The 57671-nt window shown below is 61.0% G+C and carries 54 protein-coding genes (1 of these 54 running past the window's edge); 14 read left to right on the top strand and 40 right to left on the bottom strand.

Going from position 1 to position 57671, the window contains the following annotated elements; translation table 11 throughout:
* Positions 1 to 319 precede the first annotated feature (319 nt).
* The 24 genes from ABG996_RS04230 to ABG996_RS04345 all read right to left on the bottom strand — a co-directional run bounded on the left by ABG996_RS04230 (position 320) and on the right by ABG996_RS04345 (position 23808).
* Positions 320 to 1555: an LCP family protein gene (locus tag ABG996_RS04230; RefSeq protein WP_006235722.1), complete on the bottom strand. Its 1236-nt coding sequence runs from the start codon at positions 1553 to 1555 to the stop codon at positions 320 to 322.
* Positions 1556 to 1567: 12 nt separating this feature from the next.
* Entirely contained in the window at positions 1568 to 2851 is a 1284-nt protein-coding gene (murA, locus tag ABG996_RS04235) for a UDP-N-acetylglucosamine 1-carboxyvinyltransferase (protein WP_347479836.1), read from the bottom strand.
* Positions 2852 to 2939: 88 nt separating this feature from the next.
* On the bottom strand, positions 2940 to 3332 hold the full coding sequence (gene atpC, locus ABG996_RS04240) for an ATP synthase F1 subunit epsilon (protein ID WP_006235718.1): 393 nt from the start codon (positions 3330 to 3332) through the stop codon (positions 2940 to 2942).
* A 3-nt stretch (positions 3333 to 3335) separates the two neighbouring features.
* Entirely contained in the window at positions 3336 to 4790 is a 1455-nt protein-coding gene (gene atpD / locus ABG996_RS04245; RefSeq protein ID WP_006235717.1) for a F0F1 ATP synthase subunit beta, read from the bottom strand.
* Positions 4790 to 5698 (bottom strand): ATP synthase F1 subunit gamma, encoded by a 909-nt coding sequence (atpG, locus tag ABG996_RS04250; protein ID WP_347487175.1) that lies wholly within the window; start codon positions 5696 to 5698, stop codon positions 4790 to 4792. Before atpG ends, atpD begins: the two co-directional genes overlap by 1 nt.
* 5 nt (positions 5699 to 5703) lie before the next feature.
* Entirely contained in the window at positions 5704 to 7302 is a 1599-nt protein-coding gene (gene atpA, locus ABG996_RS04255) for a F0F1 ATP synthase subunit alpha (RefSeq protein WP_006235714.1), read from the bottom strand.
* Entirely contained in the window at positions 7302 to 7778 is a 477-nt protein-coding gene (locus ABG996_RS04260; protein ID WP_006235713.1) for a F0F1 ATP synthase subunit delta, read from the bottom strand. Before ABG996_RS04260 ends, atpA begins: the two co-directional genes overlap by 1 nt.
* Positions 7768 to 8370: a F0F1 ATP synthase subunit B gene (gene atpF, locus ABG996_RS04265; RefSeq protein ID WP_006235712.1), complete on the bottom strand. Its 603-nt coding sequence runs from the start codon at positions 8368 to 8370 to the stop codon at positions 7768 to 7770. Before atpF ends, ABG996_RS04260 begins: the two co-directional genes overlap by 11 nt.
* 15 nt (positions 8371 to 8385) lie before the next feature.
* Positions 8386 to 8580 (bottom strand): ATP synthase subunit c family protein, encoded by a 195-nt coding sequence (locus ABG996_RS04270; protein WP_022094262.1) that lies wholly within the window; start codon positions 8578 to 8580, stop codon positions 8386 to 8388.
* Between the two features lie 124 nt (positions 8581 to 8704).
* Positions 8705 to 9508: a F0F1 ATP synthase subunit A gene (atpB, locus tag ABG996_RS04275; RefSeq protein WP_022094263.1), complete on the bottom strand. Its 804-nt coding sequence runs from the start codon at positions 9506 to 9508 to the stop codon at positions 8705 to 8707.
* Between the two features lie 3 nt (positions 9509 to 9511).
* Positions 9512 to 9823, bottom strand: coding sequence for a hypothetical protein (locus ABG996_RS04280; protein ID WP_035138788.1), 312 nt, complete (start codon positions 9821 to 9823; stop codon positions 9512 to 9514).
* A gap of 282 nt (positions 9824 to 10105) precedes the next feature.
* Positions 10106 to 10753: a uracil phosphoribosyltransferase gene (gene upp / locus ABG996_RS04285; RefSeq protein ID WP_035138786.1), complete on the bottom strand. Its 648-nt coding sequence runs from the start codon at positions 10751 to 10753 to the stop codon at positions 10106 to 10108.
* A gap of 123 nt (positions 10754 to 10876) precedes the next feature.
* Positions 10877 to 12418, bottom strand: a complete 1542-nt coding sequence (gene glpK, locus ABG996_RS04290) for a glycerol kinase GlpK (RefSeq protein ID WP_052044221.1) — start codon at positions 12416 to 12418, stop codon at positions 10877 to 10879.
* Between the two features lie 13 nt (positions 12419 to 12431).
* Positions 12432 to 13175 carry an L-threonylcarbamoyladenylate synthase gene (locus ABG996_RS04295; RefSeq protein ID WP_196033592.1) on the bottom strand — a complete coding sequence of 248 codons (744 nt, stop codon included), beginning with the start codon at positions 13173 to 13175 and terminating at the stop codon, positions 12432 to 12434.
* Positions 13176 to 13323: 148 nt separating this feature from the next.
* Positions 13324 to 13626: a helix-turn-helix domain-containing protein gene (locus tag ABG996_RS04300; RefSeq protein ID WP_006235701.1), complete on the bottom strand. Its 303-nt coding sequence runs from the start codon at positions 13624 to 13626 to the stop codon at positions 13324 to 13326.
* Positions 13613 to 14008, bottom strand: a complete 396-nt coding sequence (locus tag ABG996_RS04305; protein ID WP_022094268.1) for a type II toxin-antitoxin system RelE/ParE family toxin — start codon at positions 14006 to 14008, stop codon at positions 13613 to 13615. Before ABG996_RS04305 ends, ABG996_RS04300 begins: the two co-directional genes overlap by 14 nt.
* A 75-nt stretch (positions 14009 to 14083) precedes the next feature.
* Positions 14084 to 15334, bottom strand: coding sequence for a N5-glutamine methyltransferase family protein (locus ABG996_RS04310; protein WP_055310131.1), 1251 nt, complete (start codon positions 15332 to 15334; stop codon positions 14084 to 14086).
* Between the two features lie 607 nt (positions 15335 to 15941).
* Positions 15942 to 17009 carry a peptide chain release factor 1 gene (prfA, locus tag ABG996_RS04315; RefSeq protein ID WP_055252487.1) on the bottom strand — a complete coding sequence of 356 codons (1068 nt, stop codon included), beginning with the start codon at positions 17007 to 17009 and terminating at the stop codon, positions 15942 to 15944.
* Between the two features lie 248 nt (positions 17010 to 17257).
* Entirely contained in the window at positions 17258 to 18673 is a 1416-nt protein-coding gene (locus ABG996_RS04320; RefSeq protein ID WP_347478708.1) for a M20/M25/M40 family metallo-hydrolase, read from the bottom strand.
* A gap of 72 nt (positions 18674 to 18745) precedes the next feature.
* On the bottom strand, positions 18746 to 19531 hold the full coding sequence (locus tag ABG996_RS04325; protein ID WP_347478707.1) for an amino acid ABC transporter ATP-binding protein: 786 nt from the start codon (positions 19529 to 19531) through the stop codon (positions 18746 to 18748).
* A gap of 22 nt (positions 19532 to 19553) precedes the next feature.
* Positions 19554 to 20702, bottom strand: coding sequence for an amino acid ABC transporter permease (locus tag ABG996_RS04330; RefSeq protein ID WP_347478705.1), 1149 nt, complete (start codon positions 20700 to 20702; stop codon positions 19554 to 19556).
* Between the two features lie 9 nt (positions 20703 to 20711).
* Positions 20712 to 21638 (bottom strand): transporter substrate-binding domain-containing protein, encoded by a 927-nt coding sequence (locus tag ABG996_RS04335; RefSeq protein ID WP_347478704.1) that lies wholly within the window; start codon positions 21636 to 21638, stop codon positions 20712 to 20714.
* Between the two features lie 293 nt (positions 21639 to 21931).
* The gene (locus tag ABG996_RS04340; protein WP_347478703.1) at positions 21932 to 22825 is read right to left on the bottom strand and encodes an aldose 1-epimerase family protein; all 894 of its coding nucleotides are present in this window, start codon (positions 22823 to 22825) and stop codon (positions 21932 to 21934) included.
* Positions 22826 to 22938: 113 nt separating this feature from the next.
* Positions 22939 to 23808: a hypothetical protein gene (locus tag ABG996_RS04345; protein WP_347478702.1), complete on the bottom strand. Its 870-nt coding sequence runs from the start codon at positions 23806 to 23808 to the stop codon at positions 22939 to 22941.
* 261 nt (positions 23809 to 24069) lie between these two features.
* Here ABG996_RS04345 and ABG996_RS04350 point away from each other — a divergent pair, with 261 nt between their 5' ends.
* Positions 24070 to 25311: an MFS transporter gene (locus ABG996_RS04350; protein WP_347478701.1), complete on the top strand. Its 1242-nt coding sequence runs from the start codon at positions 24070 to 24072 to the stop codon at positions 25309 to 25311.
* Between the two features lie 45 nt (positions 25312 to 25356).
* Positions 25357 to 25803 carry a low molecular weight protein-tyrosine-phosphatase gene (locus ABG996_RS04355; RefSeq protein ID WP_347478699.1) on the top strand — a complete coding sequence of 149 codons (447 nt, stop codon included), beginning with the start codon at positions 25357 to 25359 and terminating at the stop codon, positions 25801 to 25803.
* A 157-nt stretch (positions 25804 to 25960) separates the two neighbouring features.
* Here ABG996_RS04355 and ABG996_RS04360 read toward each other — a convergent pair whose 3' ends face one another.
* The 3 genes from ABG996_RS04360 to ABG996_RS04370 form a co-directional block, all read right to left on the bottom strand.
* The gene (locus tag ABG996_RS04360; RefSeq protein ID WP_347478698.1) at positions 25961 to 27322 is read right to left on the bottom strand and encodes an ATP-binding protein; all 1362 of its coding nucleotides are present in this window, start codon (positions 27320 to 27322) and stop codon (positions 25961 to 25963) included.
* A gap of 182 nt (positions 27323 to 27504) precedes the next feature.
* Positions 27505 to 27834, bottom strand: a complete 330-nt coding sequence (locus ABG996_RS04365; RefSeq protein ID WP_347478697.1) for a TIGR04076 family protein — start codon at positions 27832 to 27834, stop codon at positions 27505 to 27507.
* On the bottom strand, positions 27827 to 28651 hold the full coding sequence (locus ABG996_RS04370) for a PfkB family carbohydrate kinase (protein WP_347478695.1): 825 nt from the start codon (positions 28649 to 28651) through the stop codon (positions 27827 to 27829). The genes ABG996_RS04365 and ABG996_RS04370 overlap by 8 nt, the downstream gene beginning before the upstream one ends.
* Positions 28652 to 28982: 331 nt before the next feature.
* Here ABG996_RS04370 and ABG996_RS04375 point away from each other — a divergent pair, with 331 nt between their 5' ends.
* The 4 genes from ABG996_RS04375 (at position 28983) to ABG996_RS04390 (ending at position 34824) form a co-directional block, all read left to right on the top strand.
* Positions 28983 to 29489, top strand: coding sequence for a MarR family winged helix-turn-helix transcriptional regulator (locus tag ABG996_RS04375; RefSeq protein ID WP_316365990.1), 507 nt, complete (start codon positions 28983 to 28985; stop codon positions 29487 to 29489).
* Positions 29482 to 31287, top strand: coding sequence for an ABC transporter ATP-binding protein (locus ABG996_RS04380; RefSeq protein WP_347478694.1), 1806 nt, complete (start codon positions 29482 to 29484; stop codon positions 31285 to 31287). Before ABG996_RS04375 ends, ABG996_RS04380 begins: the two co-directional genes overlap by 8 nt.
* A complete protein-coding gene (locus ABG996_RS04385) occupies positions 31280 to 33199 on the top strand; it encodes an ABC transporter ATP-binding protein (protein WP_195568713.1) in 1920 nt (639 codons plus the stop codon). The genes ABG996_RS04380 and ABG996_RS04385 overlap by 8 nt, the downstream gene beginning before the upstream one ends.
* A 533-nt stretch (positions 33200 to 33732) precedes the next feature.
* On the top strand, positions 33733 to 34824 hold the full coding sequence (locus tag ABG996_RS04390) for a GGDEF domain-containing protein (protein WP_347478692.1): 1092 nt from the start codon (positions 33733 to 33735) through the stop codon (positions 34822 to 34824).
* A 43-nt stretch (positions 34825 to 34867) separates the two neighbouring features.
* Here ABG996_RS04390 and ABG996_RS04395 read toward each other — a convergent pair whose 3' ends face one another.
* A complete protein-coding gene (locus ABG996_RS04395; protein ID WP_347478690.1) occupies positions 34868 to 35746 on the bottom strand; it encodes a LysR family transcriptional regulator in 879 nt (292 codons plus the stop codon).
* 233 nt (positions 35747 to 35979) lie between these two features.
* On the opposite strand from ABG996_RS04395, the gene ABG996_RS04400 reads away from it, so the two are divergent.
* The 5 genes from ABG996_RS04400 (at position 35980) to ABG996_RS04420 (ending at position 43168) form a co-directional block, all read left to right on the top strand.
* Entirely contained in the window at positions 35980 to 36861 is an 882-nt protein-coding gene (locus ABG996_RS04400; RefSeq protein WP_347478688.1) for an SDR family NAD(P)-dependent oxidoreductase, read from the top strand.
* A gap of 66 nt (positions 36862 to 36927) precedes the next feature.
* Complete coding sequence (locus ABG996_RS04405) at positions 36928 to 38184, top strand: MFS transporter (protein WP_347478686.1); 1257 nt, start codon at positions 36928 to 36930, stop codon at positions 38182 to 38184.
* A 69-nt stretch (positions 38185 to 38253) separates the two neighbouring features.
* Positions 38254 to 39294: a Gfo/Idh/MocA family protein gene (locus tag ABG996_RS04410; protein WP_347478685.1), complete on the top strand. Its 1041-nt coding sequence runs from the start codon at positions 38254 to 38256 to the stop codon at positions 39292 to 39294.
* A gap of 411 nt (positions 39295 to 39705) precedes the next feature.
* Entirely contained in the window at positions 39706 to 41853 is a 2148-nt protein-coding gene (locus ABG996_RS04415) for a Tex family protein (RefSeq protein ID WP_347493943.1), read from the top strand.
* Between the two features lie 181 nt (positions 41854 to 42034).
* Complete coding sequence (locus ABG996_RS04420) at positions 42035 to 43168, top strand: Abi family protein (protein ID WP_347478682.1); 1134 nt, start codon at positions 42035 to 42037, stop codon at positions 43166 to 43168.
* A 405-nt stretch (positions 43169 to 43573) separates the two neighbouring features.
* On the opposite strand, the gene ABG996_RS04425 is transcribed toward ABG996_RS04420, so the two are convergent.
* From ABG996_RS04425 to ABG996_RS04470, 10 genes are all read right to left on the bottom strand, one after another.
* The gene (locus ABG996_RS04425) at positions 43574 to 44278 is read right to left on the bottom strand and encodes a transaldolase (RefSeq protein ID WP_347478681.1); all 705 of its coding nucleotides are present in this window, start codon (positions 44276 to 44278) and stop codon (positions 43574 to 43576) included.
* A gap of 193 nt (positions 44279 to 44471) precedes the next feature.
* A complete protein-coding gene (locus ABG996_RS04430; RefSeq protein WP_347483998.1) occupies positions 44472 to 44867 on the bottom strand; it encodes an HAD family hydrolase in 396 nt (131 codons plus the stop codon).
* A gap of 28 nt (positions 44868 to 44895) precedes the next feature.
* Positions 44896 to 45975, bottom strand: coding sequence for an alpha/beta hydrolase (locus tag ABG996_RS04435; protein ID WP_347478678.1), 1080 nt, complete (start codon positions 45973 to 45975; stop codon positions 44896 to 44898).
* A 2-nt stretch (positions 45976 to 45977) separates the two neighbouring features.
* Positions 45978 to 46922, bottom strand: coding sequence for an aldo/keto reductase (locus ABG996_RS04440; protein ID WP_347478676.1), 945 nt, complete (start codon positions 46920 to 46922; stop codon positions 45978 to 45980).
* Positions 46923 to 47019: 97 nt separating this feature from the next.
* On the bottom strand, positions 47020 to 47856 hold the full coding sequence (locus ABG996_RS04445; protein WP_273376551.1) for a PTS system mannose/fructose/sorbose family transporter subunit IID: 837 nt from the start codon (positions 47854 to 47856) through the stop codon (positions 47020 to 47022).
* A complete protein-coding gene (locus ABG996_RS04450) occupies positions 47853 to 48665 on the bottom strand; it encodes a PTS mannose/fructose/sorbose/N-acetylgalactosamine transporter subunit IIC (protein ID WP_347478675.1) in 813 nt (270 codons plus the stop codon). The genes ABG996_RS04445 and ABG996_RS04450 overlap by 4 nt, the downstream gene beginning before the upstream one ends.
* Positions 48666 to 48711: 46 nt before the next feature.
* On the bottom strand, positions 48712 to 49215 hold the full coding sequence (locus tag ABG996_RS04455) for a PTS sugar transporter subunit IIB (protein ID WP_273376547.1): 504 nt from the start codon (positions 49213 to 49215) through the stop codon (positions 48712 to 48714).
* 29 nt (positions 49216 to 49244) lie between these two features.
* Complete coding sequence (locus ABG996_RS04460; protein WP_055251942.1) at positions 49245 to 49673, bottom strand: PTS sugar transporter subunit IIA; 429 nt, start codon at positions 49671 to 49673, stop codon at positions 49245 to 49247.
* A gap of 10 nt (positions 49674 to 49683) precedes the next feature.
* Positions 49684 to 50538 (bottom strand): class II fructose-bisphosphate aldolase, encoded by an 855-nt coding sequence (locus ABG996_RS04465; protein WP_347478674.1) that lies wholly within the window; start codon positions 50536 to 50538, stop codon positions 49684 to 49686.
* A 114-nt stretch (positions 50539 to 50652) separates the two neighbouring features.
* Entirely contained in the window at positions 50653 to 51855 is a 1203-nt protein-coding gene (locus ABG996_RS04470) for an MFS transporter (RefSeq protein WP_347478673.1), read from the bottom strand.
* Positions 51856 to 52155: 300 nt separating this feature from the next.
* On the opposite strand from ABG996_RS04470, the gene ABG996_RS04475 reads away from it, so the two are divergent.
* A complete protein-coding gene (locus tag ABG996_RS04475) occupies positions 52156 to 53019 on the top strand; it encodes a MurR/RpiR family transcriptional regulator (RefSeq protein WP_055251936.1) in 864 nt (287 codons plus the stop codon).
* A 49-nt stretch (positions 53020 to 53068) separates the two neighbouring features.
* Positions 53069 to 53896 (top strand): HAD hydrolase family protein, encoded by an 828-nt coding sequence (locus ABG996_RS04480; RefSeq protein WP_055251935.1) that lies wholly within the window; start codon positions 53069 to 53071, stop codon positions 53894 to 53896.
* Between the two features lie 52 nt (positions 53897 to 53948).
* Here the strand turns inward: ABG996_RS04480 and ABG996_RS04485 are convergent, their stop codons facing one another.
* Positions 53949 to 54098 (bottom strand): hypothetical protein, encoded by a 150-nt coding sequence (locus ABG996_RS04485; RefSeq protein WP_158567382.1) that lies wholly within the window; start codon positions 54096 to 54098, stop codon positions 53949 to 53951.
* 251 nt (positions 54099 to 54349) lie between these two features.
* On the opposite strand from ABG996_RS04485, the gene rlmKL reads away from it, so the two are divergent.
* Complete coding sequence (gene rlmKL / locus ABG996_RS04490) at positions 54350 to 56917, top strand: bifunctional 23S rRNA (guanine(2069)-N(7))-methyltransferase RlmK/23S rRNA (guanine(2445)-N(2))-methyltransferase RlmL (protein ID WP_347478672.1); 2568 nt, start codon at positions 54350 to 54352, stop codon at positions 56915 to 56917.
* Positions 56918 to 57012: 95 nt separating this feature from the next.
* On the opposite strand, the gene ABG996_RS04495 is transcribed toward rlmKL, so the two are convergent.
* Positions 57013 to 57671 carry the 3' portion of a response regulator gene (locus tag ABG996_RS04495; protein WP_347478671.1) on the bottom strand. Its footprint extends 55 nt past the window's final position, so 659 of the gene's 714 nt are visible here — the last part of the coding sequence; the start codon falls outside the window, past its right edge — the gene reads right to left on this strand; its stop codon occupies positions 57013 to 57015.

The following is a 57671-nucleotide window of genomic DNA, read 5'->3' on the forward strand; positions in this document are numbered from 1 at the left end:
AGCGTCGGGAAGACACGCCGAGGTCGCCGCGGACGGGTTGATATAGGGAGAGGGCCTGACCCCATATCGTTGGGGCCGGGCCCGATTTTGCCTCTTGACAATGTCCTGCTCATATTAAAAGGAACGTCCCCAAGTGCCAAGTGTTCCGGCAACGCCGATGTTTTGGCAACGACAGCGAGCGGGTCGCATTTGAGACAAGGTGACGTGAAGCGAAAGGGCGCTGACCTTCTGGTCGCGCCCTTGAAGTTGAACGTCAGATTGTCCAAATGCGGCCCGCGCAGCGTCGAGTCGTTACGGCGTTTGGTAAAACGCCGTAACTCTAGTAGTTGGCTTCGTAGCCGTTGCCGTCGCCGGTGGGCTCTTCGTAGTAGTCCGAATCGCTCGAATCGCTTGAGTCATCGGAATCGTCAGAGCTGACCGATGAGGTTGCGGTACCGTTTGCGTAGTCGTCAGACGTGTTGTTGTTCAGGTCGCCGATCGTAGAGCTGGAACCGTCGGAAAGGCCCATGGTGTTGGGACCCTTGGGGTCCTTGCCGGCGTCGACGCGCTCCATCATTTCCTTGAGCTCGTCCTCGTAGACAAAGACGTAGCTCACACCGTCGATCATGGTGCTGTCGTCGGCGTACGAGGGCAGGTTGGCCGAGTAGATACCGTCGACATCCATACCGCGCATGGCGTTGACCGTAGCCACGATATCCTGAACGCTCATATCGGTTACGAGCATATCGGACAGCGAATTAACCAGGCCAAAGATCTTCGTGGCATCGAAGTTATTGAGAATCTGGTTGGCAAGGGCGCCAAGTACCTGACGCTGGTGGCGCATGCGCGTGTAATCGCCGTCGGCATAGGTGTAGCGGCAGCGGGCATAGGTAAGGGCGGTGGCGCCGTCCATATGCTGCTGACCAGCGGTAATCTTAATATCCAGGTGCTCGGGGTCGTCAACATCATCGGTTGCGTTAATGTCGATACCGCCAACCGAATCAATCAGCGCCTGCATACCGTCGAAGCTGACCTCGGCATAGTGGGAAATCTGAACACCGCACAGCTCGTTGACCGCCTCGACCATGGCCTCGGCGCCGCCAACGGTATGGCAGGCGTTGATCTTCATGGTCTCGCCCTTGTACTCGACCTTGGTGTCGCGCGGAACGGAAATGAGCGTCGCCTGCTTTTGCGTGGGGTCGATGCGTGCCAGGATAATCGAGTCGGCACGATACGTATCCTCGCCCGGACGGCCGTCGGTGCCAAGAAGCAGCACGTAGAACGGATCCTTTGCCTCATCGGTGTCAACCAGAACCCGACGCAGATTGTCGGTAATGACATTAGAATCGCCGAGCTTGCCCATAATGGTGGCAAACCACAGGCCGGCAGCGGTAGTGGCACTCAGCAGCACGCCAAGCACGACAATGAGCGCGACGTGACGAATCGTGTGGCTACGACGACGTTGACGAGCGCGCTCGGAATAGCGAGCCACGTTATCGCGACTGTAGATCTTGGCCTGCGCACCAGTTGAGGGTCTTCGGGCGGTGGTATCCGCGAGGGGCTTTTTATTAAACATAGGCAACCTGTATTAGTAGATGGCGGGATCGGGGACGGTAGCATGCTCGACATGCGCGCCGAGCGCCTGCAGCTTTTCGACAAACTGCTCGTAGCCGCGCTTGATGTGATGGATGGCCGAAACCTCGGTCGTCCCGTCGGCGATCAAGCCCGCTACGACGAGGGCCGCTCCGCCACGCAGATCGGGCGAGGTAACCTGTGCACCCGAGAAGCCCTTGACGCCATGAATCATGGCATGATGGCTCTCGATACGAATGTCGGCACCCATGCGCATCAGCTCAGAGGCAAACATAAAGCGATTCTCGAAGATGTTTTCGGTAATAACGGAACTGCCGTCGGCAAGGGCGGAGAGCACCATAATCTGCGCCTGCATGTCGGTCGGGAAACCGGGGAACGGAAGCGTCTGGATGTCGACCGGCTTGATACGCTCGGCACGGTTCACATGGACGCCATCTTCGACGCGCTCGCAGTCGATACCCATGAGCTCCATCTTCTTGAGCACCATGCCCAAGTGAATGGGGCAAAAACCCGTGACGTCGACACCGCGATCGTCGGCCATCAACGCACCGGCAACGATAAAGGTACCGGCCTCGATGCGGTCGCCCACCACGCGATGGGTAACGGGATGGAGCTCTTCCACGCCTTCGATAGTCACGACGGGCGTACCGGCGCCGACAATCTTGGCGCCCATCTCGTTGAGCATGTTAGCGAGATCGACGATCTCGGGCTCGCGGGCGGCATTATCGATAACCGTGGTGCCCTGTGCGCGCACAGAGGCCATGATGAGGTTCTCGGTCGCACCGACGCTGGCGAACTCGAGCGTGACGGTGGTACCGCGCAGACCTTGGGGCGCATTAGCGTTGATGTAACCGTGGGCGGTATCGAACTCAACGCCCAGGGCCTCAAGACCAAGAATGTGCATATCGATCTTGCGAGCACCCAGGTTGCAGCCGCCCGGCATGGCAATTTTGGCGCGATGGAAGCGGCCCAGCAGGGGTCCCATGACGGCGGTGGAAGCGCGCATCTTGGCAACGAGCTCGTAGGGGGCCTCCCATGAATCGACCTGAGAGGTATCAATCTCGAGCGTGTGCTCGTCGAGAACATCGATCGTAGCGCCCATGCCTTTGAGCACCTTGCCCATCACGTGGACATCGGAAATATCGGGCACGTTCTGCAGCGTCGTCTTGCCCGGCGCCAGAAGCGTTGCCGCCATGAGTTTGAGCGCGGAGTTCTTGGCGCCCGAAACGGGCACGGAGCCTCCGATGGCGTGGCCACCCTCAACGCGGATAATATCCAAGGTCTACCCTTTCAAAAAGCATGCCCGGGGTGGCTGGGCCATCCCGGGCATGATGTGTTCGCAAATGGTCGAACGCTAAATCGTTTGACTATTGGGCAAGCTTGAGCTTACACCATGCGATTTCATTATAGAGGTAGGCGCGGCGTGCATCATCCTCCGACAAATTACCCAGCTTCTCTTCAAAACCTTGAATATCAGCTTTAAGCTTGTCGGCATCGACGGTCGCCAAATCGCAAGCGCGCTCGGCGAGAACGGTCACGACATCGTCCGCAACCTGGGCATAGCCGCCGGCCACGGCAAACGTGTGGTCGACAGTGCCCATGGCCTTATCGGAAACGCGAACGTAACCGCGGTCGATCGTGCAAATCTCGCTGGAGTGAGCAGGCAGAACGCCAAACTCGCCATCCGTGGACGGAATCGACACAAACGCAGCGTCGCCCTCATAGGCGCAGCTCACGGGGCACACGATGCGGATACGCATAACCTACTTCTCCCCCATCTTGCGGGCGCGCTCGCGCACGTCCTCAATCGTGGAAGCATAGCGGAAAGCCTGCTCGGGCAGGTCATCGGCCTTGCCGTCGACAATCTCGGCGAAGGAGCGGACGGTATCCTCGACGCGGACGTAGACACCGGGGTTGCCGGTGAACTTCTCGGCGACGTGGAAGGACTGCGAGAGGAACTGCTGAATCTTACGGGCACGGTTGACCGTAAGGCGCTGCTCCTCGGACAGCTCGTCCATACCCAGAATGGCGATGATGTCCTGAAGGTCGGAGTACTCCTGCAGGAGCTCCTGGACCTTGACGGCGACACGGTAGTGCTCCTCGCCGACGATCGAGGGATCGAGAGCGTCGGAGGAAGATGCGAGCGGGTCGATAGCCGGGAACAGGCCGAGCGACGAAATGCTACGCGAAAGAACCGTGGTGGCGTCGAGGTGCGTAAACGTTGTGGCAGGCGCCGGGTCGGTCAGGTCGTCTGCGGGGACGTAGACAGCCTGGACGGAGGTAATGGAGCCCGTCTTGGTCGAGGTAATGCGCTCCTGGAGGTCGCCCATCTCGGTTGCCAGCGTGGGCTGGTAACCAACGGCGGACGGCATACGGCCCAGCAGTGCGGAAACCTCGGAACCTGCCTGGGAGAAGCGGAAGATGTTGTCGATGAACAGCAGAACGTCCTGGCCACGATCACGGAAATACTCAGCGGTAGTAAGGCCGGCCAGACCGATGCGCAGACGCGCTCCGGGCGGCTCGTTCATCTGACCATAGACCAAGCAGGTCTTGTCGATAACGCCAGACTCGCTCATCTCGAGGAACAGGTCGGTGCCCTCGCGGGTACGCTCGCCGACGCCGGTGAACACCGAGGTGCCGCCGTGCTCCTGGGCGAGGTTGTTGATGAGCTCCTGAATCAGAACGGTCTTGCCGACGCCGGCGCCGCCGAACAGGCCCGTCTTGCCGCCACGGATGTAGGGCTCGAGCAGGTCGACAGCCTTGATGCCGGTCTCGAAGATCTCGGTCTTGGTGGTGAGCTCGTCGAAACGGGGCGCTGCATGGTGGATGGGGTAGAACTCCTCCACCTCGGGCATGGGCTTGCCGTCGACGGGCTTGCCCATGACGTTCCAAATGCGGCCGAGCGTCTTGGGACCAACGGGCATCTTCATGGGCTCACCGGTATCGGTGGCGATGAGGCCGCGCTGCAGGCCGTCGGTCGAGGACATGGCGACCGTGCGGACGACGCCGCCCGGAAGCTGGCTCTCGACCTCGAGGATCGTGCTCAGATGACCGATCGGGGTCTCGGCCTCGACCGTGAGCGCGTTGTAGATCGGGGGCACCGCGCCGTCAAACTTGACGTCGACGACAGGGCCGATGATTCGCACGATGCGACCATCACCGGCAGTCGTCTTCTTGGTGGCTTCCTCGACCGCAAGCTTTACGGTGTTATTAGCCATTACTGTTCCTCCAATGCTGAGGCTCCGCCGACGATCTCGTTAATCTCGGTCGTGATCGAAGCCTGGCGCACGCGACTATACGTGCGGGTAAGGGTCGAGATGATCGCGGTGGCGTTTTCCGTCGCGGAGTGCATGGCCGTGCGGCGTGCACCCTGCTCGGCAGCCGCCGAATCGATCAGGGCCTGGTAGATGACCGTCAGGATATAAGACGGCACAAGCTTGCCGAGAACATGCTCGGGAGAGGGCACGAACTCGAACGTGGACGAGATGCGCTTAGGGGCGTCGGTCTCGTTCTTACGCGGACCGTGGGCCATAGCGATCATCTCGGGGTCGAGCGGCAACAGATGCTCGACGCGAAGCTCCTGATCCACGCGGTTCTTGGCGTGGTGGTAGACAAGCTCGACACGGTCAAGCTCACCGGCACGATACGCATCGCAGATATGAGAGGAGATCATGCGGGCCTGATTGAAATCGGGCTCAGAGGAGTTGCCCTCAAAGTGCATGACGACGTTTTCGCGGTCACGGAAATACGTGGCCGGTTTGCGCCCACACGCGATGATCTCGCACTCGATGCCGTCGTTCGCCCAAGAAGCGGCGAGCTTTTCGGCCGTGCGCTCCACCGTCGTATTGAAACCGCCGGCAAGGCCGCGGTCCGAGGCAATAACGACAATCAGGCCATGCTTGACGCTCTCATGCTTCTGCAGCATGGGATCGGTGCCCGAACAGGAGGCGTCGCCGGCGACCGTCAACATGACGTCGGTCAGCGCCTCCTTATAGGGCTCGGCCTGCTTGGAGCGATCGAGAGCACGACGGATCTTGGCCGTAGAGACCATCTCCATCGTGCGCGTGATCTGCTTGGTCGTGGTAACCGAGGAGATTCGCTTCTTAATGTCGCGAAGGTTGGCCATGGGGCTTAGTTCTCCTCTGATCCAGAAACATCCGAATGGTGCTTGGCCATGAACTGCTGCTTGAAGTCGCCGATGACGCGCAAGAGCTCAGCCTTGGTGTCATCATCGATCTTCTTGGCGCGAACCTTGTCGAGCAGCGAGCCAAAGCCATTGTCCATGTACTCGATGAGCTCGGCACGGAAAGGCAGCACGTCGGCAATCTCCAGGTCATCCAGGAAGCCCTCGTTGCCAGCGAACAGCGTAACGATCTGCTCGCCAACCTCAAACGGCTTGTAGCGCGGCTGCTTCAGGAGCTCGGTCATGCGGGCACCATGGGTCAGCTGCTTCTGAGTAGCCTCGTCAAGGTCGGAGCCAAACTGCGTAAAGCCAGCGAGCTCCTGATAGGAAGCGAGGTCCAGACGGAGGTTGCCGGCGACCTGCTTCATGGCCTTGGTCTGCGCATCGCCACCGACGCGGGACACGGAGATACCCACGTCGACTGCCGGGCGCTGACCCTGGAAGAAGAGCTCGGACTGCAGGTAGATCTGACCATCGGTAATGGAAATGACGTTGGTCGGAATGTAGGCCGAGACGTCGCCGTCCTGGGTCTCGATGATCGGCAGTGCCGTCATGGAGCCGTAACCGTTCTTCTTGGACATCTTGACGGCACGCTCGAGCAGACGAGAGTGCAGGTAGAAGATGTCGCCAGGATAGGCCTCGCGTCCGGGCGGACGATGCAGCGTCAGCGACATCTGACGGTAGGCCACAGCCTGCTTGGACAGGTCATCGTAGATGACGAGCACGTGGCCGCCGGGGTTGGTCTCGCTGGCGGGCTTGCCGTCCTCGCCGTTGTACATAAAGAACTCGCCAATAGCGGCACCGGCCATAGGCGCGATGTACTGCATAGGGGCGGAATCGGCAGCGGTGGCCGAAACGATGATGGTGTAGTCGAGCGCACCGTGCTGAGCGAGGGTCTCGCGGATGTTGGCAACCGTGGAGGCCTTCTGGCCGATGGCGACATAGATGCAGACCATGCCCTTGCCGCGCTGGTTGAGGATAGCGTCGATGGCGATGGCGGTCTTACCGGTCTTACGGTCACCGATGATGAGCTCACGCTGACCGCGGCCAATAGGCACCATGGAGTCGATAGCGAGCAGACCGGTCTGAACCGGCTCGCACACCGGGGTACGATCGATGACGCCGGGAGCCTTGAACTCGATGGGGCGACGGTGCGTAGCGACGATGTCGCCCAGGCCGTCGATGGGCTGGCCGAGCGGATTGACGACGCGGCCGAGCATGGCACGGCTCACGGGGATATCCATAACGCGGCCAGTGGTGCGGCACTCGTCGCCTTCCTTGATGGAGTCGACGGCACCGAACAGAACGGCGCCGACCTCGTCACGGTCAAGGTTCTGGGCAAGGCCGAAGACGGTCTCACCGGTATCGGAGCTCTTGAACTCCAGAAGCTCGCCTGCCATGGCGCTCTTGAGGCCGGAGACGCGCGCGATGCCGTCGCCTACCTCGTCGACCGTTGAAACCTCATGCGTATCGACCGTCGCGGAGAGGCTCGTGAGCTGCTCCTGCAGTTTCTTGGCGATATCCTGGGCATTGAGGGTTTCGGACATTAGGCTTCACCTCCGTACGAATTAGCAGAGTTTGCGAGGGTCTCCTGCGCGATGCGCAGCTGCGTCTTGACGGAAATGTCACGACGCTCGCCGCGGGCCTCGAGCACCAGGCCGCCCACGATAGACGGGTCGACCTGCTCGATAAGGAATACCTTGCGGCCGAAGTCCTGCTCGCATTTCTTAGTGATGGTTTGACGCAGCTCGTCGTCGAGCGGGATCGCCGTGGTGACGGTCACGCCCACTACATCCTCGTCTTCCTCGGCAACATACTTAAAGGCAGCTGCCACCTTGGGAAGAAGGTCGAGCTGGTCGCGCTTGGACATGGTGTCGAGCACGGCGATGATCTCGGGGCTGGCAGAAGCCAAGCGCTCGATCATCTCGAGGTCCTCGAACACATGGTTCTCGGCCTTGGCGGCTTCCAAAAGGGAACGCGCGTAGGTCTCGAGCACCTTGTCCTGATAGCGGCTAGTCGGCATTCAGGCTACCTGCTTCCTGGATGTAGCGCTCGATGAGCTTCTTCTGCTCAGCATCGTCCTCGAGTGCCTCGCCCACGATCTTGGTGGCGACGGCAACGGACAGGTCGGCGATGGAGCTCGCGGCACCGGCGTAGATGGACTTGCGCTCGTCCTCGACGGTCGTATGGGCCTTGGCGATGATCTCCTCGGCCTCCTTGTGAGCAGCCTCGATGATACGGGCACGCTCGGACTCGGCGTCCTTACGGGCCTCGAGAACGATGTCGGCAGCCTGACGACGGGCGTCGGTGACGATCGAGTCGGACTCAGCGCGCTTGGCGATAGCCTCCTGCTTGGTCTTCTCGGCCTCGTCGAGGCTCTCCTCGATCTTCTTGCCGCGCTCCTCCATGGTTTTCATGATGCCCGGCAGGGCGACCTTGGCCAGCACGATCCAGATAATCAGGAAGGCGATAAGCGCCGGGATGAACTCCGCCATCTTAGGGATGAGGATGTCCGCACCGGCGGCGCCGTCCTCGGCGAACGCGGAAACCGGCATGAGCAGCGCGGCCGCGGACGCGGAGAGTGCGATCGCGCTCTTCTGGGATGAAAGATTCATACTTGACGCTCCGTGCTATTTAACGATCAGCGCGACAACGAAGCCGATCAGAGCCAGAGCCTCGCCGAAAGCGGAGCCCATGATGAAGACGGTGAACACGCGGCCCTGGACCTCAGGCTGACGGGCCATAGCACCCGTAGCACCCAGAGCAGACAGGCCGATAGCAAGACCAGCGCCGATAACACCGAGACCGTAACCGATAACTCCCACGATTCCTCCTTTGTCGTGCGTGTCTTATTTCACGCAGGATAACCTTTTTATAACTGCCGGGCTCCATGGGTACGGGCACCGGCGGTTTAACGAATTGCCTTACCTTTAAGGCGCGAACGGAAGACTACTCCTCCTCCGCGACCTCCTCTGCCTCGGAGACATACACGGCGGTAAGGACCGTGAAGACGTAAGCCTGGATGGCGCCGACCACAAGCTCGATCGCATAGATCAGGATGAGAATGGCAAGCCAGGCCAGCGAAGGCAGGGCGCCGACGGCGTGGGCCGCGGAAACCTGCTGAAGCAGCGGCTGCATGAACATGCTCGCCATGATGGCGAACGAGCCCATGACCACGTGTCCTGCGAACATGTTGCAGAACAGACGGACGGCGAGCGTGATGAGGCGCAGGAAGGTCGAGAAAAGCTCGACGACCCACACGAGCACGTTCATCGGGAAGCTCACGCCCTGCGGAGCGAGGCTCTTGATGTAGCCGATCACGCCGTGAGCCTTGCATCCGTAGTAGATGAAGTACACGAAGGCGAAGATGGCGAGCGCGGCGGTGGAGCCGATTGCGCCGGTGCCGGGCTTCATTCCCGGAATCAGGCCGATCATGTTGTTGATCAGGATGAACAGGAAAAGCGAGCACAGGAACGGGAAGTGCTTCTTCCAGTTCTCACCCACGACACCCTTGCCGATATCGTTCTCGACGTACTCGATGATGTACTCGAAACCGTTGACGAAGAAGCCCTTGGGAACCAAAGTCTGCTTCTTCTTGAACACGGCCAGGACGATCAGGAGCACGATCGTGGAGACGATCAGCCAAAACGAGTACTGCGTGATGCCGCAGCTCAGATCGCCCACGACAGGGGTGGAGCTGAACTCGCTGACCAGATGATTAATCTCATCAGGCAGCTTTTCAAAAATTTCCACGACTTACCTTTCGACCTCATGAGGATCTCGCAGCGCCTTGGCGACGCGAACCGCGCAGGCGGCCATAAAGGCCACGAAGCCGATCGCCTCGCCCAGGAGGAACATGCGAAATGCCTCTCCGAACAACACAAACACAACCAAGGTAAAGACAAGCAACGCGATTGCCGAGACCGCGAGACTCACCATACCCTTGAGCATGTCCGCATTCTGCTTATCGTCAAGAACCGGCTTGAGCGTAAAGACAAAGGGAAGGAAGGCAATCGCGCCCGCGATGGCACCTGCAACGATAGCGAGCAGATCGGCTATCTGAAACACTGGCGTCCTCACTTTCCTTTTTTATCGCCTCACAGGACAGTTCCCGCCAAACATTGGTGACTATTGTACGAGCCAATCGCTAAAGTACAACCGAAAAAGCATCGGTTAATACGCACCTGTTCGTTTTCTTAAGACCTTCTTTATGCCGCAGGTACGGTAATACGTTTTTCTCGAACCCTGCAGGGCAAAACGTCCGTTAACAGGAGTGCGCGCGGTCGCCTTTTGTTCGACCGCGCGCACCGTTTCTTCGTATTTGCAGCCGCGGCCGTCTTAGCCCAGCGACTAGAGCGTGCCGTAGATGCGGTCGCCGGCGTCGCCGAGACCGGGAACGATGTAGGCAGCCTCGTTGAGATGGTCGTCGATGGCGCAGGTATAGATATGCACATCGGGATCCTTCTCAGTCAGCGACTTGAGGCCCTCGGGGGCCGCGACGATGCACAGCATGCGGATGTCCTTGACACCGCGCCCGCGCAGGTAGCTGATGGCCATCTCGGCCGAACCGCCCGTGGCGAGCATGGGGTCGACGACCAGGCAGATGCGCTGGTCGATATCCTTGGGCATCTTGCAGTAATACTCGTGCGGCTCGTGGGTGACCTCGTCGCGCTCCATGCCGATGTGGCCCACGCGAGCGGAGGGCACCAGGTCGAGGATACCGTCGACCATGCCAAGGCCCGCACGCAGGATGGGCACGATGGCGAGTTTCTTGCCGGCAAGCTGTTTGAACGTGGCGGTAGTGATGGGGGTCTCGACCTCGACGTCTTCCATAGGCAGGTCGCGCATGGCCTCGTAGCCGTCAAAAAGCGCGAGTTCGCGCACGAGCTGACGGAACTGGTTGGTGCCGGTGTTTTTGTCGCGCAGGATCGACAGCTTGTGCTGGACGAGCGGATGATCGACAAGCGTCACACGGGACGCATCGTAGGTGACGGTCATGGGTTGATTGCCCCTTTCGTTGCAGCCGCAAAACGGCCTTGCTGACAAGGCGCGCAGCAATGTTGCCGCCGCACGCCATGCATAAGTTTAGCGGTTTGTTGTATCGAGCAGCCCATCGCAGCCCTACTGTGCGGTACTGAGCGAGCGCTTGACTGCATCACGCCAGCCCGCAAGGTTTTGCTCGCGACGCTCGGCGGACATATGGGGAAGGAAGGTCCTAACGATCTGGGCATTTTGCTCCAGCTCTTCAAGGTCTTCCCAATAGCCGACGGCAAGACCCGCCAAGTACGCGGCACCGATTGCCGTGGTCTCCACCGTCTCGCATTGCAGCACGGGGATATCCAGCAGGTCGGCCTGGAATTGCATGATGAACTCGTTGCGCGAGGCACCGCCATCGACAGACAGGCGCTCAATCGAAAGCCCCACGTCCTGCTCCATGGCGCGCAGCACGTCGTAGCTCTGATATGCCATGGATTCGCAGGCGGCACGTACGATGGTCGCACGGCTCGAGGCGCCGGTCAGACCGCACACGATACCGCGGGCATGCGGGTCCCACCAGGGAGCACCCAAACCTGCAAAGGCGGGAACGAAGTAGCAGCCCTCGTTGTCGCTAATCGAAGCGGCGAGTTGTGCCGACTCGCTCACGCTCGAGATGATGCCCATGTTGTTGCGAAGCCAGTTCATCGTTGAACCGGCGGCAAAAATAGAGCCCTCGAGCGCATAGCTGACTTTGCCGTCCGCAGCGATACCGATGGTGGAGACCAGGCCATTCTTGGATTCGACGATCTCGTCACCGGTGTTCATGAGCATAAAGCAGCCCGTGCCATAGGTGTTTTTGGTCTGGCCGGGATAGAAGCAGCAGTGGCCGAACAGCGATGCCTGCTGGTCGCCCGCCACGCCCATGATGGGCGGCATGTTGGTCATGATGTCGCTCGCGACGCGGCCGTAGTCGCCCGAGCTCCAGCGAACCTCGGGCATCATGGAACGTGGAACGTCAAAGAGCGCCAGCAGGTCGTCGTCCCAATCGAGCGTATGGATATTAAAGAGTGCCGTGCGGCTGGCATTGGTGTAGTCGGTGGCAAAGACCTGGCCGCCGGTGAGGTTGTAGATGAGCCAGGTGTCGATGGTGCCAAACATGAGGTCGCCCGCCGCCGCGCTCTCGCGTGCGCCGTCGACGTTGTCGAGAATCCACTGCACCTTGGAGGCCGAGAAATACGGGTCAAGCGTAAGTCCCGTGCGGGAGCGCACCAGCTCCTCGCAACCCTGTTCAACCAACGCGTCGATCGCCGGCGCGGTACGACGGCACTGCCATACGATGGCGTTATAGATGGGCTGGCCGCTCACGCGGTCCCAGACCACCGTGGTCTCGCGCTGGTTGGAGATGCCGATGGCGGCGATGCGATCGGAATGGATGCCGCTCTTAAACTGAACCTCCATCATCACGCCGATCTGGCTGGCAAGCACCTCCGTGGGATCCTGCTCCACCCAGCCGGGGCGCGGGAAGCTGGTTTTGACGCTACGACGCGCCTGGGCAACGATGCAGCCGTATTCGTCGACAATGGCCGCGAGTACCGAGGTAGTGCCGCAGTCGAGCGCCATGATGTAGGAACCGCCAAAGTTAAACGAGGCATCTTCCATGCCCAGGCTGCCCAGATTCAACGACATCGCTTACACCCTTCTATTGCATCGGGTCGGACAGGACCCGCTCGATCTCTGATGCGGGAAGTGCGCCTTGGCGCAGGATCTGGAGCCCGCCGTGCTGGAACGACACGATGGTCGAGGCGTCGCGGCACGGGGTCTCACCGGCGTCGACGGCAACATCGACCCCCTCCAGGATGCGACCCTCGACGGCGGCAAAGCTTGCCGGCGAAGGCGCGCCGTGCGTGTTGGCGCTCGTGCAGGCAAGGGGACTGCCGCAGGCGCGGATGAGCGCTTGGACCACGGGAGAGGCCGAAGCGCGCAGGGCCACGGTGTCGTCGGCAGCGCGCATAAAGGTCGGCACGCAGGGGGCTGCCTTGACCACGATAGTCAGGGCTCCCGGCCAGCATCGTCGCGCGAGTACGCGGGCATCTTCCGGGATATCCACGCCATAGCGGTCGAGTGCTTCGACGCCATCGACCAGCCAAGCGACGGTTTGCGTGAGCTCACGTTGCTTGAGAGTGAAGATACGGCGATAGCCGGTGCCGAGCGCAGGAACTGCGGCGCCATTGACGGCAGCCTGCGGATCGCGCGGCCACGATGGGAATTCGCTTGTATCTTGGGGCACGGCGCCCGAGAAGGCGTTGACTGCCACGGCGACACCGTAGACGGTCTCGGTCGGAATCAAGGCCAGGCCGCCGCGGCCGAGCACCTCGGCCGTGCGCTCGACGGCAAGCCGATGCGGCTCGCGCGTTCCCTCGTATACCCGATAGACCGTCTGCATGTGTATGCCAGCCCCTTACGCTCCGGTGCAAGTTTGTTTACTGTGGGGCATTCTCGCACGAAACATTCAACCTATTTGCCCAGAGCGCATGTTGGTTTGGTGAGCGGCTCTAGTAGTCGGTGAAAGTGAGGGGGTTAATTGAAGATTTTTAGCGCGCAAGCGTAACGGTACGATCGGGAAACTCGATGCTTGCAACCAGTTTTCCGCCGAGGCTCTCTGCGTACCTGCTCAGCGTGTCGAGCCTCATCGAACCCAACTCCCCACGCTCGAGCTCGGATACACGTTTTTGAGAAACGCCCATCGACTGGGCGACCGACGCCTGTGTTAGATCTTTTAACCTGCGAATCTGAGCAAGCTTATAGGCTTCGATACGATCGCGAGTCCTCTCCTGCTCGGCGGTAATGGAGTCGCGTGTTATCCCGCGAGATTCCATATACTCATGCAGTTCCATCTCGATCGAGCCTCCTTACGTGGCGACGGTATATTTGCTCGGCCCTTGGAATGTTGATCGCATACCAACCGTTCCATTTTGCCCTTGACGATCCCGCTCGCGACTTATCACCCGCCAATAGCAATACCGCCTGGCGCTTGGGGTCAAAGGCGAAGAGGATGCGAATCACCTGCCCACCACACGACGTCACTCTCAGCTCCTTTAAATGATGAAGCTTCGAGCCCTTTACGCGGTCAACCAGCGGACGACCAAGGCTGGGACCTTCCTTCTCGAGCACCAAAAGGTCTGCATAAATCTGCTTCAGCGTAGCTTCATCCTGCTCATCAAGCCAAGGTTCAATGTAATCAAGCACGATACGGTACCGATGCAGCTGATTTGACATACCTTTCTCCTTCTATACTAGAAGTTTTACGGTATATTGCAAGGACAAACTTGCGCAAATGTCTATTTATTCAGCTTAAATACGCTGTTTGGGCTCGGTGACGATGGCTCGAACGATGCGGGGACGATCGGTGAGGTCGTGGACGATACGCACGTCCGAAAGGCCTGCCTGGCGACAGAGCTCGGCCGCGGCATCGAGGGCGCCCTCGTAGAGCTCGCAGGCAAACAGGCCGCCGGCGCGCAGCATGTAAGGCGCCGCATTGAGCAGGCGGCGGAAGATGTCCAGGCCGTCGGCACCGCCCTCGAGCGCCAAGTCGGGCTCAAAGTCCTTGACCTCGTGCGGCAGCGAGCGCATGACGCCGGTCGGGATGTAGGGCGGGTTGGAAACGAGCACGTCGAAGGTGCCCCACTCTTCACGGGGAATGGAGCTCACCAGGTTGGTGAGACTAAAGGCAACCTCATCTGCCGTGAGGCCGAGCGCGTCGCGGTTTTTGGTGGCCAGATCGATGGCGCGCGGCTCGATATCGGTGGCGGTGCAGGTAACGTGGCCGCGGCGCTCCCAGGCAAGGGAGAGCGAGATGCAACCCGTGCCGCAGCCGACCTCGAGAACGCGGGCGATACGGGGCTCGGCTGGGGCAGGCGCAGCGGCATCCTGAGCCGAAGCCGTCTCCTGGCCGGCACCCTCGATGGCGATGCCGTATTCGTCGAGCTCGGGCTCGGCGGCTTCCGCGGCTTCGGCTTCTGCTGCCTGCGCGGCGGCTTCCTCGGCCTCGCGGTCGGCCAGCTCCTCGGCATAGGCGCGGCTGCCCAATACGTCGCCGCCTAGCGCCGCCTCATCGGCAGCCGTCAGGTTAGCGGCACGGCGCTCGGCGGCCGCGCGTTCGTCTGCCAGCGCGGCCTCGGCCTTGCGTGCCTCCTCGACCTCATCGTTCCAAGGCAGCTCCACGCGCTGACGGGCAGCAGCCTCGGGGCTCAGCACCTCGGCATCCAGATAATTGAGGACTTCCTCGACGAGCATCTCGGTCTCGGGGCGCGGAATGAGCACGCCGGGGGCGCACGCGACGTCGATCATGCGAAACTGCGTGCTGCCGGTGATGTACTGCAGCGGTTCACCTTTAGCGCGACGAACAACGGCCGCGTGCATGGTCTCGAGCTGAGCCGCGTTAAGCGTCTCGTCCATGCGCATATATAAGTCGATGCGTGCCAAACCCGTGGCAGCGCAGAGCAGCCACTCGGCAGAAAGACGGGGGTGCTCCTCGCCGCGCTCGGCCAGGTACTCCTTGGTCCACTCGAGACAACGCTTGATGGTCCAAATCTCGTTTGCCATGGGGCCCTCCCCTCTTAAGCGCCGGACGGCGCGCGAATGTCGGAGCAGATTGTACGCGAGGCCAGCGCTTGGCAAGGGACGATTGAAGGCGATTATCGAGAATCAGCCCAGATTTTTGCTTGGAACCTGCCTGAAGTGCTCATTCGTCGACGTCAAAATCTGCATTCGTCAAGCTTTTGGCAAGGTTGACCCAAAACTGACCAATATCTAACCAAGAACTTGCCAAATCACTTGACGCGCGACGCGGTAAAAATCACCCCGCGACTTCTTGAACGATTTTTCGAGCAATATTTTCAATTGCAGATGAAGGCTGCTGATTGCTTTAAGCAGTTAGACAGCTTAATTTCTAACAAAGCAGATTAAATAAACTTGAAAAGTAATTTACCCAACCTAGTCATTTAAGAACGTCCCCAATGACTACCCCGCATCCGGAGCAAGGCAACGCCGCAGGTAGAGGGCGGACAGCGAAAACGCCCCTAAGCGAGCAAGGTGACGTGAAAGAGGAGGGAAGCGTACTTTGGTACGCGACCGACGATTGAACGTCAGATTGCCGCTTAGGGGCGTTTGCAGCGTCGAGCAGTTACGGCGTTTGGTAAAACGCCGTAACTTAAACGGCCTGTGCCAGCTTCTCGGCTCGCTCGGCGGCGGCGAGCGCCTCGATGACGGTGCCGAGTTGATCGCCCAGAAGGACGCCGTTATAGGTGGAGTTGAAACCGATGCGGTGATCGGTCACGCGGTCCTGGGGCTGGTTGTAGGTACGGATCTTCTCGGAACGGTTGCCGTGGCCGATCTGGCTTTGGCGCTCGGCACCGAGCTCTGCCTGCTGCTTCTCGAGTTCCATCTCGTACAGACGGGCGCGCAGCATCTGCATGCAGACCTCGCGGTTCTGGATCTGGGAACGCTGCTCCTGCGACTGCACCACGGTGTTGGTGGGCAGGTGGGTGATGCGCACGGCGGAGTAGGTGGTGTTAACGCACTGACCGCCAGGGCCGGAGGCGCAGTAGGTGTCGATGCGCAGGTCGGACTGGTTGATCTGGACGTCGATCTCCTCGGCCTCGGGAAGTACGGCGACGGTAGCCGTGGAGGTCTGAATGCGGCCCTGGGACTCAGTCTTGGGAACGCGCTGGACGCGGTGCACGCCGGACTCGAACTTCATAACGGAGTAGACGCGGTCGCCCTCGACCTTGAACTCAATGGACTTAAAGCCACCGGCCTCGCTGGGGCTGGAGTCGAGCACGGTGGTCTTCCAGCCGCGCGACTCGCAAAAGCGCTGATACATCTTGTACAGGTCGCCGGCGAAGATGGCCGCCTCGTCGCCACCGGCGGCGGAGCGGATCTCGACGATGGTGTTCTTGTCGTCGTTGGGGTCGCTCGGGATGAGCATGTACTTGATGTCTTCCTCGAGCTGGGGGAGCTTGGCCTCGTTTTCGGAGATGTCCATCTGGAGCATCTCCTTCTCATCGGCATCGGTGGTATCGTGCAGCATTTCCTTGGCAGCCTCGATGTCATCGAGCGCGCCGATGTACTCGCGCGAGGCGGCGATGAGGTCGGACTGGTGCGCGTACTCCTTGTTGAGACGCGTGAACTCCTTGATATCGGAGGCGACGGCCGGGTCGGAAAGCTTCTTCTCGAGTTCCTCGTAGGCCTTGATGATCTTTTCGAGCTTGTCGCGCATGGCGGGACTCCTTTATATGCGTGAAGGTGAAAATCGGCAGAGTTGATGGGGCGCGGGGCGCCGCTGCGGGGGTAAGCCCGGCTAGAACATGTCGATCTTCAGATACATGCGCATCCCTTCGCGTATGGGGTACATAATTGCGGTCTAACCCATACATGATAGCGTGCGCAGGCAAACCTGCATATAACCCGCACGGAATGAGTGGACGTCCCCAACGGCTAACAAAGGGACTATCGCCTTGTCGCATTCTAGAGCGTATGGAGCAGGGCGATGTGGAAGCGGACACCCTGGAGGTAGGCACGGCGGGTGATGCGCTCGTTGGTGCCGTGGACACCGCGATCGCACTCGTCGTCATCAACCACAAAGGCCGAGAAGCGAATGCACTCAGGGCAAATGTGCTGGTAGTTGGCAGCGTCGGTCGCACCGATCACGGTCGAGGGCACAATTGCCACTGGCTCGAATGATCCGTTTTCCTCCGTCCCCTTTGGATCACGGAAGTAGCGGGCGGCAATGGCGCGAACGGCCTCGAGTCCCGGTCCACCGATGCGCGGGGACGGCGAGGGCTCAGAGCTGCCGAGGCCGAGTTCGACCTCCACACGTCCGACAAGGCCCGCCGCGGCAACCGACTCGCAGCAGCGCGCCACAACGTCGGCCACGCTCGTGCCCTCGAGCATGCGGAAGTTGATATTGGCCCACATATCCTGCGGCATTACGTTGGCGCCGGTGCTGCCGCCCTCGATCTGCGTGGGCGCGCAGGTGGTCGTCACGAGCGGGTAGAGCTTCTTGCTGGCGAGGCACTCGCGCACGATGGTGTCCTTGTTGGAGGCAATCTCGTCGGCCGTGTAGAGCCCCAACTCGACGAGCTGGGCGGCAAGCAAGTCGGTCACGCGCGTCGGCCACTCGATATCACAGATTGCGGTGATGGCACGGCTGAGCACCTCGAGCGATGTGCCACCGTAGGGGTTGGACGAATGCCCGCCCTCACTCTTCGTCTTGAGCACGATATCGGCATAGCCCTTCTCGGCAAGGTCGGCGTGCATGAGCCAGTCCTCGCCCGCGCTGTACTCGGCAGCCGAAACGATGCGGTAGTCGCCCTCGTCGATCAGGTACTCAAGCTCAATGCCGCGCTCCTCGAGCGCGCGGCCGATGGCGCCTGCGCCGTACTGCGTAGTCTCCTCGTCCTGGCCAAAGGCGAGCAGCAGGGTACGCTTGTGCTCCCAGCCGTGTGCGAGCGCATACTCAACCGCCTCGAGAATGCCTGCGACCTGGTCTTTCATATCGATGGCGCCGCGACCCCAAATGTAGGTGTCGTCCACATGTCCGCTAAAGGGGGCATGCGTCCAGTCAGCCTCGGTGCCGGGTACCACGGGAACCACGTCCATGTGGCCCATGAGCATAATGGGCTTGAGGGCAGAGTCGGAACCGCCAAGCGTCACCAATAGCGAATGGTCGATAAGCTCGACCTTACCCGCCGTAAATACGTGCGGCCAAGCCTGCTGCATATACGAGCGCAGGTCGTCGAACGGCTGCCAGTCCACCGCCTCGGCATCCATACTCGAAATAGTCGGAAACGACAGCACGCGGCCCAGGCGCTCGCACGCACCAGCTTCGTCCAAATCGGCAAAATCATCCTCATGCGCAAAGAAGCGCCAAACCTCGGCCATGACATCCTTTCGATTGTGATGACGAGGGCCGCCCCACCGGAGCGGCCCTGCCACATAAGCGTTTGCGGTCGGTTATTTGTCCTCGAGATAGCGCGAGAGGAACTCGCGGGTACGCTGGTGCTTGGGGTTGCCAAAGAGCTCGGCCGGCGCGGCGTCCTCGAGCACCACGCCCTTGTCCATAAAGACCACGCGGTCGGATACGGTTCGGGCAAAGGCCATCTCGTGCGTGACGACGACCATGGTCATGCCGTCGGCCGCGAGCTTGCGCATGACCTCGAGCACCTCGCCCACGATCTCGGGGTCGAGTGCCGAAGTCGGCTCGTCGAACAGCATGATCTGCGGATTCATGCATAAGGCACGAGCGATGGCCACACGCTGCTTTTGGCCGCCGGACAGGCGACCCACGGCGGCGTGCGCGAACTTTTCGAGTCCCACGCTCGCCAGATGCTCCATCGCAATTTTTTCAGCCTCGGCCTTGCTCATCTTTTTGAGCGTGACGGGCGCGAGCGTGCAGTTGTCGAGCACGTCCATGTTGTTGAACAGGTTAAAGCCCTGGAACACCATGCCGATGTCCTCGCGCAGCTTGTTGATGTTGCAGCGCTCGGCCGTGAGGTCCTGGCCGTGGAACCAGATGTGGCCCGCGTCCGGGGTCTCGAGCAGGTTGAGGCAGCGCAGGAAGGTCGACTTGCCCGAGCCCGAGGCGCCGATAATGGTAACGACCTCGCCGGGGTTAACGGACAGGTCGATGCCCTTGAGCACCTCGAGCGAGCCGAAGCTCTTGCGCAAGCCCTCGACGCGGATGAGCGGCTCATTGGTCTGTGCGGCGGCCGCGGTGCCGGTAGTGGCGGTATCTGCCATGATGATTCTCCTCGTCTTGAGCCTAGTTGGAGCTGGGCAGCGTTGCCGAGGCCTCGGCGCCGAGCTTTTTGCCAAAGGCCTCGAGCAGGCGGCTCGCCACGAGCGTCAGGATCAGGTAGACCACGAGCGCCACGCAGTAGACCTCCATCTGGCGGTAGTACACGCCGGCGACGGTGGTGGTGGCGTACATGAGGTCGAACACGCCGATGACCGAGAGCACCGACGAGTCCTTGATGTTGATGATGAGCTCGTTGGTGAGCGCCGGAATCGCGTTTTTAATGCCCTGGGGGAACACGACCTTGCGCATGGCTTGCCACTGCGAAAGACCCAGCGAGCGCGCTGCCTCGGCCTGGCCGGGGTCGATGGACTCGATGCCGCCGCGCAGGACCTCCATCATGTAGGCGGTGGAGTTGAGCGAGATGGTGACGAGGCCAGCGGTGAAGGTGCTCCAGATCTGGTTGGCCTGGGCGGTCTCGAAGCCCATGCCGCGCAAAACGGTGAAGCCCGCGTAATAGATGAGCAGGCCCTGGACCATCATGGGCGTGCCGCGCACGATGGTGGAGTAGATGGTCGCAAAGCCGCGGCCAATGCTCTTAAAGAAGCGCACCAGGTCGTTGTCCACGCGATCGAAGGTCTGAATACGCAGGAACACAAAGAGCAACGCCAGGAAGAATGCGATGACGGTGCCGAAGGTGGCAAGCGCGATGGTGATCTCGATGCCGCGGATAAAGAAGTCCCCGCTCTTGTAGGTCATGTAGACCAGGCTCGACAAAAAGTCGCTGGGGTTGGAGTCCGAGACGATGCTCACCCGTACCAGGTCGATAAACGACATGACGCAGCGGTCCACGAAAAAGATCGCCGCGATGGCAACCACGACATAGCTGCCCAAGCGTGCGCCACGACGGAAGCGCTCGGATGCGAACGGCGACGTTTCGCGATAGTCATTCCAGTGCATGAGTTTGGTGACGAGCGCCGCCGCCGACACGACGAGCCAGGCCCAAAGGATTGCCCAAAGGCAATCTTGGAACACGCCCGTGGGGGCCAAGAAGCTCAGCGGCGTGGGGTTGCGCTGGCTAAACGCCAGGCCGAGCGCCACGATAACGCTCGTGCCCAGATATACATAGCGATGGTCGGCCTTGATAAAGGAGGCCAGACGATTGATGGTTTTCATGCTGCCTCCCTATGCCGGCTGACGATCGAGGCACGCGTCCCACATTTGGTCGCGTTCCTCTTGGCTAATGCCCTTGAGTGTCTTATCGATGAGCTTAAGCAGCTTGTCCGAGCCCTTGCGGCAACCGACATTTGCCGCGACCTCCTGCTTAAAGCCCTCGCCCTCGGCAAAATGAATGGGGACGATGCCCGGGTTTTGGGCCATATAGCCCTTCTCGTTCTCGGTGTTATAGGTCACGGCGTCGCACGTGCCCTGCAGCAGGTTCGAGAACACCGTGGGGACGGAGTCGACCGGGTTCTTGTGGACAACGCCCGGAATCTCGTCGATGACGGTATCGAGCATGGTGTCCTTTTGGCCGAGCACCGTAGCGCCGCTAAAGTCGCTGAGCTTGGTCGCGTTTTGGTAGGGCGAGCCCTCTTTTACGAACAGGCCAAAGTAACCGATAAAGTACGGATCGGAGAAGCCGACAGACTCCTCGCGCTCGGGCGTGGCGCTCATGCCGGCGATGATGAGGTCGATCTGGCCGTTGTTGAGCGAATCGATAAGACCCGAGAAGCTCTGCTTGACGGCAACGGGCTCGCCACCGAGGGCTTTGCAGACGATCTTGGCGATCTGCACGTCGTAGCCATCGGCATAGGCACCCTGCACGTTGTCGATGGGGATGGTGTATTCACTGGCTTCGGAAACCTGCCAGTTGTACGGGGCGTAGGCCGCCTCCATGCCGATGCGGATCTTATCCTTGCCGATCACGGAATCGGACAGGTCGTCGCGACCGCCGCCCGTCGTGGGCTGAACCACCTTGAGCGTGGACGGGCGCTGACAGCCGGCGAGCGCGCCGGCGACGACGGAAGCGCTCGCAGCGAGAGCGCTACCCAAAAAGATGCGACGGCTGCATACCGGCTGGGTCTGCGCATCGCACTGTTGGGGAGAATGCATAATCTGCCTTCCCTGTTGAATCGTATGCTGACGACTTAACAGGATACCGCTCAGCGCTACCTCCAGCAAATGCATATATAAATGCATATATGCAAGTTTACGAACTGAAAACGATTGGTAGTCGTTGGGGACGCTCTTAAACGACTAGTCAAACAAGAGCGTCCCCAACGACTAGGCATGAAAAAGGCAAGGCATAGACCTTCTGGTCATACCTTGCCTTTTGAATGACAAATTGTCGCTCTGGGTGGCGCGCAGCGTCGACCGGCCCGCCGTTCGTCAGAACGGCGGAACCTCTAGAGCAAAGTGACGCTAAAGCTGCGGACGTCCGTCTCGCCCGGCGCCAGCGTAATGGTGTTGGCCTTGTGCTCAAAAACGTCGTCCTCGGTGTCCATGGTGGTGTGACCGGTCCAGGGCTCGAGCGCCACAAACGGAGCGTCGTTGGCGGCAGACCACACGCCGATGTACTTAAAGCCCTCAAAGTCGATCTTGACGCCGTGGCCCGACTTGCGACCGCGCAGCGTGAGCGTGGAGCCCGGGGTATCGGTGAACATGATGGCGTCGTTATCGAAGCTACGGTGCGTGATGGGCAGCACGTCCGAGTTATCGGGAGCCTTGTAGCTACCCTCGAACGTCATAAGACCGTCGGGCGTGATGATGGGGGCCTCGTTGGTCCAAGCCCCGGTAAATGCCAGCTCGTAATCCTCGAACGCCTCGTCCTCGGCACCGGGGGCGGGCACGTTAAATGCGGGGTGGCCGCCCACCGAGAACGGCAGGTCCACGTCGCCGGTATTGGTGACGGCAAAGGTCTGCGTGAGGGTGGCGTCGCCGGTCAAGGCATAGGTCATGTTGAGCTTAAAGTGGAACGGAAAGGCCTTGAGCGACTCGGGCGTATCGGTGATCTCGTACGTTACCGAGGAGCCGTCCTCCGAAACCTCGACCAGCTTGTGCTCGACGATGCGCGCGAGGCCGTGGCGCGGCATCTCGCAGGTGCCGGCCGCAGACGTTGCCGTGTTGTTGCGCAGCGAGCCCACAATGGGGAACAGGATGGGCGCATGCTTGCCCCAAAAGGCGGGGTCGCCCTGCCACAGATACTCGTTGCCGTTGAGGGCAAGGCTCGTGAGCTGGGCGCCCATGGAATCGATGGCCGCGGTGAGGCCGCCGCGCTTGATGGTAGTGACGGTAGACATGCTACTTCCTCCAAAAGTAAACAATAGTGTCGAGGGCTATTGTCCCACTCTTGGCGGCGGGACGGGACGGCAGGCGATTATTGAGTAGCCATAGCGGAATGAGCAGCGAGCTCCTACTGGGTATCCACGTAAAGGTCGAACCCGCCCTGCGGTGTGGTGTCGACCGTGTCGGGCGCCTGTGAGTTAAAGCTCACGGGGACCATGCGCTTTGAGGCACGGAAGCGCGTGCCGTCGGTGGCGACGGGCGGTTCATCGACGGTGAGCTCGTAGTCGCCGGGCTTAAGTTCGATGCCGTCACCAGCGGAATTGACGTATTGATACTCGTCAATCGTCTGCCCTTTGAGCGTGCGCCCCACGATGTGGATGAGCATTTGGCTGTCGCCGCGCGCGGTGTCCCACGTCGCGCCGTCCTTGACCTCGACCGACACATGTACCGAGCGCGTGCGGCCGAGCGATTGCTCGATAGACATCTCGACCTTGGCGGCGTCTTTTCGCTGTTGTTCAACATGGCTCCAGACGTTTCCAATCACCGAGCATGCGATAACGCCGGCCATGAAGGCGATAAGGATGGGGCCAAGCAGAGAGCGACATCCTGCATCTTCCTCGCGAGACAGATTGGGGCGACGTGTGGGCGCGGGCGCCTGGGCACCCTGCGAGGGCACGTCGAGAATACTGAAGGATGCCGTGCTGTCGGGATCGATGGTGTGACGCGGCTGCGGGGTCTTTGCCGGCGAGATCGACATGTCGGCTGGCTCGCCGAGCGTGGCCGTAGCGTCGGCCTTGGCCTCGTCTGCCTCGGCTTGGGCCCAAGCTTGTTCGAAGGTCAGGGGCTCGACGGGGTCGAGGGCAGCGTCCGAGTCGGCGGCGACGTCGTTGCCGATCCCGTCCTCGTCGCTCGACACGTCACGCGGCGTGGGCTCGTCCCACTCCTCGTCCGGAGCCTCACCCTCGCTATACCACCATTCAAAGTTATCGATATCCATACGGGGCGCCCCTTAGGCCTCGCAAATAAACACTCGCTAGTCTTATACCCCCAGACGGCACCGAAGCTCACCCGCGCCGGACACGAAAACCGTCACAACATTCGACGTTTTTCCTCGTTTTCGAGATTTTCATCGAATGTTGTGACGGTTTAGGCGGCAGCCACGCCGCGAATGTGACAAAGGGACTGTCCCTTTGTCACATTCTGTTAGAGTTGTAGGGATTGAATCCAGCTCATATAGCGCAACATGGGAGCAACTGCCTTGACCACCGCAACTTCGTCCACAACAGCATCAACCGCTGCCGCGCTTTCACCTGCGCGCACCAATCTTTGCCTGGCGCTGCTCGTGCTGTTGGGATTCTCGCTCGGCTGCTCCGAGTTCGTGGTCATCGGCATCGAAAGTGACTTGGCAACGGAACTCGGCGTATCGCTTGCCACCGCAGGCCAACTTATTAGCGTGTTCGCACTGGTCTACGCTATCGCGACGCCGGTGCTCGCGCTCAGCACGGGGCGTTTTCGCCGCTACCAGCTGCTCGTGTGCTACAGCATCGTCTTTGTGCTCGGCAACCTGGTCATGGCGTTGGCGCCCAACTTCCAGGTGCTGTTCATCTCGCGCATCATCCTGGGCTCCGTCTCGGGCGCACTGCTCGCCGTGGGCGTGACGTACATCCCCGAGCTGCTGTCCCCGCAGCAAACTTCGCTTGCCATCTCGGTGGTATATGGTGCGTTTTCCGTGGCAATGGTCTTTGTAACCTCGATTGGCAAGTTTGTGGCCGACACGCTCGACTGGCACGTGGCCATGTACGGCACGCTGACCTTTGCCGTTTTGATCTGCAGCGCGCTCGTGGCGTTTATGCCTCGCGCCGGGCAGACCGATGAGCCCGCCACCTTCCGCGAGCAGGCGGGGCTACTACGCGAGCCGAGTATCATTACCGGCATGCTCATCTTCTTGTTTGGCGTGGGCTCGGTCTATGTGTTCTACGGCTACGTGACGCCTTATCTTGAGCAGGTGCTGGACATGGGCACGGTCGAAGCCAGCACCACGCTCATGGCCTACGGCGTGTTCTGCCTGATCTCGAACATCCTGGGCGGGTGGATCGATGCGCGCTTTGGCATGAAGGCGCTGCTTGTGACGTTTGTGCTGCAGGCTGCGGCGTTACTCGGGCTGTTTGCTTTGGGCGGCACCATGCCGCTCGCGCTGGTCTTTGTCTTTAGCTTGGCGCTGCTCATGTACCTGTTCTCGGTGTCGTGCATCACACACTTTATGGATGTGGCACGCAGCCGCCACCCCAAGTCGATGGTACTCGCAAGTTCGGTTGAGCCCATGGCGTTTAACGTCGGCATCTCGTTTGGCACCGCAGTGGGCGGCGCCGTGGTAAGCGGAGTTGGCATTGCATATGTAGGCGCGGTCGGTGCCGTGTTCTCGCTTGTGGCCTGGGCGCTCACGCTGGTGACGATTAAGTTGGCTCGCTGGGAGCGCAAGCGGGCGAGGGCACAGGCGTAGATGCGATACTCGAGCTCGATGATGGCGATCGAAAGGAAACCGCATATGCAACACGTACTGTTTATCTGCCATGGGAACATCTGTCGCTCGACAATGGCTGAGTCCGTGTTTACCGAGCTAGTGCGGCGCGCCGGGCGCGCGGGCGAGTTTGTCATTGATTCCGCTGCGACCTCGACCGAGGAGATCGGCAACCCGCCACACCACGGCACCATTGCCAAGCTACGCGAGGTCGGGATTCCCGTCGTCGCACATCGCGCGCGTCAGGTGCGTCGCGCGGAGTATGGCGACTGGGACCACATTGTCTATATGGACGACGAGAACGCCTGCGGCCTGCGTCGCATCTTTGGCGACGACCCCGACGGCAAGATTACGCGCTTGCTCGATTGGACCGAGTGCCCCGGCGACGTGGCCGACCCCTGGTACACCGGCAATTTCGACGCCACCTACCGCGATGTACTCGCCGGTTGCACCGCTATGCTCGAGCAACTGTAGGCGCTCGGGCGTCGCGGGCACACGGGCCACGCCATCGGCATAAAACGAGCGTGGATTTTCTCCCACTTTGAGCGTTCAAGTGCGCCCTAAACGGGAGAAAATCCACGCTCATGAATGTGACAAAGGGACTGCCCCTTTGCCACATCCGGGACCGGCCCTAGACCGGCTTGACCTCCAGCTTAATCCCCTTGGCACAGGAGTCGCCCAAAACATCCGAAAGGGCCCAGGTCGCATATAGCGGCAAATAGAGAACCGCTCCGTTGCGCTCAACGTTGCCTCTCGAGAAAACAATCCCGAGCTTTACGCCATATTCAGCCGTATCAAGCACATGACCGAGCGCAGCGTGCGCGTGGTAATAGGAGCCCGATTTAACCTCGATCGGAACAGCCGTCCCATCCGGTCCGTCGACCACAAAGTCCACTTCACCGCGCTTTTTTGTCTGATAGTAGTAAAGCTGGCGATTTTGGGCAGCCAGCTGCTGGGCCACCACATTTTCGTAAATGCCGCCCAGATTGGGCTCCTTGCTATCAAGATACGCCGCTTGGGCGACTCCAACGGGGTAGCGCGCCATCAACATGCCCGTATCCGATTGGTATAGCTTGAACTGCGATGGCCGTGCCGTCTTGAGCAGGGGCGACTTTGGCTCGGTTACGATATCGGCTTTGAGAGCAACGCCGGCATCGACAAGCCAGACAAAATCTCGCTGGTACTTCTCATAATGCGCCTTGGGGTCAATGGAATTGAGCACGAAACGCTTGTGTTCGCCCTCAAGCATAATGGGGAGCTGATCGTAGATGCTCTGCACCTGAAGGGCACACCCGCTTGCATACTTGGAAATATCCCGTCGGTACTGTTCGTTGAGCTCGGACTGTAGCTGACGAACAGAGGCAAGGTCGCCCTGCGTGTCAAGGAAACGCTGCACGACCTCCGGCATTCCGCCGACAACGGTATAGGTCCTGAAGTTTGCCATCATCGCGTCATGAATGTAATCAGGAATGGGCCTCTCGCTGATACACGCGTCACGTATCGTTTGGCGAGCCCCCTCGCTCACTCCGGTTGCCCAGCAAAACTCCTCGAAATCGAGCGGGAACATCCTAAGCTCGTGGACATACCCCACGGGATAGGACCTGACGCCCTTGAACTGAGTCCCGAGCATTGACCCCGAAAACGCCCAACGGCACCTCCCGTCCTCAACAAGGAACTTTGCCATCGTCATGATGTCGGGGGCCTCTTGGACCTCATCGATAAACACGAGCGTTTTGCCTGGCGCAATCGACTTTCCCGAAAGAAGCGTCACCCTGCTGATGAAATCATCGGCATTCCGCGCCTCGAGAAGAGCATCTTTTGCCTGGCGGTTTTCCATGAGGTTAAGCTCGATGTAGGTTGCATGGCTGGCTTTGCCAAATGCGCGAATCGAATAGCTTTTGCCGATCTGGCGAGAACCCGTGATGAATAAGGCCTTTTGCTCGGCAGACTTCAGCCAACGCTCCAGCTCTGCCGCTATTTTCCTGCGCAGCATAGGCTCTCCCCTCAGTCTCATCAAATGAAATGCAAAGTTTTATACGCTTGATTATCGATGAAACGCAGAATTTTTAGAACTTAAAATTAAATGAAATGCAGAGATTTGAGATTATAAGCAAAAGAAGGGGCACCACCGGCGAATGTGGCAAAGGGGCTGTCCCTTTGCTACATTGCGCTCGACTACTCGTCGACGATCTCGGCAAGCCAGACGTTCAGCGTATCGACTTCGGGGCAGCAGAACTTTGCCATGCCGGGCTCGTTGCCAGGCACGGTTCCGCCATAGCGCAGAATATCGATATAGGGAAAGCCCACATGGCAGGCCATGGCGCACATCTTGCCGCGGTCTCGGTCGAAGTCAAAGACGTCGCCGGGCTTGTGACCATGGTGGCAGCGGCACGCACCCAGCTGGTCCACGCAGCTCACGCGGATACGCGGACGCTTGCCACGCGACGCGCCGAGCGGCTTGTTCTCGCCCGCAGGCTTGATGCCGCCCTCGTCGGCGTTACTCATGGTCGATCACGTCCAAGCAGGCCTCGATGGGCAGGCCGGCCGACTTGTCCTCTTGATCGGCATTGCGCTCGATAAGCCCAGCCACCACGCGCATGGCATCGGACGTCGCGCGCTGCAGACTCCAACCTGCCATAACGCGGCCGACGAGCACCGCCGAGAACGTGTCGCCCGTGCCCGGGAAATAGACCGGAATGAGCTCAAAGGGAATTGTAAAGTACTCCCCCGCCACATGGTCGTAACCGATAACCGCGTTCGTGCCATTGACTACGGCGCTCGTAATGACCACAGACTTGGCACCCAGCTCGCGCACAGCGTCCACAAGGGTGCGGGCCTCATCGGGCGTAATTTGCTCGGCGATAGGCCTATCGGCAAGCAGGCACGCCTCGGTGTAGTTGGGAACCGCGTAGTCGGCGCACTCCAGCAGATGCCGCATAAGGCCAATCGTGGACTCGGGCACGCCCGCATAGAGCTTGCCGTTGTCGCCCATGATGGGGTCGACGAACACCTTGGTGCCCTTTTGCGCACGGCGGTGGCAAAAGTCCGAGATGATGCGCGCCTCTTCCTCGGTCACGATAAAGCCGGTCGAGATGGCATCGAACTCAAAGCCGAGCTCCTCCCAGATAGCGAGGCTTTGGCGCACGTACTCGGTGGTGTCGTGGATGTAGAACTTGGGGTAGTTGAGCGTGTCGGAAACGAGCGCCGTCGGCAGGTTATGGATACGGTAGCCCATGTGCGACAGCACCGGCAGCATGGCGGAAAGCGCGACCTTGCCGTAGCCGCACATATCGTTGATCAGCAGCAGCTGAGTGTTCTTCATGAGGGTCTCCCTTGGTTCGGGCACGGCGCAGCAGCGCCACAGTGCGACTAAGTGTAGCGCAGGAGGCGTTGTGAGCGGTCGCCAGGGTCGCGAAGAGCGCATTGTTGCGGAAAGGTTTCGGAAATGGGGGGCATAGGCCTTGCGGCCATGCCCGACGATTGAACGTCAGATTGCCGCTTAGGAACGCTTGCAGCGTCGAGCGGTTACGGCGTTTGGTAAAGCGCCGTAACTTAATAAGTTTGGTACCTTGACATTCATTTCTCATGCTCCTAGATTGGTTAGGCACAAAACAATTCCACTACCTAACTAAAGAAAGGAGCAACACTAATTCATGTGCGATGAACCTCTTAACCTTTGTTCGCACGAGCCCGACGGCGACCCGTCACAGCCGGCGGATGCACCCGAAGCGGTTAGCTCAGAAGACAAGCTTGCCAAGCGCATCCTCAATGGCCTGGGCTTTTGCGGCCATTACATGCATTTTCATGGCGGAGGCGTGTCCGGCAAGGCGCCCATCATCTGCCTGCTGGCCAAGCAACCCGGCGGCGAGATGTCGCAGCAGGAACTCGGCATGCACTTTGACCTCAAGCCGGGGTCGCTTTCCGAGATCCTGTCCAAGCTCGAGCTCAACGGCCTCATCGAGCGCAGCCGTAACCCCAAGGATCGACGGCAGCTCACCATTCGCCTGACCGAAACCGGCCGGGAAAACGCCCGCATCGACCAGGCAGCCCGCATTCGCTTTAGAGAGCAGGCCTTTGGTGCCCTCAACCACGACGAGCGCGAGCAGCTCGCCGAAATGCTCGAGAAAATCCGTGTAACCTGGGAGGAACTGGATGATTAAAACCCTCATGGGCAGCATCCGCGACTATATGAAAGTCACCGTTGCCACGCCATTGCTCGTGCTTGGCGAGGTACTCTGCGAGATGCTGATTCCATTTATCACCGCCAACCTGATCGACGCCATCAAAGACGGCGCCACCGTAGCCGAGATGCTTCCCACCGCGGGCTTTTTGGTGCTCATCGCGCTGACGTCGCTTGCTTTTGGCGCCGCTGCCGGCGTCACCTGCAGCCATGCGAGTTGCGGCTTCGCTAAGAACCTGCGTCACGACCTGTTCTACAAGATCCAGACGTTCAGCTTTGCCAACATCGATGAGTTCTCGAGCTCCTCGCTCGTCACGCGCCTGACCACCGACATCAACAACGTTCAGCAGGCCTTTATGATGATCATCCGCATCGCCGTGCGCGCGCCGCTGGTATTGATCTTCGCCTTTACCATGGCATTTATCATGGGCGGCAGCGTCGCCATGGTCTACCTGGTCATCATTCCGCTGCTGGGCTTTGGGCTGTTCTTTATCATCTTTAAGGTGCGCCCCATCTTCTCGCGCGTGTTCCACAAGTACGACGCCCTTAACGAGTCCGTCGAGGAAAACGTCACCGGCATGCGCGTAGTTAAGAGCTATGTGCGCGAAGACTTTGAGAAGGAGAAGTTCGCGACCGCTGCGCGCGACGTCCAGATGGACTTCACCCGCGCCGAGAAGCTGCTTGCCTTTAACAACCCCATGATGAACATCTGCGTCAACGGCGCGTTTGTCGTCATCATCTACCTGGGCTCCAAGCTCATCATCACGAGCCAGGGCACGCTGTTCGACGTGGGCCAGCTCTCCTCGATCTTTACCTATGGCTTCCAAATCCTCATGAGTCTGATGCAGTTGTCGATGATCTTTGTCATGGTGACCATGGCCGACGAATCGGCGCACCGCATCACCGAGGTGCTGGCCGCCGAGCCCACGATCGCCGATCCCGCCGAGCCCGTGCTCGAGGTCGCCGATGGCTCCATCGACTTTGACCACGTGAGCTTTAAGTATTCCGCGCATGCGAAGCGCCAGGCGCTCGACGATATCGACCTGCACATTAAGAGCGGCGAGACCATCGGCATCATCGGCGGCACCGGCTCGGCCAAGTCCACGCTCGTAAACCTCATCGCCCGCCTGTACGACGCCACCGAAGGCACCGTGCGCGTGGGCGGCGTGGATGTGCGCGACTACGACTTGGACGCTCTGCGCCACCAAGTGGCCATGGTATTGCAGAAAAACGTGCTGTTTAGCGGCACGATTGCCGAGAACCTGCGTTGGGGCGACCCGAACGCCACCGACGAAGAGGTCCGCGAGGCGGCACATCTGGCCTGCGCCGACGAGTTTGTCGATGGCTTCCCCAAGGGCTATGACACCTGGATCGAACAGGGCGGCTCCAATGTTTCCGGCGGTCAGAAGCAGCGCCTGTGCATTGCGCGTGCCCTGCTGCGTCGCCCCAAGATTTTGATCCTGGACGACTCCACCAGCGCCGTCGACACCAAGACCGACGCCAAGATCCGCGCAGGGCTGGCAAGCTATCTGCCCAACACGACCAAGCTCATCATCGCCCAGCGCATTAGCTCCGTGCAGGATGCAGACCGCATCATCGTCATGGAGGGCGGCCGCATCGCGCAGATCGGCAACCACGACGAGCTGCTCAAGACGAGCGAGATCTACCGCGAGACCTTCACCTCGCAAAACAAGATGTCTGCCGAAGGCGAAGAGGCCGACACCGAGGCATCCGCAACGCAAGCCCAGACCCAGGAAGGAGGCGAGGCACATGAGTAAGGCAACGACCGCCGAGCGCGCGCTCAACCGCAAGGGTGGCACCATGTCGCGCCTCATCAAGACGCTCTTTGGCTTCTACCCCGTGCTTTTGCCCCTCGTCGTCGTCGGCGTGGTGCTCTGCGCCATCATCAACTCCATCGGCGCGACCTTCCTTCAGAGCGCCCTGCAGATTATTAGCGAATCGTGGCAGTCGGGCGATTGGGAAGCTGCACAGCCCAAGATCGCACAGCTCGTGACCACCCTCGCCTGCATCTACGGCGTCGGCATCCTGTCCTCGCTGTTCTGGAACCGCGCCATGGCCATCGTCACGCAGGGCTCGCTCGAGAAGCTTCGCGAGAAGATGTTCAACCGCATGCAGGACCTGCCGATTCGCTACTTCGACACGCACCAGCGCGGCGACATCATGAGCCACTACACCAACGACATCGACACACTGCGCCAGATGATCAGCCAGTCGCTGCCCAACCTGCTCATGACGACCATCGTCATCGTCACGGTGTTCTTTATCATGCTGTACTACAGCGTTTGGATGTGCCTGGTCATTGTGGCAGGCGTCGCCTTTATGACCTTTATGACCAAGCTGCTCGGCTCCAACTCCGCGCGCTTCTTTATTGCGCAGCAAACCGAGCTCGGCGTGGTCGAGGGCCACATCGAGGAAGTCATGAACGGCCAGAAGGTCGTCAAGGCATTCTGCCACGAGTCTGCCGCCGAGGCCGATTTTGACGAGCGCAACGAAAAGCTCTTCGAGGTCTCGCAGAAGGCCAACATGTACGCCAACATCCTCATGCCCATCCTTATGAACCTGGGCAACCTGCTCTACGTGCTGGTCGCACTGGCAGGCGGCATTTTCCTGGCGCTGGGCGTGCCCAACCTGAGCATCTCGGGCATGGCGCTGTCCATCGCCGTCGTGGTGCCGTTCCTCAACATGACCAAGCAGTTCTGCGGACAGATCGGCCAGATCTCGCAGCAGATCAACGCCGTGGTCATGGGCCTCGCCGGCGCCGACCGCATCTTTGAGCTCATCGACGAGAAGCCCGAGACCGACGAAGGCTACGTGACGCTCGTCAACGCGCAGGTGAACCCCGATACCTGGCAGCTCGAGGAGGCCGACCACCACACCGGCATGTGGGCGTGGAAACACCCGCACCGTGCAACCGGCGAGATCGAGTACGTACCGCTGCGCGGCGACCTGGTCATGGACAACGTCGACTTTGGCTACACGCCCGACCACGAGGTGTTGCACGGCGTGTCCGTGTTTGCCAAGCCGGGCCAGAAGGTCGCGTTTGTCGGTGCCACCGGTGCGGGCAAGACGACCATCACCAACCTCATCAACCGCTTCTATGACATCGCCGACGGCAAGATCCGCTACGACGGCATCAACGTCAACAAGATCCGCAAGGCCGATCTGCGCCGCTCGCTGGGCGTGGTGCTGCAGGACGTAAACCTGTTCACCGGCACCGTGATGGATAACATCCGCTACGGCAATCTGGATGCCACCGACGAGGAGTGCATCGCGGCAGCAAAGCTCGCCGGCGCGGACGACTTTATCACCCGCCTGCCCGACGGCTACGACACGATGCTCACCGGCAACGGCGCCCAGCTGTCGCAGGGCCAGCGCCAGCTGATCTCGATCGCACGCGCCGCCGTCGCCGATCCGCCGGCGATGATCCTGGACGAGGCCACGTCGAGCATCGATACCCGCACCGAGGCCATCGTGCAAGCCGGCATGGACAAGCTCATGGAGGGCCGCACGACGTTTGTCATCGCGCACCGCCTGTCCACCGTGCGCAACTCCGACGCAATCATCTGTCTGGACCACGGCCGCATCATCGAGCGCGGCAACCACGACGAGCTGATCGCCAAGCGCGGATACTACTATCAGCTCTATACCGGAGCGTTTGAGCTGGAGTAGTTCGGCTCGCCGAGATGGCCGATTTGCCGCTCATTCGTCGGGCATGACCCTAAGGTCAATGCCCTCCTCTTTCGGGGCAAATCGACTCATCTCAACGACCCAAACACAATGCACCGCAACGAATAAAGCCTCCGCAGCCACACGAGCTGCGGAGGCTTTTTTCATGCCGGCCGGAAACCGTATCCCACTTTTCGGGCCCAGAATGGGATGCCGTTTCCCGCTGGGCCCCCTCCGGGAAACGGTATCCCATTTCAAGGGCATAAACCGGGATGTGGTTTCCCCTAACGGCACCTTTGGGAAACCGCATCCCACTCTAGACGCACAAAACGGGATGAGCTTTCCCATGGTGATCCAAGACCAGAAACATGTTCGATAGCGCGGCCAGGTCAAGAACAACAAGACAAGCGTCACGCCAATTTGGACGAGCGTCTGCTACAGTTTGAGGCTGTTGGCCCATATGGTAGAGTTGACCTCACGTAAATTTCAGCACGCTGGGTGCCACCTGCGCTTTTGCCATTTGAGAGAGTGAACTTGTGAATACTTCTGTCGCCAAGAAGGCCAGCCAGGCGGTGCGCCTGCTCATGATGGTGCTCACGGCAGTTCTCATCTTCTTCTTCATCAATGTCATACTGCTCGTCTCCGATATCCAGGGCACGGCGCGCGTGGTCAACTACGCCGGCCTGGTACGCGGCACCACGCAGCGCATCGTGAAGCTCGAGGACGCAGGCCAGCCACAAGACGACCTGCTCAAGGCCGTTGATTCATACATTAACGGCTTGCGCTACGGAAGCGACGACCTCAATCTCGTCCGTCTCGATGACGATGAGTACCAGGCAAAGATGACCGAACTCGCGAACTATTTTGACGAGCTTCGCGCCGAGATTGCCCGCGTGCGCGAAGTCGGCTACGAGAACACCGACATCATCTCGATGAGCGAGGAGTTCTTTGGCATTTGCGACGATGCTACGCGACTCGCAGAGGACTACTCTCAGGAGAAGGCGTCGGCGCTCAACTATCTCGAGGGCTTGGTGATCATCGACATCGTGGGCTTGGTGGCGACCTTTGCGGTTGAACTTGTTCGCGCGGTGCGCACTGCCGCGCTTAATCGCGAGCTGCAGAGCAAAGTCTATCTCGACGAAGCCACGGGACTGCCCAATAAGAACAAGTGCGAGGAGATCTTGGGGCAGGAGCAGCCTGTCTCCGCGGAGGCGCCCGTTGCGGTGTGCGTCTTCGACCTTAACAATCTGCATACGGTCAATAACAACTTCGGCCACGAGAAGGGCGACGAATACATCCGCTCTTTTGCACAGCAACTGGGGCGCGTGGCGTCGGAGACCTGCTTTGTGGGCCGCGACGGCGGCGATGAGTTTATCGCGGTGCTGCGAGATACCGATCGAGCTGCCGTGGAGTCCTGTCTCGCTCGGGTTCGCGCGAACGTGAACGAGTATTCCGAGACTCATCCCGACATGCCTATCAGCTATGCGGTGGGCTATGCGCTTTCCAGTGATTTTGATGAACCGCCTACGATGCGTGAGCTCTTTTCTCAGGCCGACAAAAACATGTACGTCGATAAGAACCGCGTAAAGGCAGCCGAGACAGCCGATCCGCAACGCGAGGACCGCTAAACCCGTAGCAAAGGGTAGCTAATTTGGGACGGGACTCTTTTGGCTACTTGAGGAGTTGGGCCATGGCGTTGACGAATTTTTGTACTTGGAGGGTGGGCTCGAGCGGATAGTGCAAAAAGACCGGCACCTCTCGCCCGCATAGGAACGGCACGCCCACGAAGGCCGGGTGCACCCCCGACCACGCTCCGCAGGTGAGCACCGCATCGCCCTTTTCCTCGGCTTCGTTAAAGAGCGCGAAGTCAAAGCTATCCACATCGATCACATCCACACCGCCGTCGGCTAACAGGTCGATGCGCAGGCTGTCCATAGCGTCGTTGCCGTGACGGAGCACGCGCAGGCGCATGCCCTCCAAGTCGGCGACCGTAATGCGATTCTTGCGGGCAAGCGGGCTCGTGCGTGGCAGGTCGATATAAAACGGCACGTTAACGATGCGAAGCTTTTGGCAGGCGTCGCCCCAGCGTGGGGTAGAAAAACTCGACTGCACCACATCGACCTCGCGGCCCAAGCTGCGCATGACGGTCTCGCGCTCGTCATAGAGGTCGCTTACCGGCACAATCTCAAATCGTAGCGACGGTTCCAGATCATGGATGCCCGACCACATCGATAGCGTCTGGCGCCCCGGGCACATCATCGACACGCCCAGACGCACGGCCCCGCCATCGCCCGCCGCGCGTCGGGCGCGGCGCAACGCATCCTCGGACTGGCGCATGATCGAACGTGCATCGTCCACCAGCAGAGCACCTGCCGGCGTCACCTTAACACCCGAATGCGAGCGCTCGAACAACGTGATGCCGAACTCGGCCTCGAAGCCCGACACCTGCTTGACGAGCGCCGGAGTCGACACGCGCAATTTTGCCGCCGCGCGCGAGAAGCTTCCCAGCTCCGCGGCGGCCGATATGGCCTCGAGTCGTCGATCGTACACGTCAATCTCCTGTTTCCAGACGCATGGCAATGAACTGCCGAAGGGGGTTGTTTTGGCAGGTCACACACTCAATTAAAGGCGCATCGTCTTGCAAGCTATGAACCTACGGTTAACGCCATTCTAACAAATATGCAATTCACCTGCGCAAATGCAAAGCATACGATAACCAGCGAAAACCACGTGGGTCGGTTAATGGGAGCGACCCACCGGGAGGCACAAGAAGGGAAGTTCCTATGAGCAATTGGCTTAAGCTCGAGGGCGATGTCTGCGCCGTGACTGGCGCGCTCGGCGGTATGGGCGTCGAGATTTGCCGCGAGTTCGCCCGCAACGGCGCCAACGTCGTCCTGCTCGACCTGGACGAGGAGAAGGTCAAGGCCGCAGCCGCCGACCTCGCCGCCGAGTTTGGCATCCACGCCGAGGGCTACAAGATGAACGCCACCGACGAGGCCGAGGTTCAGGCCGCCGTCGATGCCACCATCGCCGACTTCGGCCGCGTCGACGTTCTCGTCAACACCGCCGGCATCCTGCGCTTCGCCGCCATGGAGGACCTGCCGCTGAGCGACTGGGAGCAGGTGCTCAACGTCAACCTCACCGGTTACTTCATCACCTCGCAGCGCTTTGGTCGCGAGATGATCAAGGCCGGCCAGGGTCGCCTGGTGCACATCTCGACCGTTGCCAGCCACTCCCCCGAGACGTTCTCGGGCGTGTACAGCTCCACCAAGGCGGGCGCCAACATGATGTCCAAGATGCTGGCTGCCGAGTGGGGCCCCTACGGCGTGCGTTCCAACTGCGTCGAGCCCTGCTTCGTCAAGACCCCGATGTCGGCCAATTTCTACGCCGACCCCGAGGTCGAAAAGAGCCGCAGCCGTCTGATCGCCACGCGTCGCATCGGCGAGGTCAGCGATATCGCCAACGCCGTCATGTTCCTGGCGTCCAAGCGCTCGGACTTTACCACCGGCGACGCCATCAAGGTCGACGGCGGCTTCTCCAACATGATGGGCGACCTCACTGCCAAGCCCGGCGGCCGTCGCGCCTATGCCGACAACTACCTCAAGAACAAGGGTGTCGAGCTTTGGTCCGATGAGTCCGGCGTCGCCAAGCCGACTGACCAGTAAACTAACCTGACAGGGAGGCCCCGCGGACACGCCCGCTCCTCCCCCGTATCGATTAGAAAGAGTCCAATGGCTTCCACCAACTCCAACAAGGGTCGCGCCGTCGTGCTTTCCGCCGCGTGCGTCACCATGTTCTTCATCAGCTCCATCGCGCTGTATTCCGTCGTGAGCAAGAACCTGCTCGCCGTCTACCCCGAGTGGTCCAGCGCCCTTACTTGGGCTTTCCCGGTCTTTCAGACCATCATGGCCGTGACGGGCATCTTCGCCGGCCGTATCTCCGACAAGATCGGCCCGCGCAACGTCGTGATCGCCGCCGCCGTGTGCTACGGCGTGGGCTGGTTCATGTCCGGCACTGTCACCGAGCCGTGGCAGTTCTACCTGTGGTTCTCACTCGTCGCCGCCGTCGGCAACGGTCTGGGCTATAACCCGGCGCTCACCACCGGCCAAAAGTGGTTCATCGACAAGAAGGGTCTCGCCTCCGGCATCACCCTGGCCGCTTCGACCGCCGGTCCCGCCGTGCTGTCCCCGGTGCTCGCCTCGCTGCTCATCCCGAGCCTGGGCATCTTTGGCGCCCTTAAGGCGCTCGGCGTCATCTTCTTTGTGATGATCGCCGCCTCCGCCCTGTTCCTGAAGGCCCCCGAGGCCGGTTGGCTGCCCGAGGGCTTCGAGGCCCCCAAGGGCGGCGCGCACGCCGGCACCTTCGGCGACCTCACCCCGGGCGAGATGGTCAAGACCCCGCGCTTCTGGGTCCTCATCGTCACCTTCGCCTTTGCCGCCACCGCCGGCACCCTGCTCGTGGGCAAGGTTGCCTCCATCGCCGCCGTCCAGCTCTTCACCGACCCCACGAGCGCCGCGGCTGTCGCCCTCGGCGGTGTGGTGGTCTCCGTCAACACCTGCGCCAACCTGGTTGGCCGTCTGTCCTTTGGCCAGATCATCGACAAGCTCGGCGCCTACAAGTCGCTGCTCATCAGCCTTGTCGTCACCATCGTCGCACTCGTCATCATGTCGATGAGCTTTACGCAGGCCATGTTCTTTGTGGCGCTCGCTCTGCTCGGCTTTAGCTTTGGCGCCCTGCTCGTCATCTACCCGCCGCTCACCGGTGGCGCCTTTGGTACCAGCAACATCGGCGTCAACTACGGCATCATGTTTTTGGGTTATGCCGCTTCCACCTGGATCAGCCAGCCCATCACCGCCGTGCTGTATCACGCCGAGGCCGGCAGCGCCGCCTACCAGCAGTCCTTCTACGGCGCCATTGTGATCGCCGCCATCGCCGTCGTGCTCACCGTCTACATGATGGTCTCCGACAGCAAGAAGAAGTCCGCCTAGTTTTACCGATGCGACAAAGGGACAGTCCCTTTGTCGCATTCCACCGGTCACCAGTATTAAGGAGTCGAAATGTTTGAGCTCAACCCCGTCCGCATTGCCGTTATCGGCGCCGGCGCCATGGGCCGCAACCACATCCGCTTTGTCACCGAGGAGCCCGAGGCCGAGCTCGTCGCCATCGCCGACGCCTTTGAGGGCGCCCGCGCCACGGCCGAGGCCGCCGGCGTGCCGTTTTACACCGATCCCGCCCAGATGATGGACGAGATCAAGCCCGAGGCCGTCATTATCGCCACGCCCAACGACCTGCACCTGGGCGTTGCCCGCGAGGCTGTGAAGCGCAACATCGTGCCGCTGGTCGAAAAGCCGATCTCCAACGACCTGGAGGATGCCCAGGCTTTCGCTGCCGAGGCCGAGACCGCCGGCGTGCCCGTGCTCGTGGGTCAGCACCGTCGCCACAACCCCTTCGTCAACAAGGCCAAGGAGATCATCGAGTCCGGCGAGCTGGGCAAGCTCACCGTGTCGAGCTTCCACTACATGATCTATAAGAATGACGAGTACTTCGATGTCGAATGGCGCCGCAAGAAGGGTGCCGGCCCGATCCTGGTCAACCTGGTGCACGACGTCGACCTGCTCCGCTACCTGCTGGGCGAGCCCGTTGCCGTCCAGGGTATGCAGTCCAGCGCCGCCCGCGGTTTTGAGACCGAGGACTCCGCCGTGGTCAACGTCCGTTTTGCCGATGGCGCGCTCGCAAGCATGACCATCTCCGACGCTACCGCCAGCCCCTGGAACTGGGAGGCAACCGCTCGCGAGGACCCGCAGTACCGCCCCTTCGACGCCGACGCCTACTTTATCGGCGGCACTAAGGGCGCCCTGTCGCTGCCCCGCCTGCACCAGTTCTCCTACGACGGCGCCTCCAACTGGCACAAGCCGCTGCAGATGGAGATTCCGGCCGTCGACCCGGCACTGCCGCACAAGATGCAGCTCAAGCACTTTGTGAAGGTTGTCCGCCGCGAGGTCGAGCCCGTCGTGACCCCCGCCGACAACGTTAAGACGCTCACGCTTCTCAACGCTATCAAGGAGGCCGCCGAGACCGGCCAGCTCGTCGAGCTGTAATGCCTTAAGAGCGACCGCGGCAGAAACCCCATGCCGAACCCTTCGGTCCGTCACCAACAAGCCCCTCTTCTTTGCCCCGCGAGCAGCCTCCTGCCCGCGGGGCATTTTGCTACCTTGCCGACGATTTTTCTGAGACGGGGGCCATTTTGCACCTCAGCCTGATTCGTTCGCCACGAAATGGGCCTATCTACTACGTTTAGCCAATCACCCTCAACCATGCCATATTTCCTAAAATCAAAAGCGCAGGTAGGCGGCTTGCGTATTTTCTGAAAACCGGGGGATGGTCGACCCATACGGTTCAAACGTAGTAGATAGGTCGTTTTCGTGGCGAGGGCCCAAAACAGTCTTTTGAAACGGGTGGTATCCTTGGTAGCCCTGTGCTGCAAACGCACCTTAAACGCAAGGAGTCCCATGGATCTTATCGCCCAGCTCGCCCACGAGCTCAACCTTAAGGCCGCCAACATCGAGGCAGCCGTCAAGCTCATCGACGAGGGCAACACCATCCCCTTTATCTCGCGCTACCGCAAGGAAGCAACGGGCGGCATGGACGACGTCGCCCTGCGCGCACTCGACGAGCGCCTGTCCTACCTGCGCAATCTTGAACAGCGCAAAGAGGACGTCATTCTGCTCATCGACGCCCAGGGCAAGCTCACGCCCGAGCTCGAGCAGCAGATTCGCGAGGCCACGCAGCTCCAGCGTGTCGAGGACCTCTACAAGCCCTACCGCAAAAAGCGCATGACCCGCGCGCAGAAGGCCCGCGAGGCAGGCCTGGAGCCGCTTGCCAACATGATCATCATGCAGGCCTCGGCCAAGGGCAGCGCACTCGACGCCGCCGCGGCCTACGTCAACGAGGAAGCCGGCTTCGACACGCCCGAGAAGGCGCTCGCCGGCGCGGCGGACATCGTGGCCGAGACGGTGGCCGAGGACCCCGAGAACGTCGCCGACCTGCGCGCTTTTACGCAAAACACCGCCGATATCGTCGTCGAGGCCACCGACCCCACCGAGAAGACCCCCTACGAGCCGTACTACAGCTATGATGAGCCGCTGCGCCGTATACCCAACCACCGCGTGCTGGCTATCGACCGCGGTGAGCGCGAGGGCAAGCTCCGCGTGCGCGTGAACGTCGACGGTGCTGCCGCCACGGCACGCCTCGGCAGCCGTTGGCCCCGCCGTCAGGGCGTCTTCGCGCCCATCTTCGATGCCGCCATCGCCGACGGTTACAAGCGCCTCATGGCCCCCTCGCTGGAGCGCGAAGCCCGCGCCAAACTCACCGTTCGCGCTCAGACCGAGGCCGTCAATGTCTTTGCCAAGAATCTCGAGGGCCTGCTCTCGGCACGCCCCGTGCGCGGCGCCCGCGTGCTCGCGCTCGATCCGGGCTACCGCACCGGCTGCAAGGTCGCCGTCATGGACGAGACCGGCAAGCTGCTCGACCACGGCGTGGTCTACCCCACCAAGCCGCGCCACGACGTCGCCGGCACCAAGCGCGAGCTCGCCCGCCTCGTCAAGAAGGACGGCGTCAACACCATCGTCATCGGCAATGGCACCGCCAGCCGCGAGACCGAGGAAGTCGTCTCGGAGTTCATCGCCGAGCAGGCGCCTGAGCTGCGATACACCATCGTCAACGAGGCCGGCGCGTCGGTGTACTCCGCCTCCGAGCTCGCCAGCCAGGAGTATCCCGATCTGGACGTCACCGTGCGTGGCGCCATGAGCCTGGGCCGCCGCCTGCAGGACCCGCTGGCAGAGCTCGTCAAGATCCCGCCCCAGTCTATCGGCGTGGGCCAGTACCAGCACGACCTTGACCAGGCCGAGCTCTCGCGCACTCTGGGCCACGTGGTGGAGGACGTCGTCAACCGCGTGGGCGTCGACGTGAATACCGCGAGCGCAAGCCTGCTGGGATACGTATCGGGCATCACGCCGAGCGTGGCCAAAAACATCGTGGCATACCGCGAGGAAAACGGCGCCTTTACCGATCGCCGCCAGCTCAAGAAGGTCCCCAAGCTGGGACCCAAGGCATACCTCAATGCCGCGGGCTTCCTGCGCATCAGCGGCGGCAAGAACCCGCTCGACGCGACAAGCGTCCACCCCGAGAGCTACGAGGTGGCCACATCCGTCCTGAAGCGCGCCGGCGTTGGGGCCAGCGAGCTCAGCCGCGGCGGCGTGCCCGACATCGAGCGCCGTCTGGGCAGCATCTCGGCACTGGCCAGCGACCTAGACTGCGGTACCCTCACGCTCATCGACATCGTTAACGAGCTCAAGAAGCCCGGCCGCGACCCGCGCGACGACGCGCCCGAGGTGGTCTTTAGCCGCTCAGCGCTTTCCATCGACGACCTGGAACCCGGCATGGAACTCAAGGGCACGGTGCGCAACGTCGTCGACTTTGGCGCGTTCGTCGACGTGGGCGTGCACCAGGACGGCCTCGTGCATATCTCCAAGCTGGCCAACCGCTTTGTCAAGCACCCGAGCGACGTGGTGCGCGTCGGTGACACGGTCAAGGTGTGGGTCGAGAAGGTCGATCGCGACCGCAAAAAGATCTCCCTCACCATGGTACAGGGCAAGTAAACCGCCAAAGCGAACGTCCCCCTCTTCGCGGCGAGTGTCGCAAAGAGTGCGGGAATTCCCCGCACTCTTTGCCCCTTCGACAAAGTGGGGTATACTGTCCGCAGTGTGAAAAGCCTTCGTGCTTTTAGCGGCTGCGGGTACCTGTACCTACAGCCGCATTTTTCGTTTTGGAGGCTCGACTATGAAGGAGCGCCCGCTCATCCCGGCAGAACAACAGGTCGCCCACCTCGCAGAGCGGGGCGTCCGCTTCGGCATAATGAGCCCCGAGGATGCGGTTGCGTTCCTCCGCGACAAAAACTTCTTTTTCAAGGTCAAGGCGTTTGCGAAGTGCTTCTCAACGTATCGTAGCTCCGCGTCAGAGGGCTACGGACGCTACGTCAACCTAGACTTCGCCTACCTCGCCGAGCTCACCAGACTCGACCACCACCTCCGCGAGCACATCCTCTCGATGACGCTTGACATCGAGCACTACATGAAGGTCCATCTAAACCGGACGATGATGGACGACGGCGCCGACGGGAAGGAGATCCTCGACCTCCTCTTCGCCCACGAGAGGGTGCGTAAGGAGAGGATGCTGGAGGAGCGGTTCGATCCAAGCGGGTCAGAAACAGCCGTCGAGAAGATGAAAGCCATCGCCGACCGGCTAGATGGAGTGGGCGGCAGCGAGCGAGCGACGCTCTTCCTCGAGATGCTCCACATCGCCGAGGACCAGACTTTGGGGATAGACCCGGAGCACCTTGAGCGCAGCGTCTCGTACCTCGGAGACTCGAACTACACCCGGAACCTCGCGAATAAGTATGGCAGACGCGAGGACATGTACGTCTGGAACTACCTGGAACTCGTCTCCTTCGGGGGAATCATCGCGCTTTACAAGTTCTACTTCTACGACCTCAGGAGGGAACGCAGCCAGGAGGCCGAATCCGTCAAGCAGCTCCTGTTCCCCGTGAAGGCCCTGCGCAACGCGGCCGCTCATAACGGCAACGTTCTGAACACGATCGGGCAGCGCCTACAGAAGCCCGTCGGCTCCATCGCGACGGCCGCGCGGGAGGAGCTCAGAATCGACCAGGAGCTCGTCGCCCTTACAAAGCGCTTCCCCGTCATCCACGACTTCACCGCACTCGTACTCTGCTTCGATAGAATCGTCAGCGATGCGGACGCGAGGTCGGAAAAGGCAGCAGGCCTGCGCACCCTGCGCGAGCGCTTCCTTGAGCACGCCGACTACTTCGAAAAGCAGATCGAGCTTGACCGAGGAATCAGGATGCTGGGGGAAGTCATGCGCTCGGGAGCCGATGCCATCTCCTCGAGCTCCCTATAGCTCTTCAGTCCCCTAATAGCCCCTTGCCACTTGGGCCCCGCTCGGACAGAGTGGGTTCGAGTAGGTTCAAGCAACTCAGCAGCAATCCGACTACCCGCTGCATGAAAACCGCAGCTCAGACGCATGACATGCCGTCCCATGAAGCAGCGGGTTCGGGTAAGAGTACGTCCGAGTGGTCAGAGTAGGGCCCGACTTCCCCCTCTTGGCGACGTGCAAAATCGCGAATATTCAGCATCTCTCGATAGCCCCGCTGTGCCTCAGAGAGCCATAAAAGCAAAAACGGCCCCCGTTTTAGCGTCAATTAGAGCCAAAACGGGGGCCGTTCCGTGCTTCAACCAGCTGGTAAAAGCCTTTACCGTGCTGAATATTCGCGATTTTGCACGTCGCCGCAGGGGGTACCCTTGCTTACGGCAGGATATGGAAGCCCAAAGCGGCGATATCCTTGGCAAAGCCGCGGACGGTGTCGAGCGAGACCTCGTACGGGTCGCGGCCGATGTTCTTACGCTTGGCCAGGATGCTGTTGGGCACCGTGATGATCTGGCAACCGCAGGCTTCGGCCTGGTAGGTGTTGATGAGCTCACGCGTAGATGCCCACAGGACCTCGCAGTTGGGCTTGACGGCGGCCTTCTTGACCGACTCCGTCATAAACGGAATGGGATCGACGCCGGTATCGGCAATGCGGCCGGCAAAGAGCGAGATGATGGACGGCGTCTCGGCGTCAACGGCCTCGACCATCTCATCGACCTGCGCAGGCGTAAAGATGGTGGTGACGTTGACCTTGATGCCGTCGGCCGAAAGCTTGCGGACCAGCTCGACGGTGGACTCGCCCTTGGTGGTCACGCACGGAATCTTGACGTAGACGTTCTCGGCCCAGGTAGCGATCTCGCGCGCCTCGACCTCCATGGTCTCGACGTCGTCGGCAAAGACCTCAAACGACACGGATACATCGGTGATGTGGGCAAGAACCTCTTTGGCAAACGCGCGGTAATCCGTCACGCCGCCCTTCTTCATAAGGGACGGGTTGGTCGTGAAACCCTGAACGTTGCCGTTCTCGTACATGTCGAGCATGCCCTCGAGGTTTGCACCGTCAGCGAACACCTTGATTGCCATCTGCCTGATTCCTTTCGTTTGCATAAGGCCGGTAAACTGCTAAACACTTTACCTACGTTTATCAAGTCGTGAGCTGCGGGTTTTTATCTTCTCGGCGAACGGTATAAACACCTCAGTGTTTGGATTGATAAATCGATTGAGCATGCAAAAGCAAAGAGTCGCAGTTTGGGCAAACGTCAGAATGCGGGATTCATTAGATGAGGCCGAAATGCTGCATCGCTGTGACGGTGCCGTCGTGTGCGACATCGTCGGTCACGTAGTCGGCGACCGCCTTGACCTCGGGCATGGCGTTGCCCATGGCCACGGCCGTCTCGACGGCAGCGAGCATACCCAGGTCGTTGCCCGAATCGCCAAAGCCAAAGGTGCGCGCATTTCCCTCGCGGCCCAGATACGCCAGCGCTCGCGCCACACCCACGCCCTTGTCAATGCCCCTGGGACTCAGTTCACGGTTTGCTTGCTGGGCTCGCTTGGAAGATCGGCGGTAAACGCGTCTCCTAGTCAATCTGGCACCGCCGAGGCAAACCCCCCACACGCGCCCGCCAACGCAAAGGTCCGGCGGGACGCACCTAGCATCCCGCCGGACCGTCACTCGTCCAGAAGGCCGCCGCGACGAGCCCCTAGATCTTCGCAAGCTCCTCGGAGATGACGCGGCAGACGTCCTCGGCCTGAGGCATCACGCCGTACATCTCGAAGAAGCCGTGGTCGCAGCCGCGATAGCGAATCGCGGTGACGTCAACGCCCGCATCCTGCAGCCTCATCGCGAACAACTCGTCCTGATAGCGCAGGTAGTCATACTCGGAAGAGATGATGACCGTGCGGGGGAACGCGCTCACGTCCTCCGCGAACAGGGCAGACACCCTCGGGTCGAGCATCTCCTCCGCATTGCCGTTGGCATACATCAGCGGCAGGTCGTCGTTGGCATTGCGGATGCGATCAACCCTGCTCAGAGCCTCGGCCCTCTGGTCCTTCACGATCTCATAGAGGTCATAGGACCATTCCTCCGGAACGGGGCTGCCATCGACGAGCGGATACAGCTCGACCACGAGCTTGATCCTGTCCGCATGGGACCCGTCAAGGACGACGGCGTTGGTCAGGCTTCCGCCCGCGGAGTCGCCAGCCACGGCGACTCGCGTCGCGTCGACACCCAGCTCATCCGCATGCTCGACAAGCCAGCCGAGCGTCTTCACGCAGTCCTCGACGCCACCAGGGAACATCGTCTCGGGAGACAGACGGTACTCCGGGTAGATCGCGACACAGCCCGTTCGCTCCGTGATGTCGCGCAGGCAGTTCTCGTACTGGCCGATGTTGCCCACCATAAAGCCGCCGCCATGGATGAACACGAGCGCGGCAGAACCGCTCTCGTGGCTCTCGGGCGTGAAGACGTGCAGGGGAATGCCCCTGTCGCCAAAGTTCATGACGACGGTCTTCTTGGCAACGCCCACGCCCCTCACGACGTGGGTCTCCTTGTTGGGCGCAGAGCGCCACGCGATCACGTCCACCGGCCCCGCCGGCGCCGGACCGGCAGCGAGCTTCGCATGGGCGCGCGCATAGACGCGCGGATCGAGCACGTGCTCGCGCCCATCTCCCGGCACGGGCTTCAGTAGGAGCTTCAGCCCGTTAGGCTCGACGACCTCCCTAGCTCCACGCTCAAGCACTTCAAGCTCGGAAGCGGGGTACTTCCTCTCCTCAGCGCCCATGGCTAGCCGATCTTCAGCTCGTCAAGCTTGGCGTCAAGCTTGGCCATCTCATCGGCGGAAAGCTCCCACTCGAACGTCTCGCAGTTCTGAATCGCGTGGGCGTCCGTGCGCACGCCAACGAGCGCGGTGCCCACGTACTCCTTCTGGGTGCTCCAGTTCACGGCGACCTGTGCCACGGGCTTGTCGTGAGCCTCGGCGATCTCGTCCATGACCTTGAGCAGCTCCTGGACGCGAGAGAACTTGGGCTCTTGGAAGTAGTCGTAGAAGCCGGCGCGGACGTCGCCCTCCTCGAACTTCGGCAGCTCGCGGAACTTGCCCGACAGGATGCCCGCGCCAAGGGAGCCATAGGTGAAGGAGTCGATGCCACGCTCGTAGCCCCACTTGATGAGGTCCTCGGAGGAGCGGTCAACCATAGAGTAGGGCGGCTGCTGGACGTCAATCTGAGCGACCTTCTCGCACTCCTCGATCATCTCGGTCGTGAAGTTGGAGACGCCGATGTGGCGAATCTTGCCCTGCTCCTTGAGGAGCTGGAGGGCGCACATCGTCTCGGAGAACGGAGTCTTAGCGTCGGGCCAGTGCACGAAGTAGAAGTCGATGTAGTCGGTGCGGAGGTTGCGCAGCGAGCTCTCGACCTCCCTCATGATGTTCTTGAACGAGGAGTCGCGGTCATAGCCGGCGGCGCTGGTGATCAGGCCAACCTTGGTCGAGAGCAGGTAGCTCTCTCTGTCGACGCCCCTGAGCGCGTTGCCGACGACCTTCTCGGACGTGCCGTTGCCATAGCACGGCGCGGTGTCGATGAGGTTGACGCCGTGATCGAGCATGGTGCGGATGGCGGACATGCTGGCGGCGTCATCGTTCTCACCAAAGGAGTCGCCGCCGATCGCCCAGGTGCCCACAGCGAGCTGGGAGACGTCGACATCGGAATTCTTGAGGTGCGTGTAGCGCATGTTCTCTCCTTCTAATGGGGCGGCACGCGTCGAATGTCCTCGATCGCGTGCCGCCGGGAATTGCCTTAAACAAGCTTCGAATGATCCGGAAGCCGCCCTACACGATGCCCACGAGGCCGAGGACGAGCGCGAGAACCATGACGCCAACCAGGATGATGTTGACGTTGACGTTCTTCTTGCGCAGGAGCCACAGGACGACGAGCGTGAGGACCAGGGGCACGAGGCCCTTGAAGATGGAATCGAGGTAGGTCTGGATCATGACCGGGTCAGAATCCTGAACCGGGATGGACAGGATCGTGTTGAACTTGACGTTCGCCGCGGTCATGGCGCCGATCATCACGAGGCCGATCGTGGAGGTGGCCTTGGTGATGAGCTTCATGAGGCCGCCCTCGTACATCTCGGAGATGAAGTTGGTGCCCATGTTGAAGCCGAGGTAGGTCAAGAAGTAACGGCAGAGGATCGACGGGATGTTGTAGATCAGCAGGAACATGATGGCGCCGAGGGGCGAGCCGCTCATGGCGAGGTTGATGCCAATGCCGGCGGCGATGACACGCAGGACGCCCCAGAAGATTGCGTCGCCGATACCGGACATCGGGCCCATGAGGGAGACCTTGATACCGTCGATGGACTCGGTATCGAAGTCATCGTGCTCGGAGTTCTCCCTCTCCATGGAGGCGACGAGGCCCATGGCGAACGTGCCGACGTTCTGGGTGATGTTGTACCAGGTCGTGTGACGCTTCATGGCGTCGGCGCGAGCCTCGGGGTCATCGGCGTAGTAGCGGTTAAGAGCGGGCTGGATGGAGTACAGCCAACCATCGGCACCAGCCTTGACGGAACCGCCGGCGCCGGAAGCGAACACGGTGAAGGAGCGCAGGAAAATGCGGTTGAGCATCTTCTTGTCTTCAGGGCTCACATTCTTGATCAGGTTGCTCATGCGAAGAAATCCTCCTCGTCGCTGGTTGCAGAGTCGCCGGAAACGGCCTGGGTGGCCACGCCCTTCTTGGTGAGGTCGAAGATCTCCTTGTCGCGGAGGCCGGAGGCGATCGCGATGATGACGCCAGAAACCGCGATGGCGATCATCGGGAGGCCGAGGTACTGGTAGAGCGTAAAGCCCAAGAAGAAGTAGATGCTGAGCTCGGTGCTCCAGAGCATCTGGAGCAGGAGCGCCATACCAACGGCGGGCAGGAGGGCACCCACGGCGTTGAGGCCGTTCATGACATTGGCCGGAATCTGGTTGACAATGGCGGCAACGGGCTCGGCGCCAAGGTAAACGCCGAGGAAGGCGATGAGTGCAAAGGCGGCGTACTTAACAAACCACAGAACGTAGTGCTGGAAAGCAAGGCCCTTCTCGTTACCCTCGGCGGCCATCTTGTCGAGGGTGCCAGCGAAGAACGCAAGGAACACGTTGTTCATGAAGATCGAGAGGAACGCGGTGACGACGCCCACGGGAACAGCCAGCGTGATGGCGGCGCCCTGATCGATGCCGGCGCCAACGGTGAAGGCGACGGCGAGGGCGGTCGCGGTAACGGGCTCGGCGGAGATAGCGCCACCGATGTTCACCGCGCCCATGAAGATCGCCTCAAGAGAGGCACCGATGATAACACCGGTCTTGACGTCGCCCATCAGGAGGCCTGCAACAAGGCCAACAACAAGAGGACGCTCGATCATGCACTGACCGAGAAGCCAGTTACCACCGTAGCAAATCAGCACGGTCAACCAGGCCATTACTGCTAACCCAATCATTTGACTTCCTTTCTTTCATTTCATTTGGCCGCCTGGCCAAATCCCCTTATTTCCCCGCCGCCTCGATCAGACTCTTGAGAGAAGTCTTGGAATTGGACGGGATAAGCTGATGGAAAACCGGAATACCCTGCTCGCAAAGCTCCTTCGCGGCCTCGAGCTCATCCGGGTTGAGCATGATCGTGGAGTTGAGGGCGACCTTGCTATCCGGATCGGACTTGTCGAAGCGGCCGACATTGGCAACGTTCACGCCCTCGATCTTGCCCGGTGCGCCTTTAACGAGCTCAAGCACGTCACGCACGCAGTTGGTGAGCGCGAAGATGCGCATGGAGTCCGCACGCGGATCGTTCGCGATGCGGCAAGCATCCGGAACATCCTTGACGAGGAGCTTCTGGCCCGCCGGCGTACCCATGGAAAGCGTCATGCGAAGGGCATCGCTCTCCACGGCGTGCTTGTTGGCGACGATGATCCTGGTGGTGTTGAGCTCCTTGGTCCACACCAGGGCGACCTGCCCGTGAATCAGACGGTCATCGACTCGAACCTGAACAATCATTGTTTCCTCTCCTTACTTATTAGTGCTCTCTAATCGAAGAAGTCTCCGTCGGACCCCTCGTTGTCCGCGGCCTTGCTCGGAGGCTCGACGACCTGCATCGTCGCCCTCGCCAGCTCGACGCTCTGCTTGATCGAATCTGCCGTGACCGGCTCAGCGCCGAGGAGCGCCTCGATCACGAGGCCGAGGTTCATACCGGTAACATGGACGATCCCGCGCTTCTCCGGCTCCATGAGGACGACCTTCTGGAAGACGGAGCCACCGTAGATGTCGGTGAAGATGATGGCCTCGTCCTCAGGGCCCACCGAGTCAATAAACGCCTGGATGCGAGGGGTGAAATCGGAGTCGTCCACGTAGCAGTCAACTGCTTCCACCATGTCCGCCATACCGGTCAGGATCTCGATCGAGCTCCTGATTCCGCTTGCGAGGTGACCGTGCGACGCGACAAGAACTTTCTTCATCGAGTCTCTCCTAGAGCGAATAGTGGTTGGGGTTCAGAAGCTGGATCTTGCTTGCGACGAACGCGCGCATGTCGGGGGCGGCGTCCATCAGGAGGCCAACGCCGTTGCCGTCGTTCTTGCCGGAGCTGATGTCCTTCTCGAAGGCGCGGTACATGGAGCGGAAGTACTCCGTGGCGATGTTGAACTTGCTCATGCCGAGGTTCACGGCCTCCTGGAGCTGCTCGTCGGGGATGTCGGAGCATCCGTGCATGACGAGGGGGACGCTGACGGCCTCCCTGCAGGCCTTGATGCGCTCCATGTCGAGGTTCGGGACCTTGACGTAGGGGCCGTGGGCGTTGCCGACGGCGATGGCGAGCGAACCACAGCCGGTGCCCTCGACGAACTCCTCGGCGAGGTTCGGGTCGGTATAGTGGTCGCTGTTCACGAAGTCGTTGGCGTCGGAGCCGTTGCCGACGTGGCCGAGCTCGGCCTCGATGTCAACGTCGAAGATCTTGGCGACCTGGACGACGTCCTTCGTGAGCTGGAAGTTCTCCTCATAGGGAAGCGAGGAGCCGTCGACCATGACGGAGGGGAAACCGGCCTTGACGCCCTTGACGGCGATCTCGTAACCAGCGGAGTGATCCTGGTGGACGGCGACGGGCACGCTCGCGCGCTCGGCGTAATAGCGGGCGGCGAAGGCGATGATGTCGAGGGCACAGTGGTCCTCGAGGCCGGGCCAGTACTGGATGATGATAGGCATGTGCTCATCCTCGGCGGCCTGGATCGCATAACGGATGGTCTCCGTGTTGATGACGTTGATCGCGGGCACGCCATAGTGGTGCTCGGTCGCATGTTGAAGAAGCTCGTTGACCTTGATGAGAGACATCTTTGTCTTCCTTTCACTTGGATAACCATTGGATTGGACAGTTCTCAGCTCGTCAGCTGGTTGAACACGAAGAGAAGCGCGAAGCAGGCAGGCGCTTGCAAAACGCGGTGGAGCCTATGCGGCCGACTGGCCCTCAGGCTGTGGCGCTGCGCTTCGACGCCACAGTACGTACGCCACAAAAGCAACGACCGCAGCAATCGTTGAAGCGAGGGCGAAGGCAAGAAAACCCGCGTGCGTGCCGAGCGCGTCGCACGCCCAACCACCAAACAGGTTCGCAACCACGACGGACAGACCGCTCTGAACCATCGCGAAGGCGCTCTGACCTCGAGCGCGACAATCCTCGTAAGTGTGGTTGGCAATGTAGGTAACGCAGGAGTAGTAGACGGTCATGTAACTCACGCTCTGCAGCAGCTGGCCGCAGATCATGACCGGGACGATGCCGGTGCCCACGAGCACGAGCCTGAGCGCCGCCATGAAGCAGGAAAAGATCAGGAGGTTCATCTCGCCGAAGCGCCTGACCAGCTTGGAGGAGATAAGCAGGATGGGGATCTCACTCGCAGCGGAAACCGCGCTCAGGACGCCCACGAGGTTCTGGCCCTCGCCAAGCTCGACCGCGTAGCGGCCCAAAAACGCCCCGATGAAGCCAATCGCGGCTGAGCTGATGAAGGCGAAGACCAAGACGAAGGCGATCTCATTGCTGGTAAACAGCGAGAGGAGGCCCTTTCCGTGGGAGACCTTGGGATCGTCCGCGGCATTGGCGCGAATTCCCGCCTCGGGGAGGCGCCACATGTGAGCCGCGAAGACCACCAGCGCGGCAGAGACCACCGCGAACTGGATTTGAGGAGCCATGTCGAGCAGCCGACCGACGATCAGGACGACGATGGCATAGCCGATAGTGCCACCCATGCGAATGCGAGAAAAGTCCAGGCCAGAGCGATCTGCGAGCTCGATGACGAGGGAGTCGCTCAGGGGCAGGAGCCCCGAGAAAAACGCCGAGAACGCAAAGGTTACGAGAAGGACCGGGACGAACGTCGACGCCAGGTAATACAGCGGAGCGAGTACCGCCGCCGCAAGGCAGAGGATCACGATGACCGCGCGGCGGCGCCCGAGCTTGTCGGCGATCGTCGACCAGAGCGGCTGGATGGCGAGCGCACACACCGGGGTCGCCGCGAGGAGGATGCCGGTCTGGGCTGCGCTGAGGCCGAGGCTCGTGTAGTGAGCGGAGAGGAACGGCGAGTACACGCCCGCGCAGACCCAGTAGAGGACGTTCGCGAAGAACAGCGAAGTCATGCTTGCGTTTGTCCTGGCGTTGTGCATCGTGCTTCTCCCTTCTTGCTCGCCGGGTGCCTGTCTGGGCTTCGAAGTGATTCGCCATCTAGCGTGAAACAAAGTTGTGAGGCGTTGGAACAATGTTCTGTTGTTTCATCGTTTTCGTGCCGTTGTTTCACGGCTCATAAGATAGCAGCTCAAGATGAGATTGCGCCGGGGAAGCACCGATTTACCGTGAACGGTAGGAAATCAGCGGTGAAACGCTATTTCACCTCTTATGAAACATTTTGCTTTATTTTCACCTCTCTTGACCTAAGATACGAAGCAAACTAGGGCCAAGGAGTAACCATGGATAAGACAGGGGATGTGCTCAGCCACATCTGCGCGGTCATGAACAGCCTATCCCCCTCGGAGAAGGCAATCGCAACGTATGTGCTCGACCACCCGTCGGACGTCGCAACGATGACCGTCCGCGAACTCGCCGCAGGAACCGGTACGTCACCGGCGTCTGTTTCGAGGTTCGCAAGGACGCTTGACTACCGAACCTATTCGGACATGCGTCTGGCGCTCGGCATATCCATCAGCAGGGCCTCCGGCGAGGAAAAGGCCACGGGCGGCAAGGTTACTCTGGACGACGTCGAGGGCTCCATTAAGTACGTCCTGTCTCACAAGGTCAAGGAGCTCTCCCAAACCGCCTCGCTCATTGACTCCGATGACTTTTCGGCAGTCGTCAATCTGCTCCACAACGCCAACCTCGTCCTGATTGCGGGCGTCGGCAACTCGATTAGCATGGGCGTAAACGCGGCGTTCAAGCTCTCACAGGTTGGAGTCAGGGCGTTTTGCCCCAGTACCACCGATGCCATGGTCTCCGCCGCAACCAGCCTCAAGGAGAATGACATCCTGCTCGTCATTTCGACGTCCGGATACTCGAAGCGCCTCGTCAACATATTCGACTCTGCCGAGGATTCGAACACCCCCATCATCATGATCACAGACAACCCAGATACGCCGCTCGCGAAGCGTGCCACGTATATCATCCGAGCCATCTCGCGAGATCAGGCCATCACCGGAACCGAGGTCGCCTTCTCGCACAGCTCGATCAACTTCGTCATCGAGCTGCTGTTCCTCTTCCTGACCTCTTGCTGGGATGACCCGGTAGAGTTTAACAGGATCATCTCGAAGAATCTCTTGGGAGACAGGCAATACAGCTAGGACGACGCACACCGGCGCACCGACGCCCAGACCGAAACGGGAGGACCCCTTGATAAAGCTCATCCTCGCAGACATGGACGGGACCCTGCTGCCGTTTGGCTCAAGGGTCGTATCGGAGCGCACGCACAGCGCGATTCTTTCGGCGCTTGATGCGGGCATCGCGTTCGGCCCCGCAAGCGGCCGCGACTACGCCGACCTGGCCGATGCCTTTGACGGCGACGCGCGCTGTTTCTCGACCGGCATCATGGCCAACGGAAAGAAGGTCTTCTCCAGCGGCGAACTCGTGTTCAAAAAGACGCTCTCGACGGAGGCCCTCGTCAAGCTCGATAGCGCCGTACGCCCCTACGCGGGGACGTCACTCTGGCTAGTCGCCGATGTCGATGAGACAGGCAAACGCTGCGAGCAGTTCCTCTGCGCCGTCGAGCCTGGCGACGAATTCGCCCTGGAAATCGTTAAGGACTCCGGAAGAGACATGGCGCTCGGAGACGTGCCCACGAACCGTGACGTCATCACCGCCGGCATCTTCGTCAACGTCAGCTCCGCCCCGACGGAAGTCGTTCGGAGTCGATGCAAGGAAGCCTGCCCAGAGCTTGATTTCCCCTCGCCCGTCCCATTCTTCCTCGATGTTGTTCCGGCTGGCTGGAGCAAGGTAAACGGACTCGACGCGCTTCTCGGCAGCCTTGGGGTCACGCTGGACGAGGTCGCTTTTATCGGAGACTCGGAAAACGACGTGACGCTCCTCGAAAAGGTGCCGAACTCCTACGCAGTCGCGGGCGCGATGCCAGAGGCGAAGGCCGCGGCCCATCACCTGATCGGGGACGCAGCCGAGGACTCCGTCGCGAAGCTCATCGAACAGATTGTCCAGCAGCGAGGCTAGGGTTCCGCCAGCGTGGCATGCGCCGCGTGCCTCGTCATCCGTTCGTGGCGCGCTACCTCGTGACGATCCAGAGCGTGGCCATCGTCGCGACGCCGATGCCTACGATGAGCGCGACCCACAGGACGCGGACCACGAGGTTCATGTCGCCCGCCACCACCATGTCGTTCGCGTGCCAGAACCAGCTCTCGTTTCCCTCGCGCATGATGCCCTCCCTTGGCCTCGATTACGCCATCTATGGCCGAGCAATCGCAGGTCACGTGCCATGGATTTGCCCTACGCCCAGCTTTCAGTTCTGTAAGGCGGCGGGAGCCTGTGCGAGGCCCCGAGTCCTGAGGCTGTTGCAATGAAAATGGGAATCAAGGAGCACGCATCAATCATATAGGTTCCTTTCGGGGGCGATGGCAAACGAAGCATCCATCATATAATGGAGCGACGCAACCAGAGAGGTCACCCATGGAATTTTACGCAAGCTGCCCCGAGGGCTTTGAGTCCGCACTCGCCGATGAGCTTAAACGCCTCGGGCTTTCGCATGTTCGCCGCCTAAAGGGCCGCGCCACGTTTGAGGGCGAGCTCGAAGAAGGCTACCGCGCCTGTCTGTGGTCGCGCCTGGCGAGCCGCGTGTTCGTGGTACTCGGGCGCTTTGAGGCGCAGGATGCCGACGAGCTGTACGATAGCGTTTACGACATCGCCTGGGAGAGCATTGTTCGCCCGGGCGCCACCATCGCCATCACCGCCCGCGGCGTGACCGAGCAGCTGCGTAACACGCGCTTCTCGGCCCTGCGAGCCAAGGACGCGCTATGTGACCGCCTGGCCGAGACCACGGGTCGCCGCGCCGATGTCGACGCCGCCGATCCCGATGTTCACCTGCTGCTTTCGCTGCGCCAGCGCCGCGCGAGCATCAGCCTGGACCTTTCAGGCGACCCGCTGTTCAAACGCCTGCCGCCCGCAGCGACCCGCGCCGGCGAGGGCGCGCACGTGCTGCGCCCCGACTACGCCGCCCTGGTGCTGGCGCAGGTCGGCTGGACCGCACTGTGCGAGCGCGAGCTGACGGCCGACGACTACGAGAACGAGGCCCTGCCCACGCTGGTCGATGCCTCGTGCGCCGGCGGCGGCCTGCTGCTGGAGGCCGTGAACATTCTGACTGACCGCGCCCCGGGCGCCGCACGCGAGCGCTGGGGCTTTGAGGGCTGGCAGCTGCACGACGCCGCTCTGTGGGAGCAGCTGCTTGCCGAGGCACGCGAGCGCGAGGCGGCAGCGCGCGAGCGCCAGGCACGCATCGTGGCCGTGGATGTTGACCCCGCCGCCCGCAAGACCGCTGAGCGCATGGTTAAGTGTGCCGGCTACAAGCGCTTTGTCGATTTTTGCGCCGCCAAGTCCGCAATCGTACTGGACCACGCGGGCGCCGTCGCCGGTGCCGCCGTGGTCGCAGACACCACCGAGACCCCGCTTTCGCTCATGCATGACGCCATGACGCTGATCGGCGAGCTGCGCCGCGCGCCCGAGCTTGCCGCGGCGCCGGTCGCCGCGCTCACCCGTGACGGATTGCTGGCCCGCGCGCTCCACGCCGAGCCCGAGCGCTCGATCGCCGTCATGCCCAACAACGAGGAGGCGACCGTCGAAGTCTGGCCTTCGCTCGACCACGCCGCCGCAGCGTTTGAGGCTGCGACCAGCGCGGATGCCGAGGCCGAGGTTGCGGATACCGACGAAGCCAACGACGAAGGCGCCGCCCCCGCCATGCCCGAACCGGCTGCCATGCTCGACCTGGGCGACGGTAAGCCGCTGCCCGTGCTCATTCCGGAGTCCGAGCAGTTCGCCAACCGCCTGCGCAAGAATGCCCGTTTGCGCCGCAAGTGGGCCAAGCGCGAGGGCGTGAGCTGCTACCGCGTCTACGATGCCGACCTGCCCGATTACTCTGCCGCCATCGATCTGTACGAGGGCTGCCCGCAGACGCCGGGCCGCTGGCTCGTCATCGCCGAATACGCCGCGCCTAAGACCATCAATCCCGCGCTAGCCCAGGCCCGCATGCTCGACATCTTGGCCATCGCGCCGCGTATCCTGGATGTTCCGGCCGAGCACGTGCACGCCAAGGCCCGCATGCGTTCGCGCGGCGGCTCGCAGTACGGCAAGCAGGGCGCCGGCAAGGGCGCATCAGGCGAGCGCGCCAACATCGCACGCCGTCGCCTGCCGCTCATCGAAGAGGGCGGACTCACCTTTGCCGTCAACTTTGACGACTACCTGGATGTGGGCATCTTCCTGGACCACCGTGTCACCCGCAACCTGGTGCGCGAGCACGCCAAACAGGCGCGCCGCTTCCTCAATCTGTTCGCCTACACCGGCACCGCCACCTGCTATGCGGCAGACGGCGGCGTCGAGGAGACCGTGACGGTCGACCTCTCCAACACCTACCTGGACTGGGCCGAGCGCAACATGCGCCAAAACGGCTTTGTGGGACCGCAGCATCATTTTGTGCGCGACGACGTGCTCGCCTGGATTCGCGATCAGCGCCAGACGCGCAACCGCTGGGACCTGATCTTTGTCGATCCGCCCACGTTTTCGAACTCGTCCAAGATGGGCCGTCGCACCTGGGATGTCCAGCGCGACCATGTTGAGCTTTTGGCCGGCGTATCGCGCCTGCTCGCACAGGGCGGGCATGCCATCTTTAGCTGCAACCTGCGCGGCTTCCGCCCCGAGACGCGCAAGCTCGCACGAGCGGGCGTCGTGTTGGAAGACATTACGGCGCAGACCATCCCCGAGGACTTCGCACGCAACCAGAAGGTGCACCACTGCTATATCGTGCGCCGCCTGCCCATCGAGGATGCCATGGCCGAGGTCGGCTTTAGTGCCGAGGAGATTGCAGAGCGAACCGAGGAGCTGCGCAACCCCGAGGCCCGCAAGTCTCGTGCAACGGCGCCCGCGCACGCGCAGGCCGGCGACCGAGGGTCGCACGGCAACGGCAAACCCTCCCCCGCCGGCAAGCTCAAAAAGAAGAAGTTCTACGCCAGCAAGCCCAAGGGCAAATAGACAAAGTTGCGGTGGAATATGGACTGCTTTGCCTGGAATTAGGCAAATTTAGACCGTATTTCACCGCAACTCATAGTGGGATGGTGGTTGGCAATCTAGCCTTGGGTGACCAATCGGTAACCGATACCCACATGCGTCTGGATATAGCGCGGATGCGCGGGGTCGGATTCGATCTTCTTGCGCAGCGTACCCATAAAGACACGCAGGCTTGCCAGGTCGCTCTTGGTCGCCGTGCCCCAAATCTCGTGCAGGATAAACTGGTGCGTCAGCACCTTGTCGGCGTTATGCGCCAGCAGGCACAGGAGCTTGTGCTCGATCGGCGTCAGATGCAGCTCCTCGCCATCCATCGTGGCGATGCCGGCATCAAAATCGATATGCAGCTCACCGGTATCGAACGAGCCCTCGGAAGCAACGCCGCCCGTTTGCGCATACGAAAGGCGCCTGAGCGTCGTGCGAATGCGCGCGAGCAGCTCCTCGACCGAAAACGGCTTGGTCAGGTAGTCGTCGGCGCCGGCATCGAGCGCGCGAATCTTGTCCGCATCCTCGCTGCGCGCCGAGACCACGATGATCGGCATGCCCGACCATGCGCGCACCGACTCCACCACCTTAACGCCGTCCATATCGGGCAGGCCCAGATCGAGCAGCACAATGCTCGGTGCCTGCGATGAGGCAGCGGCGATGGCGGCATGGGCGGTCTCCACGGCCATATGACGCAAGCCGTGCGCCTCGAGCGCGGCAACGATTAAGTTGCGAA

Source organism: Collinsella aerofaciens, assembly GCF_039836695.1.
In the GTDB taxonomy this organism is placed as follows: domain Bacteria; phylum Actinomycetota; class Coriobacteriia; order Coriobacteriales; family Coriobacteriaceae; genus Collinsella; species Collinsella aerofaciens_BD.

Bases quoted from the DNA above. Each gene is read 5' to 3' on its own strand.
- ABG996_RS04400 (WP_347478688.1), top strand. From the start codon at position 35,980: ATGAGCAATTGGCTTAAGCTCGAGGGCGATGTCTGCGCCGTGACTGGC.
- ABG996_RS04435 (WP_347478678.1), bottom strand. From the start codon at position 45,975: ATGGGCGCTGAGGAGAGGAAGTACCCCGCTTCCGAGCTTGAAGTGCTT.
- ABG996_RS04370 (WP_347478695.1), bottom strand. From the start codon at position 28,651: ATGAAGAACACTCAGCTGCTGCTGATCAACGATATGTGCGGCTACGGC.
- ABG996_RS04345 (WP_347478702.1), bottom strand. From the start codon at position 23,808: ATGGATATCGATAACTTTGAATGGTGGTATAGCGAGGGTGAGGCTCCG.
- atpC (WP_006235718.1), bottom strand. From the start codon at position 3,332: ATGCGTATCCGCATCGTGTGCCCCGTGAGCTGCGCCTATGAGGGCGAC.
- prfA (WP_055252487.1), bottom strand. From the start codon at position 17,009: ATGCGCGACAAGCTCGAAAAGATCATCAAGGCCTACGAGGAACTCGAG.
- ABG996_RS04450 (WP_347478675.1), bottom strand. From the start codon at position 48,665: ATGATTGGGTTAGCAGTAATGGCCTGGTTGACCGTGCTGATTTGCTAC.
- ABG996_RS04335 (WP_347478704.1), bottom strand. From the start codon at position 21,638: ATGCATTCTCCCCAACAGTGCGATGCGCAGACCCAGCCGGTATGCAGC.
- atpD (WP_006235717.1), bottom strand. From the start codon at position 4,790: ATGGCTAATAACACCGTAAAGCTTGCGGTCGAGGAAGCCACCAAGAAG.
- ABG996_RS04375 (WP_316365990.1), top strand. From the start codon at position 28,983: ATGTGCGATGAACCTCTTAACCTTTGTTCGCACGAGCCCGACGGCGAC.
- glpK (WP_052044221.1), bottom strand. From the start codon at position 12,418: ATGTCGTTGAATCTGGGCAGCCTGGGCATGGAAGATGCCTCGTTTAAC.
- ABG996_RS04340 (WP_347478703.1), bottom strand. From the start codon at position 22,825: ATGTCTACCGTCACTACCATCAAGCGCGGCGGCCTCACCGCGGCCATC.
- ABG996_RS04320 (WP_347478708.1), bottom strand. From the start codon at position 18,673: ATGGCCGAGGTTTGGCGCTTCTTTGCGCATGAGGATGATTTTGCCGAT.
- ABG996_RS04325 (WP_347478707.1), bottom strand. From the start codon at position 19,531: ATGGCAGATACCGCCACTACCGGCACCGCGGCCGCCGCACAGACCAAT.
- ABG996_RS04470 (WP_347478673.1), bottom strand. From the start codon at position 51,855: ATGCACAACGCCAGGACAAACGCAAGCATGACTTCGCTGTTCTTCGCG.
- ABG996_RS04330 (WP_347478705.1), bottom strand. From the start codon at position 20,702: ATGAAAACCATCAATCGTCTGGCCTCCTTTATCAAGGCCGACCATCGC.
- ABG996_RS04420 (WP_347478682.1), top strand. From the start codon at position 42,035: ATGAAGGAGCGCCCGCTCATCCCGGCAGAACAACAGGTCGCCCACCTC.
- ABG996_RS04380 (WP_347478694.1), top strand. From the start codon at position 29,482: ATGATTAAAACCCTCATGGGCAGCATCCGCGACTATATGAAAGTCACC.
- ABG996_RS04485 (WP_158567382.1), bottom strand. From the start codon at position 54,098: ATGCGCGAGGGAAACGAGAGCTGGTTCTGGCACGCGAACGACATGGTG.
- ABG996_RS04295 (WP_196033592.1), bottom strand. From the start codon at position 13,175: ATGCAGACGGTCTATCGGGTATACGAGGGAACGCGCGAGCCGCATCGG.
- ABG996_RS04415 (WP_347493943.1), top strand. From the start codon at position 39,706: ATGGATCTTATCGCCCAGCTCGCCCACGAGCTCAACCTTAAGGCCGCC.
- ABG996_RS04410 (WP_347478685.1), top strand. From the start codon at position 38,254: ATGTTTGAGCTCAACCCCGTCCGCATTGCCGTTATCGGCGCCGGCGCC.
- ABG996_RS04360 (WP_347478698.1), bottom strand. From the start codon at position 27,322: ATGCTGCGCAGGAAAATAGCGGCAGAGCTGGAGCGTTGGCTGAAGTCT.
- ABG996_RS04230 (WP_006235722.1), bottom strand. From the start codon at position 1,555: ATGTTTAATAAAAAGCCCCTCGCGGATACCACCGCCCGAAGACCCTCA.
- ABG996_RS04300 (WP_006235701.1), bottom strand. From the start codon at position 13,626: ATGGAACTGCATGAGTATATGGAATCTCGCGGGATAACACGCGACTCC.
- ABG996_RS04310 (WP_055310131.1), bottom strand. From the start codon at position 15,334: ATGGCAAACGAGATTTGGACCATCAAGCGTTGTCTCGAGTGGACCAAG.
- atpG (WP_347487175.1), bottom strand. From the start codon at position 5,698: ATGGCCAACCTTCGCGACATTAAGAAGCGAATCTCCTCGGTTACCACG.
- ABG996_RS04460 (WP_055251942.1), bottom strand. From the start codon at position 49,673: ATGAAGAAAGTTCTTGTCGCGTCGCACGGTCACCTCGCAAGCGGAATC.
- atpA (WP_006235714.1), bottom strand. From the start codon at position 7,302: ATGTCCGAAACCCTCAATGCCCAGGATATCGCCAAGAAACTGCAGGAG.
- ABG996_RS04260 (WP_006235713.1), bottom strand. From the start codon at position 7,778: ATGCCGACTAGCCGCTATCAGGACAAGGTGCTCGAGACCTACGCGCGT.
- ABG996_RS04405 (WP_347478686.1), top strand. From the start codon at position 36,928: ATGGCTTCCACCAACTCCAACAAGGGTCGCGCCGTCGTGCTTTCCGCC.
- ABG996_RS04385 (WP_195568713.1), top strand. From the start codon at position 31,280: ATGAGTAAGGCAACGACCGCCGAGCGCGCGCTCAACCGCAAGGGTGGC.
- ABG996_RS04440 (WP_347478676.1), bottom strand. From the start codon at position 46,922: ATGCGCTACACGCACCTCAAGAATTCCGATGTCGACGTCTCCCAGCTC.
- ABG996_RS04425 (WP_347478681.1), bottom strand. From the start codon at position 44,278: ATGGCAATCAAGGTGTTCGCTGACGGTGCAAACCTCGAGGGCATGCTC.
- ABG996_RS04305 (WP_022094268.1), bottom strand. From the start codon at position 14,008: ATGTCAAATCAGCTGCATCGGTACCGTATCGTGCTTGATTACATTGAA.
- rlmKL (WP_347478672.1), top strand. From the start codon at position 54,350: ATGGAATTTTACGCAAGCTGCCCCGAGGGCTTTGAGTCCGCACTCGCC.
- upp (WP_035138786.1), bottom strand. From the start codon at position 10,753: ATGACCGTCACCTACGATGCGTCCCGTGTGACGCTTGTCGATCATCCG.
- ABG996_RS04355 (WP_347478699.1), top strand. From the start codon at position 25,357: ATGCAACACGTACTGTTTATCTGCCATGGGAACATCTGTCGCTCGACA.
- ABG996_RS04475 (WP_055251936.1), top strand. From the start codon at position 52,156: ATGGATAAGACAGGGGATGTGCTCAGCCACATCTGCGCGGTCATGAAC.
- ABG996_RS04455 (WP_273376547.1), bottom strand. From the start codon at position 49,215: ATGATTGTTCAGGTTCGAGTCGATGACCGTCTGATTCACGGGCAGGTC.
- atpF (WP_006235712.1), bottom strand. From the start codon at position 8,370: ATGAATCTTTCATCCCAGAAGAGCGCGATCGCACTCTCCGCGTCCGCG.
- ABG996_RS04365 (WP_347478697.1), bottom strand. From the start codon at position 27,834: ATGAGTAACGCCGACGAGGGCGGCATCAAGCCTGCGGGCGAGAACAAG.
- ABG996_RS04465 (WP_347478674.1), bottom strand. From the start codon at position 50,538: ATGTCTCTCATCAAGGTCAACGAGCTTCTTCAACATGCGACCGAGCAC.
- ABG996_RS04445 (WP_273376551.1), bottom strand. From the start codon at position 47,856: ATGAGCAACCTGATCAAGAATGTGAGCCCTGAAGACAAGAAGATGCTC.